The organism is Microbacterium sp. gxy059 (assembly GCF_050958665.1).
In the GTDB taxonomy this organism is placed as follows: domain Bacteria; phylum Actinomycetota; class Actinomycetes; order Actinomycetales; family Microbacteriaceae; genus Microbacterium.
Genome location: NZ_JAMXWT010000002.1, coordinates 53,668 through 110,680 on the forward strand (window position 1 = coordinate 53,668; position 57,013 = coordinate 110,680).

Here is a 57,013-nt window from a genome sequence, read left to right on the forward strand (position 1 = left end):
AGACCGCAGACGACTACTTCTCGCCGCTCAAGGCCTTCGAGTACCTCGCGGCGGGGCTCGCCCTCGTCGGCTCCGCGACGGGCCAGCTTCCGACGCTCGTCGAGCACGGGCGCACGGGGCTCCTCGTGCCTCCCGGGGACGTCGGCGCGCTGCGCTCCGCGCTCGTCCGGCTCCGCGACGACCGCCCGCTCGCACGGCGCCTCGGGGCCGCCGCGCGCGAACAGGCCCTCCGCGAGCACGACTGGGATCGGGTGCTCGACCGCATCCTCGCCGAGCGGGAAGGAGCGGCCCGATGAGTCCCGCGGCTCCGAAGGACGGCATGATCCGCGGCGTGCGCCGCACCCTTCGGCTCGCCCGACCTCACCTGCGCGGACAGGGATGGCTCATGGCGGGCGGCCTCGTCGCCATGCTGGCGGAGGTGCTGCTGCGGGTCGCGGAGCCCTGGCCGCTGAAGATCGTCGTCGACGCCGTCACCGTGAGCCTCGGCGCGACCGAGGGAGCGGCGTCCGGTCAGCCGGGCGCGAGCATCGGCCTCCTCCTGTCGTGCGGGGTCCTGCTGCTCGGCGTGGTCGGGCTGCGCGCCGCCGCGCAGTACTGCTCCACGATCGCGTTCGCCCTCGTGGGCTCCCGCGTCGCGACGCGGCTGCGGTCACGGGTGTTCGCGCACCTCCAGTCGCTCGGTCAGCGGTACCACGCGCACGCACCGCACGGCGACAACGTGCAGCGGCTCGTGGGAGACGTCGGCCGGCTGCAGGAGGTCGCGGTGTCCGCGGGGCTTCCGCTGGTCGGCAACGTCATCACCCTCGTCGTGCTCGCCGGCGTCATGGTCGCGATGGATCCGCTCCTCGCGGTGGTCGTGGCCTGCGCCGGGTTCGTCTACGGGATCATGTCGCGCTCCAGCGGCCGACGGATCGTCGCCGTCTCCCGCCGGACGCGGCGCAGCGAGGGGCAGATCGCGAACGCGGCCGCGGAGACCTTCGGCGCGATCCGCGTCGTGCAGGCGTACGGCCTCGAGACGCTGCGCGGGCGCGTCTTCGAACGCAGCAACGAGCGCGCCCTCGGGCAGGGGGTCGCGTCCAGGCGCCTCGCGGCGGGGCTCGAACGGAGCACGGACGTGATCGTCGGCCTCGCCCTCGCCGTGGTGCTCGTCGTCGGCGGGTGGCGGGTCGTCGAGGGCGCCCTCACCCCCGGCGACCTCGTGATCTTCACGACCTACCTGAAGCTCGCGCTGCGTCCGCTGAAGGATCTGGCGAAGTTCACGGGCCGCATCGCGCGGGCGCTGGCGTCGGGCGAGCGCGTCGCGGAGGTGCTCGACGCGCGCCCGGAGATCGACGACCGCCCCGGGGCGCGCTCGCTCGTCGAGCTGACGGGCGGCGTGCGGGGCCGCGTCGTCCTCGACGCCGTCGACGTGGACGACGGTCGCGGGCATCCGCTGTTCCGCGGCCTGTCGCTCGCGATCGAGGAGGGGAGCACCGTGTGCGTCCTCGGTCCGTCCGGCGCGGGGAAGTCGACCCTCGCGGGCCTCGTCACGCGCATGGCGGATCCCGTGGCGGGCTCCGTCTCGATCGACGGCGTCGACGTGCGGGACGCGACCCTGGAGAGCCTCAGGGCGAGCGTCTCGGTCGTGCTCCAGGAGGCGGTGCTCTTCGCCGCGAGCGTGCGGGAGAACATCCGCTGCGGGCGGCTCGACGCGACCGACGCCGAGGTCGAGGAAGCCGCCCGTCGCGCTCTCGCGGACGACTTCGTCCGCGCTCTCCCGGAGGGCTACGACACCGAGCTCGGAGAGCGCGGCGCGACGCTCTCGGGCGGTCAGCGCCAGAGGATCGCGATCGCTCGCGCTCTCCTGCGGGACGCGCCGGTCGTCGTCCTCGACGAGGCGACGACCGGGCTGGACCCCGCGTCGAAGGAGCGGGTGTCGTCGTCCGTCGCGGCGCTCACCGCCGGTCGGACGACGATCGCCATCACCCACGATCCGGCCGCGATCCGCGCCGCCGACCGGGTTGTCTGGCTCGAGGGCGGCCGCATCGTCGAGGACGGAGCCCCCGGCGAGCTGCTCTCCCGCGACGACTCGCGCCTCGCGGGGTGGCTCCGCAGCGCCGCGCCCGAGCTCTCAGGGAGCGCCGCATGAGCGCCGTCTCAGGCCTCGCCGAGACCCAGGAGATCGTCCGTCGCGAACCGCTGCTGCCCGATCTCGCGCTCCTCCTCGACGCGGAGGCGCTGTCGGACGCGCTCGGCTCTCCCGTGCGCATCGAGCGGCTGCGCTACAAGCCGGGCTCCTCGACCGTCGTCTCCCTGCGCGACCGAGCGGGCCGCGCCTTCTGGGCGGCGGCGCACGCCGATCCGGCGAAGATCGCCAAGCACGCGCGCCGCGCCGCGCGGCTCGGCGCGTCCGCGACGCCGATCGGGCACGCCGCGCTGAGCGCTCCCGCCGTCGCCGACCGCGCGCTCGCGCGGGGCATCGAGGAGGCCGCTCTCGCATCGTCGTCCGGCGAGGTGCTGCGCTACAACCCGTTCCGGCGGCTCGTCGTGCGGAGCGGGGGACATGTGGTCAAAGCGTCAGCGCGGGAGCAGGACGTCCGCGTGCCGGAGCGTCTCGCCGCGCGAGGGATCCCGGTGCTCGTGCCGCGCCGCCTCGGCGCGCGCGCGACGACGACAACCTGGTGGGGCGAGGGCGACCTCGCGTCCGTCCCGTCGCCGACCGCGGCGCGCGCGGCGGGACGCGCGCTCGCGGCGCTCCACCGCGTCCCGGTCGACGACCCTCCCCTCGCCGCGCCCTCGCGGAGCGAGGTCGTCGCCGGGGCGATGGACGCGATCCGGGCGATCCTCCCGGACGCGGCGGAGAGCGCGGGAGACGTCGCGGCCGAGGCGGGGTGCGCGGCCTCCTCGCGCCACGCGGGACTCGTGCACGGCGACCTCTCGCCCGACCAGGTGCTCGTCCGCGCCGGAGTGATCCGGATCATCGACCTCGATCGCGCCTCGCGGGGAGAGCCCGAGCGAGATCTCGGGGCGTTCCTCGCCGCGGGCGGCGATGAGGCGCTCGTCGACGGCTATCGCGAGGCGGGCGGCGCGCCGGATGCCGACGCGATCCGCGCCTGGCGGGCGATCGCGCATCTGCAGCGCGCCGTCGAGCCGTTCCGCACGGCCCTGCCTGGCTGGCCGCAGGCCGTGCGCGCGGAGATCGCCGCGGCGAGGGAGGTGCTCGGATGATCCCCGAGGCGCCCGCGGTCGTCGTCATCGGCGGCGCCGCCTGGATGATCGCGCGGGTCTGGCCCGGAGACCCCGCTCCCTTCGAGGCGCGTCGGGGAGGGGAGATCCGAGGCGGCCTCCTGCGGGCCGACGGGACGGCCGAGATGCTCGCCCCCGGGGAGGACCCCGCCCTGCCCGCTCTCGGGGCGCTCGCGCGGCGCGGGACCATCGTGTCGCATCGGCCCGGACGCCGCGCGGTCGTGCGGCTCGCCGAGGGGAAGGGGTACGCGAAGGCCCTGCGCCGCGGTCGCGGCGAGGCGGCGGCGGACGCCCACGAACGCGGGGCGGATGCCTTCTCCGGCGGCTTCGCCGTGCCCCGTCTGCTCGCGCGCGGCGCCGACGCGATCGAGATCGAGGCGATCCCCGGGCGCACGCTGCACGAGCTCGGCGGGGACCGCGATCTCTCGGAGGAGCAGTGGCGTGCGGCATGGCGGGCCTGGAGAGAGGCGTGGGTCTCGAGCGTCGCCGACGCGGACGCCTCCGCGCTGCCGCCCCATGACGCGCAGGACGAGGCGCGGATCCTGAGCGAGTGGGCGGAGCGAGCGGCGGAGCGCGCGCGGGACGACCGCGAGGCCGATCTGCTGCGCACCGCGGCGGGGCGGCTGGCGGGACGCGTGGTCGCCGGCGCCGGACCCGCGCGAGCGGCCGCCCACCGGGATCTGCACGACAAGCAGCTGCTGTGGGATCCGGAGCACGGGATCGGCGTCATCGACCTCGACACGTGCGCGCGGGCCGACCCGGCGCTCGACCTCGGCAATCTCCTCGCGCACGTCGAGTTCGCGGTCGTGCAGGGGGCGTGGCCGCGTCGTCGTGCGCGGCTCGCGCGAGGAGAGATCGCGTCGGCCGCGAGAGCACTCGACGTCGGCCCGGAGCGGCTGGACGCGTGGCGACGGGCGGCGCGGTTCCGCATCGCGAGCGTGCATCTCCTCCGCCCGCCCGGGCGGGACGCGGCGCGACGGGATCTCCTGCGCCTCTGCCTCGAGGAGACCGGCGATGCATGACAGGCTGAGGAGCGCGACCCCGCGCGGACGAGAGGACCGGACATGACAAAAAACGGCCTGGTGCTGGGCATCGGCATCGCCGCGAGCGCCGCCGCGATCGTGCTCGGGGCGATCGGCATCGCCTCCGCGCTGGCCCCGGACGAGGAGCCGACGGTCGTCCGGGAGGCGCCGCTCATCGCGCCGTCCGAGACGCCCTCGCCGACGCCCTCGGAGAGCCCCTCGGCGACGCCGTCTCCCTCCCCGTCCCCGTCTCCGAGCACGGATCCCGAGCCCGCCCCTGGCTCTGCGGACTCCGGAGAGGCCGGCACGGGGACGGGCGACGCGCCGCAGCCCGTCGCGCCCCCTCCGCCCGTCGACCTCGATGACGACGACGATGACGACGACGATGACGATGATGATGACATCGACGACGATCTCGACGACGACGATGATGACGATCTCGACGACGAGGACGACGACTGATCCGACGCCGGACCGGGTGTGGATAACTTCAGCGAGGGATCCCAGAAGCCTCTAGCGTGCTGAGCATGGCACGTCGACTCCTCGCCTCCTCCGCTCTCCTCGCGAGCCTCGTCCTCGTCTCCTGCGCGGCGGAGGAGCCCGAGCCGACCTGGACGGAGGAGCGGGCGTACGCCGAGGCCGAGGAGGTGTATCGGGCGTTCCACGAGGCGTCGATGGAGCGGTATGCGGGCGGGGACGACGAGAGCTATCTGCAGTACCTGACGCCGGAGATGCAGGATGGCGAGAGGGACGGGCAAGAATGGCTCGACGAGAATGGCCTGGTGATGGGCGGTCGAACCGAGATCCTGGCATTCGAACCGATTAGCTATAGCGAGACGGGTGAGAGCATCGCCGTCTCAGCGGAAGTTTGCATTGACGGTAGCGGGCTATTCGTTGAAGATGCGCAAGGTGAGGTCGTCACGCCCCGCGAGGATAGCCCTCGCTATCAGGTGGTCGTCGATTTCACCTCGATCAACTCAGAACTCCTGATCTCGGAGCTTTCTGAGGAAGAAGGAAGGTCGTGTTGATATCTGTCCTGCTATTTGCTGGAGGCCTTCTCGGCGCTGGCGCGGAAGTAGCGGACGCGACGGAGGGTTTTTCGTCATCCTGTAACACCATCGCTATCGATCTGGGCATCTGCACCGAGAACCCCGGCGACGAGGTCATCATCGGCGGCGAGATCCCCGTCCCCGGCCCCTCCGCGCCGGCCCCGGATCCCGCTCCGCCGGCGCCTGGCGGTCCGCCGGTCGTCCCCGTCCCGGGCCCTGCGCTCCCGGGCGGCCCGGGAGAGCGGGCGCCGGACGAGAGATCTCCCGGCGACACGGGCGGGGGAGGGCGGCAGTGCCTCGACCCCGACGGCGTGCCCCTCGGCATCGTGTGCGGCGAGCTGCCCCCGGACGAGCCGGGCCCGGCGGAGGAGCCTCCGCCGGGGGAGGATCCGGTGCCCGAGATCCCGCCGATCCGGGTGAGCGACGTCGCCTCCTTCGCCCCTCAGCCGGTCGGCCCCGTCATCGAGCCCCACGGCATCGGCGTGCGCGGCGCGCCCATGAACGTCGCGATCTCCGCGCCCGTGCACACCGTCGGCGGCACCCTGTTCGATCTGCCCGTGAGCGTCACCTTCACGCCGGCGAGCTACGCGATCGACTACGGCGACGGATCCGCGCAGACCGTGTCCGGCGGCGTCGGCACCTGGGAGGAGCTCGGCCAGGAGCAGCTCACGGCCACGCCGACCAGCCACGCCTACGCGGAGCGGGGCGCCTACGTCGTCACCGTCTCGGTGTCCTACTCCGCCGTCGTCGACTTCGGGCGGTGGGGAGCGCACCCCGTCCAGGGCCTCGTCACGCCGGCCGCTCACACGACCGAGGTGGAGGTCTACGAGATCCGCACGGGGCTCGTCGACAGCACGTGCCTCGAGGACCCGACCGGGCCCGGCTGCGCCGCGGTCGGGTGAGGCCGGCAGGGTCGGCGAGAGCGGGCGGCGCGACCGATACGCTGAGGCCATGCCCCTCATCGCAGTCACCGGCGGGATCGCGTCGGGCAAGTCCACGATCTCCCGGCGGCTCGCGGAGCACGGGGCGGTCGTCGTCGACGCCGACCGCGTCGTCCGCGACCTGCAGCAGCCGGGCGAGCCGGTGCTCGCCGCGATCGTCGAGGCGTTCGGCGACGACGTGCTCGCCGAGGACGGGTCCCTCGACCGGGCCGCCCTCGGCGCCCTCGTGTTCTCCGACCCCGACCGCCTCGCGGCTCTCAACGCGATCGTGCACCCCGCCGTGCGCGCCGAGACCGCCCGCCGCTTCCGCGCCGCGCTCGACGCGGATCCCGACGCGGTCGTCGTGTACGACGTGCCGCTGCTCGCCGAGGCGCGAGGGACGGGGGAGTGGGATCACGTCGTCGTCGCCCACGCGCCCGCAGAGACCCGCGTCGCCCGCATGGTCTCCGAGCGGGGCATGAGCGCGGAGGACGCGCGCGCCCGGATCGCGAACCAGGCGTCGGACGACGAGCGCCGCGCCCTCGCCGACACCGTCGTCGACACGTCCGGGACGATCGACGAGACGCTCGCGCAGGCCGACGCGCTCTGGAGGAGGCTCCGCCCCGCCGGAAGCTGAGAGGATCCGTCCGTCCGGTTCCGATGTCGGAGGGCGGGAATAGCCTGGGAGCATGCAGACGACGCGCAGCGTGCGACCCTTCGAAGTGGTCAGCGAGTACCAGCCCTCCGGCGATCAGCCGAAGGCGATCCGAGAGCTCGCGGCCCGCATCAACGCCGGCGAGACCGACGTCGTCCTGCTGGGCGCGACCGGAACGGGGAAGTCCGCGACCACCGCCTGGCTCATCGAGCAGATCCAGCGGCCCACGCTCGTCCTCGCGCACAACAAGACCCTCGCGGCGCAGCTCGCGAACGAGTTCCGCGACCTCATGCCGCACAACGCCGTCGAGTACTTCGTCTCCTACTACGACTACTACCAGCCAGAGGCGTATGTGCCGCAGACCGATACGTTCATCGAGAAGGACAGCTCGATCAACGCCGAGGTCGAGCGGCTCCGGCACTCCACGACGAACTCCCTGCTGAGCCGCCGCGACGTGATCGTCGTCAGCACCGTCTCCTGCATCTACGGACTCGGCTCGCCCGAGGAGTACCTGCGGTCCCTCGTCGCGCTGCAGGTCGGCGAGCGCTACGACCGCGACGCGCTCATCCGGCAGTTCATCTCGATGCAGTACAACCGCAACGACGTCGACTTCTCGCGCGGCAACTTCCGCGTGCGGGGCGACACGATCGAGATCATCCCGGTGTACGAGGAGCACGCGATCCGCATCGAGCTCTTCGGCGACGAGATCGAGGCGATCCAGAAGCTCCACCCGCTCACGGGCGAAGTCATCGAGAAGATGGACGCCGTGGCCGTGTTCCCCGCGACGCACTACGCCGCGGGCACCGACACGGTCGCCCGCGCGATCACGACCATCGAGACCGAGCTCGCCGCGCGCCTCGCCGAGCTCGAGAAGCAGGGCAAGCTCCTCGAGGCCCAGCGCCTCAAGATGCGCACCACCTTCGACCTCGAGATGCTCCAGCAGATCGGCTTCTGCTCGGGCATCGAGAACTACTCGCGGCACCTCGACGGGCGCGAGGCGGGCGAGCCCCCGCACACGCTGCTCGACTTCTTCCCCGACGACTTCGTGATCGTCATCGACGAGTCCCACGTCACGGTCCCGCAGATCGGCGCCATGTATGAGGGAGACGCGTCGCGCAAGCGCACCCTCGTCGACCACGGCTTCCGCCTGCCGAGCGCGCTCGACAACCGCCCCCTCCGGTGGGACGAGTTCAAGGAGCGCATCGGCCAGGCCGTCTACCTGTCCGCGACGCCGGGCAAGTACGAGATGGGCATCGCCGACGGTGTCGTCGAGCAGATCATCCGCCCGACGGGCCTCGTCGACCCCGAGGTGATCGTGAAGCCCTCCGAGGGCCAGATCGACGACCTGCTCGAGGAGATCCGCCTCCGCGTCGACCGCGACGAGCGCGTGCTCGTCACGACCCTCACGAAGAAGATGGCCGAGGAGCTCACCGACTTCCTCGACGAGCACGGCGTGCGGGTGCGCTACCTGCACAGCGACGTCGACACGCTTCGCCGCGTGGAGCTGCTCACCGAGCTCCGCCAGGGCGTGTACGACGTGCTCGTCGGCATCAACCTGCTGCGCGAGGGCCTCGACCTGCCCGAGGTGTCGCTCGTCGCGATCCTCGACGCCGACAAGGAGGGCTTCCTCCGCAGCGAGACCTCGCTCATCCAGACCATCGGCCGCGCGGCGCGCAACGTCGCCGGCCAGGTGCACATGTACGCCGACCGCATCACCGACTCGATGCGGAGGGCGCTCGACGAGACCGATCGTCGTCGCGAGATCCAGATCGCCTACAACCGCGAGCACGGCATCGACCCGCAGCCCCTGCGCAAGAAGATCGCCGACATCACCGACAGCCTCGCGCGCGAGGAGGCCGACACGGCCGAGCTGCTCGGCAAGCGCAAGAAGGATCCCCGCGTCAAGGACGGCGGTCGCGGTCGCGCGGCGACTCCCGTCCGGAAGCGCGAGGGGATCGCCGCGGAGGGCGCCGAGCAGCTCGAGCAGTCGATCGCCGATCTCTCGCAGCAGATGCTGCAGGCGGCCGAGGAGCTCAAGTTCGAGCTCGCGGCCCGGCTGCGCGACGAGGTGCAGGACCTCAAGTACGAGCTGCGGCAGATGGAGAAGGCCGGCCACGCCTGATCCGCCCTGAGCACCCCGAGAAGGCCGGCGTCCGCCGGGAGGGGCGAGGAAGCTGAGAATCCATTCGAACATGCGTCCGAATGTCCGAGGTCGGACGTAGGATCGACGACGTGCCGATCATCCCCGTAGACACCACCCAGAAGATCACCGTGCGCGGTGCCCGCGTGCACAATCTCAAGAACGTCGACCTCGAGATCCCGCGCGAGAAGATGATCGTGTTCACGGGTCTGTCGGGATCGGGGAAGTCGAGCCTCGCGTTCGACACCATCTTCGCCGAGGGCCAGCGACGCTACGTCGAGTCGCTCAGCGCCTACGCGCGGCAGTTCCTGGGCCAGGTCGACCGCCCCGACGTCGACGCCATCGAGGGGCTCAGCCCCGCGGTCTCGATCGACCAGAAGTCGACCAACCGCAACCCGCGCTCGACCGTCGGCACGATCACCGAGATCTACGACTACATGCGCCTCCTCTGGGCGCGCATCGGCATCCCGCACTGCCCGGTCTGCGACGCCACGATCCAGCGCCAGACGGTGCAGCAGATCGCCGACCAGCTCGTCGCGCTGCCCGACGGCACCCGCTACCAGGTCGTCGCTCCCGTCGTCAGCCAGAAGAAGGGCGAGTTCGTCGACCTGTTCGCCGAGCTGGGGTCGAAGGGATTCTCCCGCGCGATCGTCGACGGCGAGCTCATCCAGCTGTCCGAGCCCCCGAAGCTCAGGAAGTCGTACAAGCACGACATCGCGGTCGTCGTCGACCGCCTCGTGGCCCGCGGCGAGAGCATGGTCTCGCGCGTCACCGACTCCGTCGAGACGGCCCTCGGCCTCACCGACGGCGTCGTCGACGTCAACTTCGTCGACGAGGACGGCGACGACGCCTGGCAGTCGTTCAGCGAGAAGCTCGCGTGCCCCAACGGGCACGCCCTGCAGCTCACCGAGATCGAGCCGCGCACGTTCTCGTTCAACGCGCCCTTCGGCGCGTGCCCGGTCTGCTCGGGGCTCGGCACGAAGATGTCGGTCGACGTCGACCTCATGCTCGGCGATGACGAGCTGTCCATCGCCGAGGGCGTCATCGTCCCCTGGACGACGCAGGGCAAGGGGCTGTTCCAGTACTACGAGCGCCTCCTCGAGGGGCTCGCCGACGACCTCTCCTTCTCCCTGCACACGCCCTGGCGCGCGCTTCCCGAGTCGGTCCGCGAGGCGGTGCTCTACGGGCAGGACTACAAGGTCAACGTCCAGTACAAGAACCGCTGGGGCCGCGAGGTGCGCTACGCCAGCGGCTTCGAGGGCGTCGTCCCGTACATCGAGCGCCAGTACGCGCAGGCCGAGAGCGACACGCAGCGGGCGCGCTGGGCCGAGTACCTGCGCGAGATCCCCTGCTCCGTCTGCCAGGGCGCGCGCCTCAAGCCCGAGGTGCTCGCGGTCAAGGTCGCGGGGCGATCCATCGCCGCGGCGGCCGACCTCAGCCTCGACGACACGATGGAGCTCGTGAACTCGATCGAGCTCACCGACCGCGAGGCGATGATCGCCGCGCAGGTGCTGCGCGAGATCCGGGTGCGCCTCGAGTTCCTCCTGCGCGTGGGCCTCAACTACCTCACGCTCAGCCGTTCGGCGGGGTCCCTCTCGGGCGGCGAGGCGCAGCGCATCCGGCTCGCCACGCAGATCGGCACGGGGCTGACGGGAGTGCTCTACGTGCTCGACGAGCCCTCGATCGGCCTGCACCAGCGCGACAACCGCCGGCTCATCGGCACCCTCGAAGCCCTCCGCGACCTCGGCAACACGCTCGTGGTCGTCGAGCACGACGAGGAGACGATCGAGTCGAGCGACTGGGTCGTCGACATCGGGCCCCGCGCGGGCGAGGGCGGGGGAGAGGTCATCCACTCCGGCCCGTACGAGCAGCTGGCGGGCGACGAGCGCTCGCTCACCGGCGACTACCTCGCCGGGCGCCGCCGCATCGAGGTCCCGGCGAAGCGCAGGAAGATCGACCGCAAGCGCATGATCGCGGTGCAGGGCGCGCGGGAGAACAACCTCCGCGGCGTCGACGCCTCGTTCCCCCTCGGCGTCTTCACGGCCGTGACGGGCGTGAGCGGATCCGGCAAGTCGACCCTCGTGAACGACATCCTCTACGAGGTCCTCGCGCAGAAGCTCAACGGCGCGCGCACGGTGCCGGGCAAGCACAAGCGGGTGACGGGCCTCGAGCACCTCGACAAGGTCATCCACGTCGACCAGGCGCCCATCGGCCGCACGCCGCGATCCAACCCGGCCACCTACACGGGCGTCTTCGACCGCATCCGCGCCCTGTTCGCGGAGACCCCGGAGGCGAAGGTGCGCGGCTACCAGGCCGGCCGTTTCAGCTTCAACGTCAAGGGCGGCCGCTGCGAGGCGTGCTCGGGAGACGGCACCCTCAAGATCGAGATGAACTTCCTGCCCGACGTGTACGTCGACTGCGAGGTCTGCGAGGGCAAGCGCTACAACCGCGACACCCTGCAGGTGCACTACAAGGGCAAGAACATCGCCGAGGTGCTCGAGATGTCGATCGCGGAGGCCGCGGAGTTCTTCGAGCCCATCCAGGCGATCCACCGCTACATGAAGACGCTCGTCGACGTCGGCCTCGGGTACGTGCGGCTCGGTCAGGCCGCGACCACGCTCTCCGGCGGAGAGGCCCAGCGCGTCAAGCTCGCGACCGAGCTGCAGAAGCGCAGCCGCGGACGCAGCGTGTACGTGCTCGACGAGCCGACGACGGGCCTCCACTTCGAAGACGTGCGCAAGCTCCTCGAGGTGCTGAACGGCCTCGTCGAGAAGGGCAACACCGTCATCGTCATCGAGCACAACCTCGACGTGATCAAGTCGGCCGACTGGATCGTCGACCTCGGGCCCGAGGGCGGGTCAGGCGGCGGCACCATCGTCGCCACCGGCACGCCCGAGCAGGTCGCGAAGGTCGAGGAGAGCCACACCGGGCAGTTCCTCGCCGAGACGCTCGGCCTCACCGCCCGCCGCAGCGCCGCGAAGGCGCAGACCTCCTCCCGCTAGCCGATGGCCGATCAGCTTCCCTACAAGCCGGCGCCGGGGGAGATCCCCACGAATCCGGGCGTGTACCGGTTCCGCGGGCCCGATGGCCGGGTGCTGTACGTGGGCAAGGCGAAGAACCTCCGCCAGAGGCTCTCGAACTACTTCGCCCCGCTGCGCACCCTGCACGAGCGCACTCGGCGCATGGTCACGACCGCCACGAGCGTCGAGTGGACGGTCGTGCCGACCGATGTCGACTCGCTGCAGCTCGAATACCAGTGGATCAAGGAGTTCGACCCGCCGTTCAACGTCAAGTACCGCGACGACAAGTCGTACCCGTTCCTCGCCATCACCCTCGCCGACGAGGCGCCCCGCGTCATGGTCACCCGCAACAGGAGGATCCGCGGAGCGAAGTACTTCGGGCCCTACCCGAAGGTGTGGGCGGTGCGCGACACGATCGACCTGATGCTCAAGATCTTCCCGATCCGCACGTGCAGCGACTCGTCGTACAAGAAGGCGATGGAGACGGGGAAGGCGTGCTTCCCCGGGCAGATCGGCCGCTGCGGCGGACCGTGCTCGCAGAAGGTGACGGTCGAGGAGCATCGCGCGATCGTCGACGACTTCGTCGCGTTCATGCAGGGCGGAGACGAGCGGGTGACCCGCGAGCTCACCGCGCGCATGAGGGAAGCCGCCGCCGCGATGGACTACGAGCAGGCGGCCGTCTACCGCGACCAGCTCGAGTCGGTCGACGCGGTGCTCAGCAAGAGCGCGCTGGTGCTGCCCGAGAAGGCCGACGCCGACCTGATCGGCATCGCCGAGGACGAGCTGGCCGCCGCCGTGCACCTGTTCGTCATCCGCGGCGGGCGGGTGCGGGGCGTGCACTCGACGACGCTCGACAAGGAGCTCGACATCTCGGGGGGAGAGCTCGTCGAGCAGATCCTGCAGCGCACCTACGGCGAGGCGGAGGGGAGCGACGTGCCGCGTCGCGTGCTCGTGCCGACGCTGCCGTCCGCGCACGCCGAGCTCGAGCAGCTCCTGGGGGGCAAGCGCGGATCGCGCGTCGAGATCCAGGTCGCGCAGAGAGGGCAGCGCGCCGAGCTCATGCGCAACGCGACCCTCAACGCGCAGCAGGCGCTCATGAGGCACAAGACCCGCCGGTCGAGCGACTACACGGCCCGCTCGCAGGCCCTCGCCGACCTGCAGGAGGCGCTGGGCATGAGCGAGGCGCCGCTGCGCATCGAGTGCTACGACATCTCGCACCTGCAGGGCACGAACGTCGTCGCCTCGATGGTCGTCTTCGAGGACGGGCTGCCGCGGAAGGATCAGTACCGCACGTTCTCGATCGCGCACACCACCGACGACACCGACAGCATGCACCAGGTGCTCACCCGGCGGCTCGCCCACCTCGACGATCCGGGGGAGGAGCCGGTCGACGAGGCCGAGCTCGCGACGCGCGACGAGGAGGGCGTCGTCACCGAGGCCTCGCGGCGTCGGCGCTTCGCCTATCCGCCGCAGCTGCTGCTCGTCGACGGCGGCCAGCCGCAGGTCGCGGCGGCGGCGCGCGCGCTGCGCGAGTCCGGCCACACGGAGATCGCGCTGGCCGGCATCGCGAAGCGCCTCGAGGAGCTCTGGCTCCCCGACGACGACTTCCCGGTGATCCTGCCGCGCACCTCCGAGGCGCTCTACCTCGTCCAGCGTCTGCGCGACGAGGCGCACCGGTTCGCGATCACCCACCAGCGGAAGAAGCGGAAGCGCGACATCCGCACGGTTCTCAGCGAGGTGCCGGGGCTGGGGGAGGCGCGCATCAAGGCGCTCCTGAAGCACTTCGGATCCGTCGCCGCGCTGCGGGAGTCGACGGTCGAGCAGATCGAGGAGCTGCCGGGATTCGGGCGGGTGCTCGCCGAGAGCGTCCACCGCCACCTGACCCGATAGTGTGATGACGTGGCTGAGGAGCGCGGAGAGGTCCTGATCATCACCGGCATGTCCGGGGCGGGCCGCACGACCGTCGGCAACGCGCTCGAGGACCACGGCTGGTATGTGGTCGACAACCTCCCACCCGCCATGCTGCGCCCGCTCCTCGAGCTCGCCGGGCGCATCGATGGACAGCTGCCGCGGGTCGCGGCGATCGTCGACGTGCGCGGCGGCGATCGGCTGTCGGAGCTGCCCGCGACGGCCCAGCAGCTGCGCGACGCGAACAACCTCCGCATCGTCTTCCTCGACGCGAGCGACGAGGTCCTCGTCCGACGGTACGAGCAGGTGCGCCGGCCCCACCCCCTGCAGGGCGACGGCACCCTCCTCGACGGGATCCGCGAGGAGCGCCGCCAGCTCGCCGCGATCCGCGAGGAAGCCGACGTCACGATCGACACCTCGACCCTCAACATCCACCAGCTCGCCAGCCGCACGGCAGACCTCTTCGAGGACGACGACGCCCCGCGGCACCGCATGACGATCCTGAGCTTCGGCTTCAAGTACGGGCTGCCCGCCGACGCCGACCTCGTCGGCGACATGCGCTTCCTCCCGAACCCCTTCTGGAACGACGACCTGCGCCACCTCACGGGCGAGGACGAGGCGGTCAGCAACTACGTGCTGGCCCAGCCGGGCGCGGCGGAGTTCCTCGACGCGTACGTCGAGGCGCTGCGGCCCGTGATCGAGGGATACCAGCGCGAGAACAAGACGCACTCGACCGTCGCGATCGGCTGCACGGGCGGGAAGCACCGCTCGGTCGCGATGTCGCTCGCGCTCGGCGCCCTCCTGCAGACGATCCCCGGCCTGCAGGTGCGGGTGCGCCACCGCGACCTCGGGCGCGAGTGACGCGTCCCTAACACGGCCTCCCCTCTCCGGCGAAACCCGGCCGCTGTGAGTTCCACCCCGGACGCGGGAGAGGGCACGCGATAAGCTGTTGCCCCGCTCCCGCAAGGGGGCGATACGTCTTTCGAGTGAGGAGATCCGTGGCTCTGACTGCCGATGTGAAGGCCGAGCTGATCGCCGTCCGGGACCCGCGCCCGACGGTGCGCGTGGCCGAGACGACCGCCCTTCTGCGCTTCGCGGGCGGCCTGCACTCGATCGCCGGACGCGTCGCCGTGGAGGCCGAGGTCGACGACCGCCGGCTCGCGCTGCGGACCGCCCGCGACATCGCCGAGATCTACGGGGTGCGCCCCGAGCTCGCCCACATCCAGGCGTCCGGCGCTCGCGAGGGCGAGCGCTTCGCCGTGCGCGTCGTCAACGGGGGCGAGACCCTCGCCAGGCAGACCGGCCTCCTCGACATGCGCCGCCGTCCCGTGCGCGGCCTGCCGAACCGCCTCACGACGGGCAACCGCGACGACCTCGCGGCCGTCTGGCGCGGCGCATTCCTCGCGACCGGATCGCTGTCGGAGCCGGGACGATCGGCGTCGCTCGAGGTGTCCTGCCCGTCGGGCGAGGCCGGCATGGCTCTCGTCGGCGCCGCGGGCCGCATCGGCATCTCCGCGAAGTCGCGCGAGGTGCGAGGCGTGCCCCGCGTCGTCATCCGCGACGCCGAGGACATCCGCGCGATGCTCGTCGCGATGGGCGCCGAGAAGGCCGCGGGCGAGTGGGACCAGATGCGTCAGCGCCGCGAGGTGCGCGCGGGCGTCAACCGCCTCGTCAACTTCGACGACGCCAACCTCCGACGCTCCGCCCAGGCGGCGGTCGCCGCGTGCGCTCGGGTCGAGCGCGCGCTCGAGATCCTCGGCGAGGACGTGCCCGACCACCTCAAGGAAGCCGGACAGCTGCGCCTCGCGCACCGCGACGCGAGCCTCGACGAGCTCGGACACCACGCGGACCCCCCGCTGACGAAGGACGCCGTCGCCGGGCGGATCCGCCGTCTGCTGGCCATGGCGGACAAGCGCGCCGTCGCCGAGGGCGTGCCCGGCACCGAATCGGCGGTGCCCGCCGCGAGCGAGAGCGTCTGACGCGCCCGGGAAGACCCCGCACGGATCCGTCCGCTGCGGGGTCTTCCCGCGTTCTGCGCGCTCGCGCGAGCGGACGCGAGATGCAACAATCGGGTTCCGCGGCGCGCACGCGTCACTAGGATGAGGAATGTCCCCTCGGCGCGCGTTCTGCGCGTCGAGAATCCCCTGAGGAAAGAGAAGGCGACCGATGGCTCAGTACACGCTTCCTGAACTCACCTACGACTACGCGGCTCTCGAGCCGCACATCAGCGCGCAGATCATGGAGCTTCACCACTCGAAGCACCACGCTACGTACGTCGCAGGCGCCAACACCGCGCTCGAGAAGATGGCGGAGGCCCGCGAGAAGGGCGACTTCGCGAACATCAACAAGCTCGAGAAGGACCTCGCGTTCAACCTGGGCGGTCACACCAACCACTCGATCTTCTGGACGAACCTGACCCCCGAGGGCCAGGAGCGCCCGGAGGGCGAGATCGCCGCGGCCATCGACGACCACTTCGGGTCGTTCGAGGGCTTCCAGGGCCAGTTCACCGCCGCCGCGCTGGGCATCCAGGGCTCCGGCTGGGCCGGCGTGTTCTGGGACTCGATCGGCGAGAACCTGGTCATCCAGCAGTTCTTCGACCAGCAGTCGCAGTTCGCCGCCGGCACCGTCCCCGTGCTCCTCCTCGACATGTGGGAGCACGCGTTCTATCTCGACTACAAGAACGTCAAGGGCGACTACGTCAAGGCGTTCTGGAACATCGTGAACTGGGACAACGTGAAGGAGCGCTTCGACACGGCCCGGGAGAAGACCTCCGGGCTCCTCGTCGCGAAGTGACCTCCGGACGAGGCGCGGGAGTGCGGATCCCGCGCCTCGTCCCCTTTCCCCACGCTTTCATCTGAAAACCGCCCCTCCCGGGGCACCTACACGAGGAGACACACAGTGTCCGCACGGATCGGTATCAACGGCTTCGGCCGCATCGGACGCAACTTCATTCGCTCGGCCATCCAGCAGGGAGCCGACTTCGAGGTCGTGGCGGTGAACGACCTCACCGACAACAAGACGCTCGCGCACCTGCTGAAGTACGACTCGATCCTCGGCCGCCTCGAGCAGGAGGTCACGTACGACGACGAGGCGATCTACGTCGACGGCAAGAAGATCATCGCGCTCGAGGAGCGCGACCCCGCGAAGCTCCCCTGGGGCGAGCTGGGCGTCGACATCGTCATCGAGTCGACCGGGCGCTTCACGCACTCCGACAAGGCGAAGGCCCACCTCGAGGCCGGCGCGAAGAAGGTCATCATCTCGGCGCCCGCGAAGGGCGACGTCGCGACCTTCGTCCTCGGCGTGAACGACGACCAGTACGACGCCGAGACGCAGCACATCATCTCGAACGCGTCGTGCACCACGAACTGCCTCGCGCCGCTCGCCAAGGTCTTCAACGACGAGTTCGGCATCGAGCGCGGCCTCATGACGACGGTCCACGCCTACACGGCCGACCAGAACCTGCAGGACGGCCCCCACAGCGACCTCCGTCGCGCCCGCGGCGCCGCGCAGTCGATCATCCCGACCTCGACGGGCGCCGCCGCGGCCATCGGCCTCGTGCTCCCCGAGCTCAAGGGCAAGCTCGACGGCTTCGCGCTCCGCGTGCCCGTCCCCACCGGCTCGATCACCGACCTCACCCTCGAGGCCGGCAGCGACGTGACGGTCGACGAGATCAAGGCCGCCTACAAGAAGGCCGCCTCGGAGGGCCCGCTCAAGGGCATCCTCAAGTACACCGAGGACGAGATCGTCTCGGCCGACATCGTGACCGACCCGCACTCGTCGATCTTCGACGCGGGCCTCATCCGCGTGATCGGCCGCACCGTGAAGATCTCCTCCTGGTACGACAACGAGTGGGGCTACTCGTCGCGTCTCGTGAACCTCGCGCAGCTCGTCGCCGGCAAGCTCTGATCCGACGGACACCCTGATCCCGGGCGCCCGTCCGCATGCTGCCGCGTGCGGGCGGGCGTCCGCTGTATCGTGAGGAATGATGACTCTCCGCACTCTCGAATCCCTGGGCGACCTCGCTGGCAAGCGCGTGTTCGTCCGCTGCGACTTCAACGTGCCGCTCTCGGACGGCGCGATCACGGATGACGGCCGCGTGCGCGCCGCCCTCCCGACCCTCACCGCTCTCCTCGACGCCGGCGCGAAGGTGATCACCTCGTCGCACCTCGGCCGTCCGAAGGGCGAGCCCGACCCGCAGTTCTCGCTCGCGCCCGTCGCGACCCGCCTGTCCGAGCTGCTCGACCGTCCCGTCGCGTTCGCGACGGACACCGTCGGCTCCTCGGCGGCCGAGACCGTCGACGCGCTCGAGGACGGGCAGATCGCCGTCCTCGAGAACCTCCGCTTCAACGCGGGCGAGACCTCGAAGGACGCCGCGGAGCGCCGCGCGTTCGCCGAGCGGATCGCGGCGTTCGCCGACGCCATGGTCTCCGACGGCTTCGGCGTCGTGCACCGGAAGCAGGCGAGCGTCTACGAGCTCGCCGAGCTGCTTCCGAGTGCCGCCGGCTCCCTCGTCGCGCACGAGGTGGGCGTGCTGAACGGCCTGCTCGAGGCGCCCGAGAGCCCCTACACGGTGGTGCTCGGCGGCTCCAAGGTCAGCGACAAGCTCGGCGTCATCGACAGCCTGCTGCCGCGCGTCGACAAGCTCCTCATCGGCGGGGGGATGGTGTTCACCTTCCTCGCCGCCCAGGGGCACGCGATCGGCAAGAGCCTCGTCGAGGCCGACCAGCTCGACACCGCCCGCGCGTACATCGCGCGCGCCGCCGAGCGGGGCGTCGAGCTGATCCTCCCGACCGACATCGTCGTGGCGTCCGGCTTCTCCGCCGACGCCGAGCACGAGGTCGCCCCGGCCGACGCCTTCGAGGGGACCCGCTTCGGCGCCGACGGCATGGGCCTCGACATCGGCCCCGACTCGGCGCGCGCGTTCGCCGACGCGATCCGCGGATCCCGCACCGTGTTCTGGAACGGACCCATGGGCGTGTTCGAGTTCCCCGCCTTCGCCGACGGCACCCGAGCCGTCGCGCAGGCGCTCACCGAGGTCGACGGACTCAGCGTCGTCGGCGGCGGCGACTCCGCCGCGGCGGCCCGCACCCTCGGATTCGCCGACGACCGGTTCGGCCACGTGTCGACCGGCGGCGGCGCCAGCCTCGAGTTCCTCGAGGGCAAGAAGCTCCCCGGACTGGAGGTCCTCGGATGGCAGTGAGCCGCACCCCGCTCATCGCGGGAAACTGGAAGATGAACCTCGACCACCTGCAGGCGGTCGCCCTCGTGCAGAAGCTGCACTGGAGTCTCAAGGACGCCGACCACGACTTCGCGTCGGTCGACGTGACGGTGTTCCCGCCGTTCACCGACATCCGCAGCGTGCAGACGCTGATCGAGGCCGACAAGATCCCCTTCGGGTTCGGCGCTCAGGATCTCTCGGTGCACGACTCCGGCGCCTACACGGGCGAGGTCTCCGGCGCGTTCCTCGGCAAGCTGGGGTGCTCGCAGGTGATCATCGGGCACTCGGAGCGCCGCGAGTACCACGCCGAGGACGACGCGGTCGTCGCCGCGAAGACCCAGGCGGCCCTGAAGCACGGCCTCGTCCCCGTCATCTGCGTGGGGGAGACGAGCGAGGACCTCGAGAGGCACGGTGCGAGCGCCGTGCCCGTCGCCCAGCTCGAGAAGGCGCTCGAGGGCGTCGCCTCCGACGCGGAGATCGTCGTCGCGTACGAGCCGGTCTGGGCGATCGGATCGGGGCAGGCGGCCACGCCCGAGCAGGCCCAGGAGGTCTGCGCCAAGCTGCGCGACGTGATCCGCGCCTCGCTCGGAGACGACGCGGCGGCGTCGACGCGGGTCCTCTACGGCGGATCGGTGAAGTCGTCGAACATCGCCTCGTTCATGCGCGAGCCCGACATCGACGGCGCGCTCGTGGGCGGCGGGAGCCTGAAGGTCGACGAGTTCTCGTCGATCATCCGCTTCCAGAAGCACGTCGGGGTCTGACCCCTCCGGTCCGGCCCCCGTATACTGAATGATCGTGCGGCAATCGTCGCGCCGCACGAAGGAAAGGGCACACCCGTGCAGATTCTCGAGTTCATCCTGCAGGTCCTGCTCGGCCTCACGAGCCTGCTGCTGACGCTGTTCATCCTCATGCACAAGGGCCGCGGTGGCGGTCTCTCCGACATGTTCGGCGGCGGCATGGCGCAGGCGGTCAGCTCGTCCGGATCCGCAGAGCGCGTGCTCAACTACCTGACGATTTCGATCGCTCTCGTGTGGTTCCTGTCCATCGTCGGCCTGGGACTGATCACGAAGTTCCAGGTGCTCTGATGGCCGCGGGCGGCAGCGCCATCCGCGGAACGCGCATCGGGTCCGGCCCCATGGGGGAGCAGGACCACGGACACCACGCGGATCGCATCTCGATCAGCTACTGGGACGCGCAGGGCAACGAGGTGGTGCGTCAGTACTCCGCCGACCTGCCCGAGGAGGAGATCCCCGAGGTCGTCGACCACCCCCAGTCGGGTCTCCCCGCGGGGCGCGACCGGGAGAACCCTCCGGCCCCGCAGAAGACCGAGCCGTACAAGACCCACCTCGCGTACGTGAAGGAGCGTCGCTCGGACGACGAAGCCGAGGAGCTCCTCGACGACGCCCTCCGCAAGCTCCGCGAGAAGCGCGGCGAGGCATAGGACCGCCTCCCGACGCAGACGACGAAGGCCCCGTCCCACCCGAGAGGGGGACGGGGCCTTCGTCGTGCGCGGGTCAGGCCGAGGCCGCCTCGTCGACGAACAGGATCGTCTCGACGTCGCCGCGTGCTCCCGCGGCCGGGGCGTCGGAGAGCGGGGCTCCCGCCCGCACCTTCGCGACGGCATCTGCCTTGTCGGAGCCCGCGACCACGAGCCAGACGCGCGCGGAGCCGTTGATCACCGGCAGGGTGAACGTGATCCGCTCGGGAGGGGGTTTCGGCGACTCGCGCACCGGGAGGACGGTCGCGTCGTCGACGTGCACCTCGTCGCGTCCCGGGAACAGCGACGCGATGTGGGCGTCGGGTCCGACCCCCAGAAGGCACACGTCGAAGCGCGGAGCGACCGCGCCCTCGGGGGCGTGCTCGCGCAGCTCCTCGGCGTAGGCGCGGGCGGCGTCGTCGAGGGATCCCGCGCCCGCGGCCCTCGGCTCGTGGACGTTCGCGGCCGGGATGTCGATGGCGTCCCCCAGGGCGCGCCTGGCCTGCAGCGCGTTGCGCTCGTCGTCGTCCCGCGCCACGAAGCGCTCGTCGCTCCACCAGAGGTGCACGCGCGACCAGTCGACCGCGTCGCGGTCCGGGTGCGCGGCGACGGCCGCGAGCGAGCCGATGCCCATCGAGCCGCCCGTGAGCGACACGTGCGCGGTGCGATCGCCCTCGGAGGTCAGCGAGGAGAGCACCCAGAGCAGACGGCCGGCGACCTCGCGGGCGAGAGACGCCTTGTCGGGGCGGACGATCTCGTCGGGGCCCGTCACCGGGGCTCCTCCGCGCTCTCGTCCCGGTCGCCCCGCATGAGGGCGTTCCAGCCGTCCGTGATGACGCGCCCGTAGAGCACATCGGGATCGAGGCGGCGCAGCTCCTCCGCGAGGCACTCGCGCAGCGAGCGGCGGGGGAGGAGCAGATCGTGGTCGGGCTGACCCGGCTGGGTGAGCACGGCGTGCGTCGAGGTGCGCCGCTCGAGCAGGATGTCCCCGCTCTCGCGCGTGAGGCGCACGGACCGGATGCCGTGATCCCAGTCGGACGAGCGCTCGTAGCGCCACGTGACGCCGACGTCGAGCGTCATGCCCAGCCAGGCCGCCAGCAGCGCCGTGGACGGAGACGAGCTCGCCCCGCACACCTCCACCGAGGTGATCGGCTCGTAGGGGGGCTGATCCAGGACCGCGGCGAGCTGCTCGCGCCAGCGGGTCAGGCGCGTCCACGCGAGATCGGTGTCGCCGGGGCGGTACGTCTCGTCCAGGCGCTGCAGCCGGTCGGCGGCCTCGACGGTCGTCGACGAGTCGGTGATGCGGCGCTGCGCGATGCGGCCGAGCGGATCGAGGGCGGGGGCCCCGGGCGGCTCCTCCGGCCACCACACCACGACGGGAGCGTCGGGCAGCAGCAGGCCGGTCACGAGCGACTCGGGGTTGCTGCCGGCGGCGCCGTGCGCGCGCAGGATGATGACCTCGCTCGCGCCCGCGTCGCCCCCGACGCGGATCTGCGCGTCGAGACGGGGCGCGTCCTCCGGATGCGTGACGAGCACGATGACGCGCATCGGGTGCTCGCGCGACGCCGCGTTCGCGGCGTCGATCGCCTGCTCCGACGGACGGTTCTCGCTCTTGATGATCAGCGTCAGCACACGGCCGAGGGCGACGGCGCCGCCCTCCTCCCGCACGCTGACGAGCTCGCGCGCGACCCGGCTGACGGTGGTCTCGTTCAGGTCGATGATCACGGGCGCCTCCAGACGCGGCCGTCCTGGGCCAGGAGCGCGTCCGCGGAGCGCGGCCCCCAGGATCCGGGTTCGTACTGCTCGAGCGGCTCCTCGAGATCCGCCCAGTAGCGCTCGATGGGGTCGAGGATCCGCCAGGACAGCTCGACCTCCTCGTGACGCGGGAAGAGCGGAGGGTCGCCCAGGAGGACGTCCAGGATGAGGCGCTCGTAGGCCTCGGGGCTCGCCTCGGTGAACGCGTGGCCGTATCCGAAGTCCATCGTCACGTCGCGCACGTGGGTGCCGTTGCCCGGCACCTTCGAGCCGAAGCGGGTCGTCACGCCCTCGTCGGGCTGCACCCGGATCACGAGGGCGTTCTGCCCGAGCTCGCTGCTGCGCGAGAAGAGGTGCTCGGGGGCGCGCTTGAACACGACCGCGATCTCCGTCACGCGGCGACCGAGCCGCTTGCCTGTGCGCAGGTAGAATGGCACGCCCGCCCAGCGGCGGGTGTCGATGGCGAGCTTGACCGCCGCGTAGGTCTCGGTCTTCGACGCAGGGTCCATGCCGTCCTCGTCGAGGAACGCCGTGACCTGCTCGCCGCCCTGCCAGCCGCCCGCGTACTGTCCGCGCGCGGTCGCCGTCGAGAGATCGTCCGGCAGCCGCACGGCGGACAGCACCTTCTCCTTCTCGGCGCGCAGATCGGCCGCCGAGAGGCTGATCGGCTCCTCCATGGCGGTGAGTGCGAGCAGCTGCAGGAGGTGGTTCTGCATCACGTCGCGGGCCGCGCCCACGCCGTCGTAGTAGCCCGCGCGCCCGCCGACGCCGATGTCCTCGGCCATCGTGATCTGCACGTGGTCGACGTAGTTGCGGTTCCAGATCGGCTCGTAGAGCTCGTTGGCGAAGCGCAGCGCGAGGATGTTCTGCACCGTCTCCTTGCCCAGGTAGTGATCGATCCGGAAGATCGAGTCGCTGGGGAAGGCCGCCTCGAGCGAGTCGTTGAGGTGACGGGCGGACTCGAGGTCGTGCCCGAACGGCTTCTCGATGACGACGCGGCGCCACCGATCCTCGTTCTGCTCCTCGTCGACGAGCCCGGAGTCGAGCAGCTGCTTCGCGACCTGCGGGAACGCCTTCGGGGGGATCGAGAGGTAGAAGGCGTGGTTGCCCATCGTCCCCCGCTCCTCGTCGAGGGCGTCGACGGTCGCGCGCAGGCGCGCGAACGCGTCGGGGTCGTCGAAGGCGCCCTGCACGAAGCGGATGCCCTGTGCGAGCTGCTGCCACGTCTCCTCGCGGAACTCCGTGCGCGCGTGCTGCTTGACGGCGTCGTGCACGACCTGCGCGAAGTCCTCGTCGTCCCACTCGCGACGGGCGAAGCCCACGAGAGCGAATCCGGGCGGGAGGAGCCCGCGGTTGGCCAGGTCGTACACGGCCGGCATCAGCTTCTTGCGCGAGAGATCGCCGGTGACGCCGAAGATGACGAGCGCGCTGGGGCCGGCGATGCGACTGAGCCGGCGGTCGTCGGGATCGCGCAGCGGGTTCACGCCGCGCCCGATGGGAACTGTCATGCCTGCCTTACTGGGCTGCCTCGAAGAGCGAGAGGACCTCGGTCTGCGGGTCGGTCAGGGTGAGGGTCACGACCGGTCGGCCGTGCTCGGCGAGCACGGCGGCGTCTCCCGCCGCCTGGGCCTCGATCAGCTGGCCGAACGTGAACGGGCGACCGGGGATCTCCACATCGACGTCCGTGCGCTCGGTGATCTGCAGGAAGGCGCCCTGAGCGGGGCCGCCCTTGTGGTACTGACCGGTCGAGTGCAGGAACCGGGGCCCCCAGCCGAACGTCGTCGGGCGCCCGGAGTCGGCGGCGACCATCTCGCGCAACCCCGCGAGCTGCGGGAGCTGGAGACGGTCCACGTACGCCTGGATCGAGACGTATCCGTCCTCGGCGAGGCGCGCCCAGAGGGCGTCGAGCACGCCGGCGATTGTGCCGGACGCGGCGAGCTCCGCGTCGCTCACGCGCACCTCGACGCCGTTCTCGACGAACGCCGGGGCCTCGGGCTCGGGACGCGCGTCGAGAAGGCCGCGCGCGGCGGCCTTCGCCGACTCGACGTCGGGCTGATCGAACGGGTTGATGCCGAGCATGCGGCCCGCGATCGCGACGGCGTACTCCCACACGACGAGCTGGGCGCCGAGCGAGCCGCTGATGAGCAGCTCGCCCTCGTAGCGCCGGGCACTCTCGTGGGCGTCGTCGACGATCCGGCAGATCGCGAGGTCGGCCGGCGGGTTCTCCACCTCGGGCGAGACGGGCAGCAGCACGACGGGGAGGATCCCGGTCCCGAGCTTGCCCGTCGACTCGGCGATGAGCTGCTCGATCCAGTCGGGCAGGCCCACGATGTGCGTGCCGTCGGTCACGAGGCCGAGCTTGTCCTTGCGAGGAGACGTGCCGGCGATGGCGGCGGCGAGGACGAGCGCGGGGTTCTCCGGCGCGTCGACGGAGCACTGCAGCAGCGTGGCCTCCGCCTCGCGGAGGAGCTCGGCGATGTCGGCGCCCGCGAGGCCCGACGGCACGAGGCCGAAGGCGGTGAGGGCCGAGTACCGGCCGCCGACCTCGGGGTCGGCCGTGAAGACGCGGTAGCCCGCCTCGCGGGCCGACGCCTCGAGGGGCGACCCCGGGTCGGTGACGACGATGATCCGCTCGGCGGGGTCGATGCCGAGGTCGCGGAACGCGCTCTCGAACGCGCGACGCTGCGAGTCGGTCTCGACCGTGGATCCCGACTTCGACGACACGACGAGCGCCGTGCGCTCCAGGCCGCCGTCGAGCGCCGCGAGCACCTGCCCGGGGGCCGTCGAGTCGAGGATCGTCAGGTCGACGCCCGCGGTCTGGGTGATGACCTCGGGGGCGAGCGACGAGCCGCCCATGCCGGCGAGCACGAAGCGGTCGACGCCCTTCTCCGCGAGGGAGGCGCGCAGCGAGACGATCTCGTCGACGAGCGGACGCGACACCTCGACGGCGTTGACCCAGCCCAGCCGCTTCGAGGCCTCGTCCTCGGCGTCGGGGCCCCACAGGGTCGGGTCGCCGCCCGTGATGCCCGAGGCCACCAGGTCGGCCGACAGCTTCGGGAGCCACTGGTCGACGGCGCCCTTGAGCGCGCCGGAGGCGTGGATGGAGAAGGTCACTTCGCCGTCTCCAGCGCCTGGCGCACCGTCTCCTGCAGCTCGTGCCACGAGGCGATGAACTTCTCGACGCCCTCGTCCTCGAGCACCTGGGTCACGTCGGCGAAGTCGACGCCGACCGCGCCGAGGCCGTCGATGACGGCGTGCGCGTCGGCGTAGGCGCCCGTCACGGTGTCGCCCGTGACCTCGGCCTCGGCGAACGTCGCCTCGAGGGTCTTCTCGGGCATCGTGTTCACGACGCCGCGCGCGACGAGCTCGGTGACGTAGAGCGTCGCGGGCAGCGACGGGTCCTTGACGCCGGTCGACGCCCAGAGCGGACGCTGCGGGTTGGCGCCGGCGGCCGCGAGGGCGGTCGCGCGCTCCTGGGAGAAGGCGCTCTCGTAGAGCTCGAACGCGAGGCGGGCGTTCGCGACGCCGGCCTTCGACTTCAGCGCGAGCGCCTCGTCGGTGCCGAGCGCGGCCAGGCGCTTGTCGACCTCGCTGTCCACGCGGGACACGAAGAAGGAGGCGACCGAGTGGATCCCTGCGAGGTCGATGCCGGCCTCGCGCGCCTTCTCGAGGCCCGCGAGGTAGGCGTCGATGACCTCGGCGTACCGCTCGAGGCTGAAGATGAGGGTCACGTTCACGCTGATGCCGGCGCCGATGACCTCGGTGATGGCCGGCAGGCCGGCTTTCGTCGCGGGGATCTTGATGAGCGCGTTCTCGCGGTCGACGCGCGCCCAGAGGTCCTTCGCCTGCGCGACCGTCCCCTCGGTGTCGTGGGCGAGATCCGGGGAGACCTCGATCGACACGCGGCCATCGACGCCGTCCGTGGCGTCGTAGACGGGGCGGAAGATGTCGCAGGCGTCGCGGACGTCCTCGCTGGTGATCGCGAAGATCGCCTCGTCGGTCGACGCGCCCGCCGCGGCGAGCTCCGCCACGCGGGGCGCGTACGACTCGCCCTTCGAGAGGGCGCCGGCGAAGATCGTCGGGTTCGTCGTCACGCCCGTGACGCTGCGCGACGAGATGAGGTCGGCGAGGTTGCCGGACGCGATGCGCTCGCGGGAGAGGTCGTCGAGCCAGATGCTCACGCCCGCGGCCTGCAGCTGTGCGGTGGGGGAGGTCATGCGTTCTCCTTGAGGGTCTCGCGGGCGGCCTCGACGACCGCTTCCGTCGTGATTCCGAACTTCTCGAACAGGGTCTTGTAGTCGGCCGACGCGCCGAAGTGCTCGATCGACACCGAGCGTCCGGCGTCTCCGACGATGCCGCGCCAGGGCTGGGCCACGCCGGCCTCGACCGACACGCGCGCCTTCACCGACGAGGGCAGGACGCTCTCGCGGTACTCCTCGGACTGCTCCGCGAACCACTCCAGCGAGGGAGCGGACACGACGCGAGCGTTCACGCCCTCCGCCTTCAGCGCCTCGCGCGCCTCCACGGCGAGCTGCACCTCGGATCCGGTGCCGATGAGGATCACGTCGGGGGAGCCGTTCGGGGCCTCCGCGAGCACGTATGCGCCCTTGGCGACGAGCGACGCCGAGGCGAACTCCTCGCCCTCGCCGCGCGGGAACGTCGGCACGCCCTGGCGGGTCAGCGCGATCCCCGCGGGACCGCCGCGGCGCTTCAGGATCTCGAGCCACGCGGCCGCGGTCTCGTTGGCGTCGGCGGGGCGCACGACGGCGAGACCGGGGATGACGCGCAGCGCCGCGAGGTGCTCGACGGGCTGGTGGGTGGGGCCGTCCTCGCCGAGCGCGATCGAGTCGTGCGTCCACACGAAGATGCTGGGGATGCCCATCAGCGCGGCCAGGCGCACCGCGGGCCGCATGTAGTCGGCGAACTGCAGGAACGTGCCGCCGTAGGCGCGGGTCTTCCCGTGCAGGACGATGCCGTTGAGGATCGAGCCCATCGCGTGCTCGCGGATGCCGAAGTGCAGCACCCGGCCGTAGGGGTCGCCGGGGAACTTGGCGGTCGAGTGCTCGGCGCGGTTGAACGACGACGCGCCGTCGATCGTGGTGTTGTTGCTGCCCGCGAGGTCGGCCGAGCCGCCCCACAGCTCCGGCAGCTCCGCCGCGAGGGCGTTCAGGACCTTCCCGGACGCGGCGCGGGTGGCGACGCCGGTGCCCGCCTCGAAGACGGGGAGCGCGTCCTCGATGCCCTCGGGCAGCTCGCCGGCCTCGAGGCGGTCCCACAGCGCCTTGCGCTCCGGGTTCGCCTCGGCCCACGCGTCGAACCGCTCCTGCCAGGCGGCGTGCGCGGCCGCGCCGCGATCACGCAGCTCGCGGGTGTGCGCGATCACGTCGTCCGCGACGGCGAAGGACGCCTCGGGGTCGAACCCGAGCACCTTCTTCGTCGCGGCGAGCTCGTCGGCCCCGAGCGCGGAGCCGTGGATCCCGCCGGTGTTCTGCTTGCCGGGGGCCGGCCAGCCGATGACCGTCCTCAGCACGATGAGCGAGGGGCGGTCGGCGTCGGCCTTCGCGTCCTCGATCGCCCGGTGGAGCTCGGCGACGTCCTCGACGTACTCGCCCGTCTTCTTCCAGTCGACCTCGAGCACCTGCCAGCCGTAGGCCTCGTAGCGCTTCGCGACGTCCTCGGTGAAGGCGACGTCGGTGTCGTCCTCGATGGAGATCTGGTTCGCGTCGTAGAGGACGACGAGGTTGCCGAGCTTCTGGTGCCCCGCGAGCGAGGAGGCCTCGCTCGTGACGCCCTCCTGCAGGTCGCCGTCGCTGGCGATGACGTACACGAAGTGATCGAACGGGCTCTCGCCCGCGGGCGCGGACGGGTCGAACAGGCCGCGCTCGTAGCGCGCCGCGTACGCGAAGCCCACCGACGAGGCGAGCCCCTGGCCGAGGGGGCCGGTCGTGATCTCCACGCCGTCGGTCTCGCCGTACTCGGGGTGGCCCGGCGTCTTCGAGCCCCAGGTGCGCAGCGCCTCGAGGTCATCGAGCTCGAGGCCGAAGCCGCCGAGGTAGAGCTGCACGTACTGCGTCAGCGACGAGTGCCCGGCGGACAGGATGAATCGGTCGCGACCCGCCCAGTGCGTGTCGGCCGGGTCATGGTTCATGACGCGCTGGTAGAGCAGGTAGGCCGCGGGAGCCAGGCTCATGGCGGTGCCGGGATGGCCGTTGCCCACCTTCTCCACCGCGTCCGCCGCCAGCACGCGCGCCGTGTCCACAGCGCGCCGATCGATTTCGTCCCAACGCAGATCCGACACCGGGCCACCTTTCCTGGGGGATGGTCCCAGCCGCGTCCGAGGGATGCGCGCCTCGCGAGAGACGGTATTCCGGTGGTCGCGGCGGGCTTTACGCGCCCCAGCATAGTGCTCTCGCGGCTCGCCCCGGCGCGTCGATGACGGCCCGCGTCGCCGCCGGACGCCCCGCCTCCGGTCAGGCGGAGGGCACTAGACTGAACGAAAGCCTGATCAGAATCCAGCACTGGGAGGGAACGCCCGTGTCGACGAGCCGACCTGAAGCCGCTCACCTGCGCGCCGCCGACGAGACGGCCCCCGCGAAGCTCCCCCTCGGGCGGAAGATCCGCGCCTACGTGACGCTGACGAAGCCGCGCGTCATGGAGCTGCTGCTCGTCTCGACGGTCCCGGTGATGTTCCTCGCCGCCGACGGTCTGCCGAACCTCTGGCTCGTCGTCGTCGCCGTCGTCGGAGGCGCGATGAGCGCGGGGTCGGCGGCCGCGTTCAACATGTACCTCGACCGCGACATCGATGCGCACATGCGGCGGACGAAGAACCGCCCCATCGTCACGGGCGAGGTGACGCCGCGCGAGGCGCTGGTGTTCGCCTGGACGCTGGCGGTGCTCCAGGCGGTCTGGTTCCTCGCGTTCGCCAACGTGCTCACCGCGGTGCTCTCGTGCGTCGCGATCTTCTTCTACGCGTTCGTCTACACGGTGCTCCTCAAGCGCCACACCGAGCAGAACATCGTCTGGGGCGGCATCGCCGGGTGCTTCCCCGTGCTCATCGGCTGGGCGACGGTGCAGAACTCGCTCGACTGGCCCGCGTTCGTGCTGTTCGCGCTCGTCTTCCTCTGGACGCCCCCGCACTACTGGCCGCTGTCGATGAAGTACGCCGAGGACTACGACGAGACCGACGTGCCGATGCTCGGCGCCACGCGCTCGAGCGCCCAGGTGGGCCTCCAGATCGTGCTCTACGCGTGGGCGACGGCCGCCTGCTCTCTGCTGCTCATCCCCGTCGCGGACATGGGGCTCGTCTACACGGCGTCCGCGCTCGTGTTCGGCGGATGGTTCATCTACGAGTCGCACCGCATGTACAACATGTCGGTGCGCGCCGCCGCGGGCGTCGAGCGGGGATCCGAGGCGCGTCCGATGCGCGTGTTCCACGCGTCGATCACCTACCTGACGCTCGTCTTCCTCGCGGTCGCGGTCGACCCGCTGCTCCCGTTCTGACTCGGGCGCGCCGCGGGAGCCCGCCGGCGGACGGCTAGCCTGGTCGACGATGAGCAACGAGACCCCGCCGACGGACACGCGCAGCATCTCCCTCGACCACGCGGGCCGCTGGCGGGCCTTCTGGGTCTGCGCCTCGGTCGCGGCGCTGACGATCCTCGACATCTCGAAGGTGAACGTCGGCCTGGCCTCCATCGAGCAGGCGCTCGGCGGGGGATCCACGGAGCTGCAGCTCATCGTGTCCGGGTACATCCTCGCCTTCGGGCTCGTCCTCGTGCCGTTCGGCCGCATCGGGGACCAGCGCTCGCGGCGCGGCCTCATGATCGCGGGGCTCGTCGGCTTCACGCTGTCGAGCGCCCTCTGCGCGCTCGCGCCGAACGCCTGGGTGCTCGTCGGTGCGCGCTTCCTGCAGGGCATCTCCGCGGGCGTGCAGATGCCGCAGGTGATGGGCACGCTGCAGCAGGTCTTCACGGGGCGCGAGCGCGGCATGGCCTTCGGGCTGTTCGGCGCGACGATCGGCCTCGCCACGGCCTTCGGCCCGACCGTCGGGGGCCTCCTCATCGCCCTCGGCGGACCGGAGGACGGCTGGCGCTGGATCTTCTGGATGAACGTCCCCCTGTGCATCGCCGTCATCGTGTTCGCGCTCGTGACGCTGCCCGAGGTGCGGCGTCCGAGCGTCGAGCGGCTCTCTCTCGATCCCGTCGGGCTCGCGCTGTTCGGGATCGTCGTCGTGACGCTCCTCGTGCCCTTCCTGTTCACGACCGGCTCCCCGGACGACGAGCCGGCCCGCTGGTGGCTCCTCGTCCCGTGCGGGCTGTTCGCCATCGGGTTCGTCGCCTGGGAGCGGAGATACGCCGCGAGGGGGCGCGCGCCGCTCGTGCCGCTGAGGCTGTTCCGCGTCGCCTCGTGGCGCAACGGGACGATCATCCAGACCCTCTACTTCGCCGCGATGCCGAGCATCTTCCTGCTCACCGCCCTGTACCTGCAGAGCGGCCTCGGTCTGTCGGCCATGCACACCGGGATGGTGACGATCGGCTTCGCCCTGCTGAGCGCGCTGTCGTCCTGGTACAGCGGCCGGCTCGTCGCGCGATACGGGCGCGCGCTCGTGATCGTCGGCCTCCTCCTCGTCCTCGGGTGCATCGGCGCGCTCGTGATCGTCGGCCGGTTCGCGAGCGACGAGGCGACCCCCTGGATCATGGTGGCGGTGCTGACGGTCGGGGGCCTCGGCGGCGGCTGCGTGATCTCGCCGAACCAGACCCTCACCCTCGCGGAGATCCCGCCCTCGGAGGGCGGCCTCGCCGGCTCGGTGGGACAGCTCGGGCAGCGCGTCGGCAACGCGATCGGCGCGGCTATCGCGCTGTCGCTGTTCTACTCCACGGTGATCGGGCACGACGTCGAGACCGAGGGCAGCGCCGTCTATCACGACGCCTACGGCACCGGGCTGCTGTCCGCCGCGCTGTTCGTGACGGGGGCGGTCGCGATCGCGCTCGTCGACCAGCAGGGGCGGCGGCGCGCGCAGGCGGTCTCGTGACGCCGCCGCCCGTCGCGTCCTCGCGCCGCGGCCGCCGGCGCGCGGCCTGGCTGATCGGCGCTGTCGTCCTCGTCGTCGTCGCGGTCGCCGCCGCGGCGGTAGCCCTCGAGATCCAGCGGAGGGGCGCGCTCGAGCGCATCGCCGAGGCGTCCTCGACCCTCGAACGGGTCGCTGACCTCCGCGAGGACGCTCTCGACCGCTACGCGGCGGCGGATGCGGCGGCCGAGGAGAGCACGGAGACGGCCACCGCCGTGCTCGCGCACCTCCGCTCGCTCGTGCCCGACGAGGACCTCCCCGCGCTCGAGAGCGCCGAGCGGCTGCCGGAGGCCCGCGTCGCCGAGCGGATCCTCGACACGCTGCGCGCGGCGGAGCGCGCGGAGCCGCCCGCCTCGGAGACGGATTTCTCCGCGCTCCGCGAGGCCGCGGACGCGATCGAGGCCGAGGCGGCGGACGCGGAGGCGAGCCTCGCCGCCGTCGACGCCTCCTCCGGCGAGCTCGAGGAGTCGGCCGAGGCGATCGACGCCGCCGTCTCCTCGGTCTCGGACCGGCTCCCCGAGGAGGCGGACCGCGTCGAGGCCGAGAACATCTCTGCCGAGGCGCCCGCGCGCATCGCGCTGCAGAAGGCCGCCAGGGCGGCTGAGGCGGATCCGGGAGCCGCCGAGATCCGCGCCTACGTCCGGAGCGCGAGCGCGGTCAGGGAGTCGCAGGAGGCGGAGATGGCGGAGAAGGACCGCGGCGGACTGCTCGACGCGCGCCTCGAGGTCGAGGAGTTCGCGCGCTCGATCGTCGGAGATGTGCGCATCGACTTCGACTGGGCGCCGATCGTGAACGGCCTGGGCGAGGGGGAGTCCGCCGGCGGGTACACGACGTGGTGGTACGCGGACGGCGGCTACGCGACCATCGAGCTCTCCGACAGCGTCGCGGCCTTCTGGCCGGACGAGCGGTTCCGGGGTCTCGTCGCGCACGAGACGGGACACGCGGCGACGGCGCGGTGCCGCGAGGTGCTCGAGGCGGAGCCCTTCTCGGGCGACGTCGAGCTGCTCGCGACCGCGTGGGCGATCGGGAAGGGCTTCGACGACCCGTGGGGCAACGGCGTCGACTACTACTACGGAGGGGTGCCTCCGGAGCAGGCGGTCGTGGAGGCTGCCCTGGCCTGCGGCTGACGCGCGCGGTCAGCGAGCGGGGCGCTTGAGCGCGAGGACCAGCGCCGTGAAGGCGGCGGCCGACAGCGCCGCGAGCACCATGTGGATGCCCACGAGCAGCGGCGGGAGCGCCGCGTTGGCCTGCCAGACACCGACGCCGATCTGCACGACGAGCACCGCGAGCAGCGCCGTGGCCCATCCCCGGGTCGGCAGATCGAGGCGCCAGGCGGCGACGACGAGCACCGCGACGAGCGCGAAGAGCAGGTAGCCGGGCCACGAGTGGATGTGCGACAGGAGCGTCGCGTCGAACCCGGTGCGCACCACGTCGGCGTCTCCCGAGTGCGGGCCGTTGCCGGTCGTCAGCACGCCGAAGGCGATCGTGACGGCGAGCACGAGCGAGGTGACGTGCGTCGTGATCGCGTACCACCGCGGAACCGCGCGCTCGCGGGCGCCGGGCGCCGCGCCCATCCGCACGAGGAAGGCGGCCGTGACGCAGACGAGGACGAGCGACGACGCGTAGTGGAAGCCCACGATGAACGGGTTGAGGCCGGTGAGCACGGTGATGCCGCCCACGAAGCCCTGCGCGACGACGCCGACGAGCACGATCCAGGCCAGCACCGCGAGATCGGCGCGCTGCGAGACGGAGCGGATCGAGAGAACCGCGGCGACGATCGTCGCGAGGAGCAGGCCAGCGGAGGCGACGGGGAAGGCCGGCACGTCGAACGGCATCGCGACGACGAAGCCCGCGATGCCGACGAGGATCGCGGCCAGCGCGGACCAGAGCGAGCGGGAGACCGCGCGGCGGCCGCCGGCCAGGTGGAGCGTCAGGAGGAGCACGGCGAGGGCGAGGACGCCGACGACGCCCGTCATCGTCCGGTTGCCGAACTCGATGATGCCGTGGATGCCGAGCTCGGGCGTCGGCACGAGCGAGCCCGGCGTGCACAGGGGCCATTCCGAGCAGCCGAGACCCGATCCCGTGAGCCGCACCGCGCCGCCGGTTCCGATGATGATCGTCTCGGCGAGGAACGAGAGCCAGGCGAGGATCCGCAGCGTGCGCGAGGGGGCGGAGACGGGGGACGGCATGGTCATGGGAGCTCCTGGCGGCCCCGGGACGCGGTGTCCCGCAAACGGAGACACGCAGGGCGGAACCTGTAGAATCGGGGGTGTTGAGGATGCGAGCCGAGGGCTCGGAGCATCCGCGTACAGTCTAGGCGCGAAACCTGCGCCCGAAAGCAGGGTCCGAGAACACCGCCTCCGCTCCGAGGCGGCGGGGCAGATGACACTGCTCGTGACCCCCGAGGAGAGTGTGAGCCGTCATGTCTGAGGTACTGATCGATCGCCCCGAGCTCGAAGGTCTGGGGGTGTACGAGTTCGGCTGGCACGATTCCGACGTCGCCGGCGCCAGCGCGCAGCGCGGTCTCAGCGAGGCCGTCGTCCGCGACATCTCGCGCCTCAAGGCGGAGCCGGAATGGATGCTCAAGACCCGTCTGAAGGGGCTCGGCCTCTTCGAGAAGAAGCCCATGCCGACCTGGGGCGCCGACCTCAGCGACATCGACTTCGACAACATCAAGTACTTCGTCCGGTCGACGGAGAAGCAGGCCCAGTCGTGGGAGGACCTGCCTGAGGACATCAAGAACACGTACGAGCGCCTCGGCATCCCTCAGGCCGAGCGCGAGCGCCTCGTCGCGGGCGTCGCCGCCCAGTACGAGTCGGAGGTCGTGTACCACCAGATCCGCGAGGACCTGGAGAAGCAGGGCGTCATCTTCATGGACACCGACACGGCCCTGCGCGAGCACCCCGAGTTCTTCGAGGAGTACTTCGGCACGGTCATCCCGGCCGGCGACAACAAGTTCGCCGCGCTGAACACAGCGGTCTGGTCGGGCGGCTCCTTCGTCTACGTGCCGAAGGGCGTCCACGTCGAGATCCCGCTGCAGGCCTACTTCCGCATCAACACGGAGAACATGGGCCAGTTCGAGCGCACCCTCATCATCGCCGACGAGGGCAGCTACGTGCACTACATCGAGGGCTGCACCGCCCCGATCTACCAGAGCGACTCGCTGCACTCGGCCGTGGTCGAGATCATCGTCAAGAAGAACGCCCGCGTGCGCTACACGACGATCCAGAACTGGTCGACCAACGTCTACAACCTCGTCACGAAGCGCGCCATCGCGGAGGAGGGCGCGACCATGGAGTGGGTCGACGGCAACATCGGCTCCAAGGTGACGATGAAGTACCCGTCGATCTACCTGATGGGCGAGCACGCCAAGGGCGAGACCCTCTCGGTCGCGTTCGCGGGCCCCGGCCAGCACCAGGACGCCGGCGCGAAGATGATCCACATGGCGCCCTACACGCAGTCGTCGATCGTCTCGAAGTCGATCGCCCGCGGCGGAGGCCGCGCCGGATACCGCGGAGAGGTGCGCGTCGACGAGAAGGCTCACCACTCGGCCAACTCCGTCGTCTGCGACGCCCTGCTCGTCGACACCCAATCGCGCTCGGACACGTACCCCGCCATCGACATCCGCGTCGACGACGTCGTGCTCGGCCACGAGGCGACCGTGTCGAAGGTCAGCGAGGAGCAGCTCTTCTACCTCATGAGCCGCGGCCTCGAGGAGACCGAGGCGATGGCGATGATCGTGCGCGGCTTCATCGAGCCGATCGCGCGCGAGCTGCCCATGGAGTACGCGCTGGAACTGAACAAGCTCATCGAGATGGGCATGGAAGGGTCGGTCGGCTAGGAATGACGACGACGAACGCGCCTGTCGAGGCGCAGGAGAAGCCCGCACACGTCGACCCCGCCCGCGCGCTCTCGGACGGCGCCGTGGTGCCGATCCAGACCCGCTCGGAGCGTCCCCGCTCGTTCGAGCCCGCCGACTTCGGCGCGCCCACGGGGCGCGAGGTCAACTGGAAGCACACGCCGATCGACCGCCTGGCGCCGCTGTTCGAGCGCGCGGAGGCGAACGACGGGGTGGCGTACTCGTTCGCCTCGGGCGAGCGGTTCGCCGCCGCGCCTCTGGCCGCCGGCCAGGCGCCGCGCGGCGAGTTCTTCGTCCCCGAGGACGTCACGGCCGCCGTCGCCTGGCAGGGCGCGACCGAGGCGCTGCACATCCAGCTGCCGAAGGAGGCCGAGCTCGACGAGCCCGTCGTCCTGCGGATCGAGGGCCAGGGCGCGGACCGACGCGCCGACGCGCACATCGTGATCGAGGCGCTGCCGATGTCCAAGGGCACGGTCGTGCTGCAGCACACCGGCAGCGCGCAGTACGCGCAGAACGTCGAGATCATCGCCCGCGACGGATCCGACCTCACGGTGATCTCCGTGCAGCAGTGGGACGACGAGGCGATCCACGCCTCTGCGCACCAGGCGCGCGTCGACCGCGACGCGTCGCTGACCCACTTCGTCGTGACCTTCGGCGGCGGCGTCGTGCGCGTGAACCCGAACCTCGAGCTGTCCGGCCAGGGGTCGAACGGCGAGATGTTCGGCCTGTCGTACAGCGACTCGGGCCAGCACTTCGAGAGCCAGGTGTACCTCTTCCACAAGGGAGCGGAGACCACGGGCGACGTGCTGTACAAGGGCGCGCTGCAGGGCGAGAGCGCCCGCAGCGTCTGGATCGGCGATGTCCTCATCGGACCGGACGCCGTCGGCACCGATTCGTACGAGGCGAACCGCAACCTCGTGCTCACCAACGGCGCGCGCGCAGACTCGATCCCGAACCTCGAGATCCAGACGGGCGACATCAAGGGAGCCGGCCACGCGTCGGCGACCGGTCGCTTCGACGACGAGCAGCTGTTCTACCTGCAGGCCCGCGGCATCTCCGAGACCGAGGCGCGTCGTCTCGTCGTGCTCGGCTTCCTCGCCGAGATCCCGCAGAAGATCCAGGTGCCCGAGCTACAGGAGCGGCTCATCGCCGCCATCGAGCGCGAGATTGCCGAGGGAGTGTCGGCGTGACCGCGACGCGCGCCTGCGCGCTCAGCGACCTCGAGCAGGACAGCCCCCTGCGCGTGGTCATCGACGGCGTGCCGATCGCCGTCGTGCGTGATTCGAACGACGAGGTGCACGCCATCGGCGACACCTGCACGCACGGCGACATCTCGCTGTCCGAGGGCTTCGTCGAGGGCGACACGCTCGAGTGCTGGGCCCACGGCTCGGCGTTCTCGCTGCGCACCGGCAAGCCCCTGAACCTCCCCGCTTACGAGCCCGTCCCGGTCTATGCCGTCCAGATCGACGGCGACGACGTGCTCATCGATCCCCACCTGAAGAAGGAAGACTGACATGGCTGTCCTCGAGATCCGCGACCTGCACGTCACGGTCGAGACGGATGAGGGAACCACCCCCATCCTCAACGGCGTGGACCTCACGGTCCGCAGCGGCGAGACCCACGCGATCATGGGTCCCAACGGCTCCGGCAAGTCGACGCTCGCGTCGACGATCGCTGGCCACCCCAAGTACACCGTCACGAGCGGCTCCATCACGCTCGACGGCGAGGACGTCCTCGAGATGTCCGTCGACGAGCGGGCCCGCGCCGGCCTGTTCCTCGCGATGCAGTACCCCGTCGAGATCCCCGGCGTCACCGTCACCAACTTCCTCCGCACGGCGAAGACGGCGATCGACGGCGAGGCCCCCTCGGTCCGCACCTGGACCAAGGATGTCAAGGACGGCATGGCCGCCCTGCGCATGGACCCGAAGTTCGCCCAGCGCAACGTGAACGAGGGCTTCTCGGGCGGCGAGAAGAAGCGCCACGAGATCCTCCAGCTCGAGCTCCTCAAGCCGCAGCTCGCGATCCTCGACGAGACCGACTCCGGCCTCGACGTCGACGCGCTGCGCATCGTGTCCGAGGGCGTGAACCGCGCCAAGGAGAACACGGGCCTCGGCGTGCTGCTCATCACGCACTACACCCGCATCCTGCGCTACATCACGCCCGACTTCGTGCACGTGATGGTCGCGGGCAAGGTCGTCGAGGAGGGCGGGCCGGAGCTCGCCGAGCGCCTCGAGAACGAGGGCTACGCGGCCTACCTGCCCGAGGGCGCGCCCCTCGAGGGCTGAGGTCGATCATGGCCGGATCGCTCAGCTCCGAGAAGTACGACGAGGTCATCGAGGCCCTCAAGGACGTCATGGACCCCGAGCTCGGGGTCAACGTGGTCGACCTGGGGCTCATCTACGACCTCGCCTGGGATGACGAGAACGACGCGCTCGTGATCCACATGACCCTCACGAGCGCCGGCTGCCCCCTCACCGACGTGCTGGAGGAGCAGACCGCGCAGTCGCTCGACGGCGTCGTGGAGCGGTTCCGCATCAACTGGGTGTGGATGCCGCCGTGGGGCCCCGAGCGCATCACGGACGACGGGCGCGACCAGATGCGGGCCCTCGGCTTCGCCATCTGATCGCTCCCGACGCGCCCCGTCGATCTCCGGATCGGCGGGGCGCGTCGTCGTGCGTGCGACGGCGCGTGACGGAGGCGGCGCCGCGCGGTTCGCCGAGGATTAGGCTCGGATCGTGACCAACGCCGCCGCCCCGCTCGCCGCTCTTCCGATCGAGACGCTCCGCCAGCGCACCAGCACCAAGTGGGCCACCCACCCGCACGACGTGCTGCCGCTGTTCGTCGCGGAGACCGACTTCCCCCTGGCCGAGCCGATCGAGCGCACGCTCCTGACCGCTCTCCGCGTCGGGGACACGGGATACGTCCCCCCGCGGACCCGCTACCCCGAGGCGTTCGCCGGCTTCGCCGAGCGCCGCTGGGGATGGGCCGTGGACCCCGGCCAGGTCCGCACCACCTGCGACGTCATGATGGGCGTCGCGGAGCTCGTGCGCGCCGCCGCGTCGCCGGGGGAGAAGGTCGTCGTCACCTCGCCCGTGTACCCGCCGTTCTTCATGGTCCACGACGAGGCGGGCACGGTGCCCGTCGACGTGCCGCTCGTCGAGAACGACGGATCCTGGGAGCTCGACCTCGAGGGGATCGAGCAGGCGTTCGCCGACGGGGCGGTCGCGATGCTGCTGTGCAACCCGCACAACCCGACAGGCACCGCGCACTCCCGCGCGTCGCTCGCGGAGCTGGCGCGGATCGCGGAGCGCCACGGCGCGACGATCATCAGCGACGAGATCCACGCGCCGCTCGGCCTCCCCGGGCGCACGGTCACCCCGTTCCTCGACGTGAGCGACGAGGCCCGCCGCGTGGGCGTGTCGGTTCTCAGCGCCAGCAAGGCGTTCAACCTCGCGGGCCTGAAGTGCGCCCACCTGGTCACCGCGGACCCGCAGAAGGCGGCTCTCGTCCGGGCGATCCCGATGGAGGTCGAGTGGCGCACGGGTCTGTTCGGCCTGCACGCCGGCATCGCGGCGTTCGAGGAGGGCGAGCCCTGGCTCGACGCGCTCCTCGCCCGTCTCGACGAGAACCAGCGGCTGCTCGCCGATCTCCTCGCCGAGCACGTCCCCGGCGCGGTCTACGCCCCCGGAGACGCGGGCTTCCTCGCCTGGGTGGACGCGCGGGCGCTCGGGTGGGGCGACGACCCCGCGAGGCGGATCCTCGAGGACGCCCGCGTCGCGCTGAACCCCGGCCCCTCGTTCGGGCCGTCGGGGGCGGGGCACGTGCGGATCAACTACGGGACGGGTCCGGAGATCCTCACGGAGGCCGTCCGCCGCATCGGCGACGCCGTCCGCGGCGCGTCGCGGCGATGAGCCACGGCGATCCCGCGAGCTTCTCCGGACCGCTTCCCATCGTCCCGCCGGTCGACGGCGGCAGCATCTGGAGCGCCCGGTACGCGGGGACGACGATCGGCGCGGTGTCGCTCATCTTCCTCGCCGCGCTGCAGTCGCTCGCGGTCACGACCGTGATGCCGTCCGTCGCCGACGACCTGGACGGGCACGCGCTCTACGCGGTCGCGTTCTCCGGGACGTTCGCGACGTCCGTGATCGGCATGGTCGCGGCGGGCGCCTGGGCGGACAGGAGGGGGCCGGCGGCGCCCATCTGGATCGCCGTGCTCGCCTTCATCTCCGGCCTCGTGATCGCCTCTCTCGCCCCCACGATGGGGCTGCTCCTCGCGGGGCGCCTCGTGATGGGGCTCGGGTCGGGCGGACTCGTCGTCTCGCTGTACGTGATCGTGGCGCGGGTCTATCCGGCGAACCTCCACGGGCGCGTGATGGCGGTGTTCTCGGCCGCGTGGGTCGTCCCCTCGCTCGTCGGGCCGGCGGGCGCGGGAGCCGTCGCGGAGTTCCTCCACTGGCGCTGGGTCTTCGGCGGCGTGGCGCTCTTCGCTGTCGCGGCGTTCGCGCTCCTCGCGGTGCAGCTGCGGAAGCTCGACCTCGCGACCGAGGAGCCCTCCTCCGATCCCGTCGCCCGGCGCCTCCTGCTCGCCGTCGTCGTGGCGGCGGGCGCCCTCGCGCTGGGGCTGTCGGGCGAGGGCGGACCCCTGGCGGGGGACAGCCTCCTGCGCGGCGCTGCGATCGCCGTGGTCGCCTTCGCCGTGGTGCTCGTCGCGATGCGGCCGCTCCTGCCCGCGGGCGCCTTCCGCGCCGGGCGCGGTCTTCCCAGCGTGATCCTCATGCGCGGTCTGATCGCGGGCGCCTGCTTCGGCGCGGAGATCTACGTTCCCTACCTGCTGCAGGACCACTACGGGTTCTCGCCGACCTGGGCGGGCATCGGCCTCACGGTCGGCGCTCTCACCTGGGCGGGAGCCGCCGAGATCACCGGCCGCTGGGGCGATCGGATCGGCAACAGGCGGATCGCGGGGACCGGCGCGGGGCTCCTCGCCGCGGCGACCGCGGGTCTCGCGGTCTCGTCGGTCGTCGATCCGCCTGCGGCGGTCCCCATCGTGCTCTGGGGCGTCGCGTCCGGCGGCATCGGACTGCTGTACCCGCGCCTCACGGTGCTGTCGCTCGCCTACTCGACGCGGCAGAACCAGGGCTTCAACTCGTCGGCCCTGCAGATCAGCGACGCGGTCGGCACGTCGTCGACCATGGCGATCATGGGATTCGCCTTCGTCGCGGTCCCCGTCGCCTTCTCGTTCCCCGTCGTGTTCGGCATCGCGGTCCTCATCGCCCTCGCGGCGCTCGCCCCCGGCATGCGGCTCGGTCACGCCGCAGAGCTCCGCGGCTGAGGTCGCCGGCGACGGCGCGGTCCGCCAGACTGGGGGCATGCGCACCGCGATCCGCTCCGAACGCCCCCGCTCCCTGCGCCTCGCCGTCGCGGCGACCGCGCTGGCGGTCCTCGCGCTCCTCGTGTCCGCGCCACCCGCCGCGCGCGCCGACACGGAGGGCTTCTCGTTCTCGAGCTGGCACACCGAGATCCGCACGAGCATCGAGCGGGGCCTCGTGGGAGGCGAGATGGTGCGCTCCGAGTTCGTGGAGACGATCGTCGCCGACTTCCCCGAGCAGGATCAGAACCGCGGCATCGTGCGCGCGATCCCCGTGCAGATGGGGCATCAGACCATGCGCATCGAGGACATCTCCGTCGTGGACGAGAACGGCGAGGCGGTGTTCTTCGAGCGCTCGCAGGAGCAGGGATCCCCGTACGTGCAGCTGGCGCTGGGCGACGACGACTACGTGCACGGGGAGACGACCTACGTCGTGTCGTACGCCCTCGTCAACACGCTGCGCGAGGAGGAGTACAGCACCTGGTACTCCCCGAACCTCGTTCCGGAGAACCGCGGGCAGCGGATCGATCGCTTCTCCGCCGAGGTGACGATCCCCGCGGTCCTCGCGGAGGGCGTGCGCGAGATCCCCGAGTGGGCGGATCACGAGGGCCTCGACGGGCTCGACATCGCCTGCTATCTCGGCGCCTCGGGATCGAGCGACACCTCGGGATGCGACGTGGCGCGCACCGACACGGGGGAGGAGACGACGTTCTCTGTCGGTCCGATGGACATCGGGACCGACGCGCTGACGCTCGAGCTGCGCTTCGACGAGAGCCCGATCCGCTCCGGCACGGCGCTGAACGCCCTGTCGCCCCTGCAGGCGGCGTCGTTCCTCCTCCTGCTCGTCGGCCTCGGGGCGTCGACGTGGGCGACGGTGTACCGCGTGCGGTTCCGCCGCACGCACGCGCCGGCGGGCCCGGTGCCGATCCGCACCTCGACGACCATCCCGCCCGTGCGGGCGGGGATCCTGCGCAGCGGGGGGAAGCGACCGGACGCCCGCTCCTTCGCGGCCAGCGTCCTGTCCGCCGCCGTGCACGGGGCGCTGCGGATCGAGCCGCGGGGCGACAGAGACATCGATCTGCGCGGCACGGGTGATCTGACGGGTCTCGACGAGGAGCAGCGCGCCTTCGTCCTCGACGTGCTGCGCGTGGGCAGGGGAGACGCGGTCGTTCGTCTCCACCCGGGCGCGCGCGAGCTCGCGCGGCGCTGGGGCGAGTTCGCTGGCGACGCCCATCAGTCGGCGAAGGAGAGCGGCGACCTGGCGCGCCGGAAGCGCGCCCAGGTCGTGCCCGCGGTCGCCCTGTCGGTCATGCTCGCGGGGAGCGTCCTGACCGTGCTGACGTGGCGCCACGTCTCCGACGACCTGCTCGGGTGGTTCGCGCTCGCGATCCTGCTCGGCTTCGCGGCGCTCATCGGCGGGGCGCTGTTCCTGACGATGCCCGTGCTCCAGCCGATCGGGCGGGCGGCGGACGACGCGGAGGAGCTGCGGGGGCTCGAGAGGTTCATGCTGCGCGGATCCCGCGAGCGGCAGGAGACGCTGCGCGAGGAGGCGGGAGGCGACGAGGAGGCCGCGCTCGCGGCGAACGACGCGCTGCTGCCCTACGCCGCGCTGTCCGGGATCGACGAGGCCTGGGCCCGGGCCCTCACCGACTGGCATCGGCAGGCGGGGCACGAGACGTCGTGGACGCCGGACACGGCGGTCTTCGCGGCGAACCTCGGCACCCTGCACAGCAGCTCCCTCTCCGTCTCGTCCTCGGGGTCGAGCGACAGCGGAGGCGGAGGAGGGGTCGGCGGAGGCGGCGGATCCGCGGGCGGGGGCTTCGGCGGCGGATCGGTCGGAGGGCGCTGAGGTCAGCGCGGGCGCTCCCAGGGGGCGATCCCTCCCGCGACGCACGTGAACAGCGGGTGGGGATCGGGGAGGTCCACGTCGCCCCAGCGCGCGCGGAGCTCGGGGCTGCGCGCCGCGAGCTTCGCGAGGAGGTGGCCCCACTCGTACCGGAGCTGGCCGTCGGCCACGGGGAGGCGCGCGTCGAGGGATCCCGGGCGGGAGATCCGCGCGCGGTCGAACCGGTACCCGCGGGCGTCCGCCTCGTCCGCGACGCCGCAGAGGTAGGAACCGACGCCGCCGATCGGGTCGTCGAGGGTGCGGAAGCGCGTCAGCTGCGGGTGCGACGCGTAGCCGCGGGTCCGGCCCGAGAGGACGGCCTGGGCGAGCAGCGCCTCGCGCCAGCAGGCCGTCAGGCCGCTTCCGTCGAGATAGCGGGGATGAACGGACCACAGGCGCATGCGTCCATTCTCTCGCGACGCCGCGGCGCCGCGGGCGCGGATCAGGCGGGGTGCGGCGCGAGGCCCGCGAGCAGGGCGTCGAGCCCGTCGGAGAAGTCGGCTCGGGTCTCGGCCGCGACGGTCGCGGGGTCGGCGTCGTAGGCGCCGATCTGCGCGGCCTGCATCCGCTGCTGCACGATCGACGCGTGCCCCAGCACGAACGGCACGAGGATCCGGGCGCCTCGGTCGGGATCCCCGGCGCCCTCCGCGGCGAAGGCGTCGGCGAGCCGCCGATGCGCCGCGCCGGATCCGAGCGAGAGCGCGGCGGTGCTGACGACGACCTCTGCGCCGTCGCGGTGGGCGAGGAGGGCGTCGCGGAGCGCGTGGGCCGTGGCGCGGACGCCCTCGGAGGGCGCGGCCTGCCCGACGATGCGGTCGGCGACGGCGGCGAGGAGGGACTGCTTGTTCTCGACGTGCCAGTACAGCGCGCTGGCGCGCACCCCCAGCTCGCTCGCGAGGCGGCGCATCGAGAGGTCGGGCAGCCCGTAGGCGTCGAGCAGGGCGATCGCGGCGTCGACGATGCCGTCGAGGTCGTGCGTCGGGCGACCGGTCATCCTCTGACTATACTGAACGACGTTCAATGAACACCGTTCAGGAGGAGAAGCCATGGCCACGAAGACCGATCGCTGGGAAGCGCGCGACCTCGCCCGGGTGGCGGTGTTCGCCGCGCTCATCGCCGTGCTGGGCCTCATGGGGCCCATCCCCGTGCCCGGTCTCGTGCCGATCACCGCGCAGACCCTCGGCGTCATGCTCGCCGGCACCATCCTCGGCTGGAAGCGCGGCGCGGCGGCGGTCGGCGTGCTCCTCGTGCTCGCCGCGATCGGCCTCCCCGTGCTCTCGGGCGGCGGGGGAGGGCTCGGCTCGTTCTTCGGCGTGACGGGCGGCTACCTCATCGGGTGGCTCTTCGGCGCCGCCGTCGCGGGCGCCATCGCCCACTCGGGGCCCCTCACCTGGTGGCGCGTGGGGCTCGGCGCCGCGATCGGCGGCATCCCCGTGATCTACGCGTTCGGCCTGCCCGTGCAGTCGATCGTCGCGGGTCAGCCCCTCGGCCTCTCCGCGCTGCAGTCTCTGGCCTTCCTCCCCGGCGACCTCATCAAGGTCGTGCTCGCGACGGTCCTGACCCTCGTGCTGTTCCGCGCCTACCCGCCCGCGTTCCCCGCCTCGGCGCGTCGAGGACGCACGGCGCCGGCGCCGCAGGCCGCGTGATCCGGGCGGAGGGCCTCGGCGTCGCGATCGACGGCGCGCGCATCCTGAGCGACGTGACGATCGCGCTGGAGCAGCCGCGCATCGCGGTGATCGGGGCGAACGGATCGGGCAAGTCGACCTTCGCCCGCACGCTCAACGGGCTCGTCGCCGCGACCGAGGGGCGCGTGGAGGTGCGGGGCATCGATCCGTCGGCCGAGCCGAAGAAGGCGCGCGAGACCGTCGGCTTCCTGTTCTCGAACCCCGACGCGCAGATCCTCATGCCGACGCCGGAGGAGGACCTCGCCCTGTCGCTGCGGGCCGCGGGGGTGCAGAAGGGCGAGATCGCGGAGCGGGCGCGTCAGGCGCTCGCCCGCTTCGGCCTCGCAGAGCGGGGCGACCAGCCGGCATACAGCCTCTCGGGCGGCCAGAAGCAGCTCCTCGCCCTCGCGGCCGTCCTCGTGCGCGAGCCGCGCGTGCTCGTCGCGGACGAGCCGACGACCCTCCTCGATCTCGGCAACGCGCGCCGCATGGGCCGCCTGCTCCTCGGCGAGGAGGGGGAGGCCGTCGCCGAGCAGGTCGTGATCGTCACGCACGATCTCGAGCTCGCGGCCCGCTGCGACGTCGCGCTGCGCTTCGCCGACGGCCGGCTCGTCGAGGCGGGGGAGCCGGAGGGCGTCATCGAGCGGTACGCGATGGAGTTCGCGTGATCGCGCTCTACCGCCCGGGCGACAGCCTCGTCCACCGGCTCCCGGCGGGCGTCAAGCTCGCCGGCCTCGTGGCGTTCGCGCTGGCCGCATCGCTGCTGCCGCGCACGCTCTGGATCGCGGGGAGCGCGTTCGTCCTCGTCTTCGCGCTGTTCGTCGCGGGCGGGCTCGGCGCGGGCCTCTGGCTGCGCCAGCTGTGGGCGACGAAGTGGATCGTCCTCGTCCTCGGGGCGACGCAGACGATCTTCCTCGGGTGGGAGCCCGCCGTCGCGAACACGGCGCGCGTCGTCTCGATCGTGTTGTTCGCGGCCCTGGTGACCTTCACGACGCCGGCATCCGAGACGGTCGAGGTGCTGCAGCGCGTCCTGGGGCCGCTCCGCCGCCTCGGCGTCGACCCCTGGCGTATCGCGTTCACGGTGCAGCTCGCGATCGCCGTGCTGCCCGTCATCCAGGGGTTCGCCGCGCGGATCCGCGAAGCCCAGCGCGCCCGGGGGGTGCGCCTCGGCGCGCGCTCTATCGTGACGCTGCTCGTGATGTCGCTGCGGCACGCGGACGACATGGCCGACGCGCTGACCGCGCGGGGGATCGCGTGAGCGCGGGGGCTCCGCGCCGAGTCGGCGAGCGTCTCGTCGGCGGGGCCATCCTCGACGACGAGACGCGGTGCGCCCACTGGCACGGCCCCGACGACGTGCTGGCGATCCTCTTCCCCTGCTGCCGCGCCTGGTTCCCCTGTCATGCCTGCCACGAGGAGGCCGCGGACCATCCCGCGGAGGTCTGGCCGGCGGACGCCGTCTCCGAGGAGGCGCTGCTGTGCGGACGCTGCGGCGGCACCACGGCGATCGGACGCTATCGGGAGACGTCGGCCTGCGCGCGCTGCGGGGGAGCGTTCAACGACGGCTGCCGGCTGCACGCGCACCTCTACTTCGCCTGACGGGATCCCGTCCGTCGCCCGCGCGCCGCGGGGCGCGGCGCGGCGCTTCCGCGGGCACGGCACGCGGGCGATCGGACCTCGTGCGCGAGCGCCCGCCTCCGCGCCCGGAGGCGCGATTGCGCAGAAGTCATCGGTGATGTCATCACTGATGACATGCCGCGCAGAACTCTGTCACCCGACGCGATCGTCGATGCCGCGATCGCGCTCACCGCGCGCCCCGGCGCATCGGGCATCTCCGGTCGCGCCCTCGGCGACGAGCTCGGCGTCGACCGCTCCGCCATCTGGCGTCACTTCGCCGATCAGGACGAGCTCCTGCGCGCGGTGGGCGACCGCCTGCTGAGGATGTCGCTCGACGCGGTGCCTGGCGGGCTGCTCCCGCGGGAGCGCATGAACGCCCTCGCCCGGGCTCTTGTGCGGACCTTCTCGGCGCACCCGAGCATCGGCGCCCTCGTCGCCGGGCGGACCACGCGGGGGGCCGGCGAGCTCGCCGTCGTCGAGTTCACGCTGCGCGCCCTGGCCGAGGTCGGCGTCCCCGCCGACCGGATCGCCGTCCAGCAGCGCATGATCGCCGACGCCATGCTCGGATATGCGGGCCTGCGAGCGAGCCAGGATCTGCTGCCTCCCGAGCTGCGCCGCGGCGACGCGCAGGCGTGGAGCGGGGTGTACTCGGCGGTGTCGCCGACGACGCATCCCGCGGTCGCGACGCACGTCGGCGGGCTGGCCTCCGTCTCCGACGACGACGTGCTCGAGGCGCTGCTCGCCGCGCTCTGGACAGCGGTGAGCAGCGTCGTCACCGAGACGCAGCGAGAGGACCGGAACGATGGCCACGCGTAGCGGCGGACGCCGGTGGGCGGCCTGGACCGGAGGGACGCTCGCCGCGCTTGTCGCGCTGACCGGCGCGGCCTACGCGGCGACCGCCCTCATCGACGTCCCGCCGCCGCACGCGCTCGTCCGCCTGCTGGCCACGGCTCCCTCCGCGCAGGGCGAGGTCTTCCCGACCCGCACCGTCGCCGCGGGCCCGGACGCCGCGGAGCTCGAGCGCGCCCCGGGCGATGTGCTGGCCACGACGGTGCCGTGGAAGGGCGAGCGGATCTCCACCCGGGAGATGCTGGACGAGACGAAATCGCGCGCCCTCGTCGTCCTGCACGAGGGCAGGATCGTCGACGAGTGGTACGTCGACGGCGTCGACGACGAGACGCGGCTGTCGTCGTGGTCGGTCGCGAAGTCGGTCGTGTCCCTCCTCGTCGGGCAGGCGAGCGAGCGCGGCGACCTCGCCGAGGACGACAGGATGGTCGACATCCTCCCCGAGCTCCGCACGGGCGGCGCGTACGACGACATCACGGTCGCGCACCTGCTCGACATGGCCTCCGGCATCGACGTGTCGGAGAACTGCAACCCCTGGTGGCCGTTCACGGGAACCGCGCGCCTGCTGCTCAGCACCGACCTGCCCGGCTGCGTCGCGCACCACCGCGAGGTGTCGTTCGCGCCGGGCAGCCGGTCGGACTACCGCAGCGTCGACACGCAGATGCTCGGCATCATCCTCGAGCGGGTGGACGGCCGTCCGCTCGCCCAGATCGCGGGAGAGGACCTGTGGGCCCCGATGGGTGCCGAATCGGACGCACTCTGTAACCTCGACAGCCCGGACGGCCCCGAGAAGGGCTTCTGCGGCCTGAACGCGACGGCGCGCGACTTCGCGCGCATCGGTCAGCTCGTCGCGGACGGCGGCCGCGCGGGCGACGCGCAGATCGTGCCGGAGGCGTGGATCGAGCGCATCTCGACGCCGACCGGCCTCGAGATGGAGGGCGGCTGGGGATACTCCGCGCAGTGGTGGCGCGCTCCGGGGGCCGGGGAGGACTTCCTCGCGCTGGGCGTGTACGGCCAGTACATCTGGGTGGATCCTGCGACCGACACCGTGATCGTCAAGCTCAGCGACCACGGCACGGAGCAGGACGAGATCTACGCCGTGGAGGCGATGCGCGCCGAACCCCGTAAGTTCACGATTCGTGAATCCTGAAACGGCGGGAACTCACGGGCCCAAGTGTGGTTCCAGCGTACCTGGACCCGTGAGTTCCCGCTGGTCAGGCTGGGGGGGCAGCGAGGCGGTGTTGCGCGTCCCATGTCTGGGTTGCGATCTGTACGGCGTCCCACGGGGAGCCGAGCGGTGGGGTGTAGGACAGGTCGAGTTCGGTGATCTGCTCGACGCTCATGCCGGCCCAGAGGGCGGTGGCGTAGGTGTCGACGCGTTTGGCGACCTCGGTGCCGCGGCGTCCGACGAGCTGCGCGCCGAGGAGCCGCCCAGTCGTCGTGTCGCCGGTGATGCGGAACTGGATGGGGTGGGCGCCTGGGTAGTACCGCTTGTGGTCGTCCGCGGCCGCCGCGACCGTCGACGGGACGTAGCCAGCAGACTCGGCTTCATGGTGACGCAGTCCGGTGCGGGCGGCAACGAGGTCGAAGACCTTTACGACCTGCGTGCCGACCGACCCCTGGAAGGCGCGGTCGCCGCCGAGGGCGTTCTCCCCGGCGATGCGGCCCTGCTTGTGCGAGGTTGTGCCGAGCGGCAGGTAGGTGAGGCCGAGGAGCCGGTGGTGGGTGATGATGCCGTCGCCGGCGGCCCAGACGTGCGGCAGGCCGGTGCGCATCCGCTGGTCCACGACGACCGCGCGGCCCGCGCCGAGCGACGCACCGGCACGCTCGAGAAGCTCGGTGTTGGGCCGGACGCCAACGACGACGAGTACCAGGTCGGCCGCCTGTTGGAACGGCTCGCCTGCGTGGGTGCCGGTGACGGTGAGCCCGGCCGGGGTCTTCTCGATCCCGGTGATAATCGTGCTCGTGATGACCTCGACGCCGTGGGCGTCGAGGTCCGCGTGGACGAGGGCGCCGAGTTCGGGGTCGAGGGTGGAGAGGACTTCGGAGCCGCGCTGGATCTGGGTGACCTGCATGCCGCGAGCGGTGAAGGCTTCGGCCATCTCCAGGCCGACGTACCCCGCGCCGACGATGATCGCCGAGGCAGGCTGCCGCTCGGTCAGATCACGGTCCAGGGCGAACGTGTCGCCCATCGAGTGGATGACGTGCACGCCATCCGCGGGGCCGAACTGATCGAGGCCGGTGATGCCGGCGTGGGACGGGAGGGCTCCGGTGCCGACGATGAGCTCGTCATAGGCGATGTGCTCGCTCGATCCGTCGGAGCTGCGGACTTCGAGGCGCTGCCCGGCGACGTCGATCCCGGTCGCGTAGGTGTTCAGGCGCAGGGTCATGCCGGTGGCTTCGAGGTCCGCGCTCGTGAGGTGCGCGAGCGACTGCCACGGGGCGACCTCGCCGGTGAAGTAGTAGGGGATGCCGCAGATGGAGAAGTTCGGGTACTCGTCCGCGACGACGACGGTCACGTCGGTCGTGGGGTCGAGTTCGCGGGCGCGCAGCGCGGCGGAGATTCCGGCGTCGGAGCCGCCGATGATGGCGAGGTGAGTCAAGGGTGTGCCTTTCGGGGAAGCGGGAACAGGAGCAGGACGAGCCCGACGCCGAGCGCGGCGCCGACGAACTGCGCGGCCAGGAACGGCCACGCGGATGCCGGGGCGATGCCGGCGAAGGTGTCGGTGAAGATCCGGCCGATGGTGACGGCGGGGTTGGCGAAGGAGGTCGAGGACGTGAACCAGTACGCGGCCCCGATGTACGCCCCGACCGCCGGCCCGACCAGGGTGGCACGGCCGGTGCGCGCGAGGGCGAAGATCAGCGGGATCAGCCCAGCGGTTGCCACGATCTCACCGAGTAGCTGCCCCGCAGAGGTGCGCTCGGTCGTGGAGATGGTGGTCGGGGTCTCGAACATGGCGTTCGCGAGGATCGCGCCGCCGATCCCACCGACCACCTGCGCGATCACGTAGACAGCTACCGTCGCGGCGGGCAGGCGGGCAGGCGGGTGCCGAGGGTGCGGTCGGCGAGGGTGACGACCGGATTGAGGTGGGCTCCGGACACGGGCTGGAAGATCAGGATGAGCACCGCGAGCCCGAGCGAGGTCGCGATCGAGTTCTCCAGCAACTCCAGGCCGACATCGCCCGGGGAGAGGCGCTGGGCGGCGATGCCGGAGCCGACCACGACAGTCACGAGGAGCCCGGTGCCGAGGAACTCGGCGGCGGCACGTCGCCAGAGGGGTGCGGGGGTCATAGGGTGATCCATCCGATGAGGGCGGCGGCGATGACGACGGCCCAAGCCGGGGTCTTCCACATCGTCAGCGCGACGAACGCGGCTGCAGCTAGGGCGAGGGTTCCGCCTCCCGTGATGCCCTGGGTGAACACGGGCGTGTAAAGGGCGGCGGCGAGGATACCGACGACCCCGGCATTCACACCGGCCAGGGCGCGCTGCGCGTGACGGACGTGGCGCAGTCGCTCCCAGAACGGCAGCGCTCCGACGATCAGCAGCGCGGAAGGGAGGAAGATCGCGACCAGCGCGATCGCTGCGCCGGCGATCCCGGTCGGACCGATCGTGGTGACGGCGCCGAGGTAGGCCGCGAAAGTGAACAGCGGCCCCGGGACGGCCTGCGCGGCCCCGTACCCGGCGAGGAACGCGTCATGACCGACCAGTCCGGTCTGCACCGTCTCCGCTTCCAGCAGCGGCAGGACGACGTGCCCGCCGCCGAACACGAGAGACCCGGCCCGGTAGAACACGTCCACCAGACCCACCGCCCCGTTCCCGGTCACCGCAGCCAGAGTGGGAAGCGCCGCCAGCAGCACCGCGAACAGGACGAGGCTTACGATCGATATGACCCGCGGCACCCTGGCCGGGAACGCGTCCGCGTCCTCTGCCGGCGCGCTGGAGGGACGTAGCCATGCCCATCCGGCGATTCCGGCGGCGATGATCGCGGCGATCTGTGCGAGCACCCCCGGAACGAGCAGCACCACGATTAGCGCACCGACCGCGATCGTCGCTCGCCGCGCGTCCGGAGTGAGGGTCTTCGCCATCCCGAGGACCGCGTGGGCGACCACCGCGACCGCAGCTGCCTTCAACCCGACCAGCCACCCTGATCCGATCGCGTCGCCGAGAGACGCTGCACCGTAGGCGAAACCGACCAGCAGGACCGCCGACGGCAGAGTGAACCCCGTCCACGCCGCGAGCAGTCCGAGCATCCCCGCCCGCTGCAGACCAATCGCCATGCCCACCTGGCTCGACGCCGGGCCGGGCAGAAACTGACACAGCGCGACCAGATCCGCATACGCCCGATCCGTCAACCACCGGCGCCGCTCCACGAACGCCTCCCGGAAGTACCCCAGATGCGCCACCGGCCCACCGAACGACGTCACCCCCAATCGCAAGAACACCCAGAAGACCTCGGCCACCCCACCCGGACGACGGGCGGCGGCAGAGACGAGAGTTGGGTGCGTGTTCATCACGACCAGTCTTGACGGCAACCATTGCCTCAGTCAACCTTGAGGCAATGAACACTGAGCAAATTTCCCTTGAGGATCGGGCGGCGAGGCACGCCGCCCTCGCCGACCCGGCACGGCTGCGGATCGTCGATCTCCTCACCGTTGCCGACCGATCGCCGAGCGAGCTGCAGATCGAGTTGGGCATGACCTCGAACCTGCTCGCCCATCACCTGGGGGTCCTGGAGCGGGCGGGATTGATCGCCCGCACCCGCTCCGAAGGTGACCGGCGCCGCAGCTACCTCCACTTTCGTCCTTCGGGGCTCGACGGGTTCCCGCTCACTCCCATCCTCTCCGCCCAGCGGATCGTGTTCGTCTGCACGGGAAACTCCGCCCGCTCCCCACTGGCCGCCGCGCTCTGGGAACAAGGCAGCTCCATACCGGCAACATCAGCGGGTACGCACCCTGCTGCGGCGACGTCACCAAAAGCGGTTGCGGTCGCCGCACGCCGCGGACTCCGGTTCGACCCGCCCGTCCCTCGCGACATCGACGGAGCAATCGGCAAGGACGACCTTGTCATCACAGTGTGCGACCGCGCCCACGAAGAACTCCACCGCCCCGAAGCTCTGCATTGGTCGATTTCCAACCCCGGCCGGGTCGGCACCGACGCTGCCTACGACGCTGCCTTTGACGAGATTGCCCGGCGCATCGACGTTCTCCGACCTCAGCTATCCGCTTCGTGAATGGCCAGCGGGGCGGCAGACAATCTGATCGAAGACCTCAGATGGCTGAAGTCACCCGTCCTCGTTGGCGCCCGTCCCCGGGTCGAGGACGCGGAGGTAGCGGGCGGCTGCGTCGACGCCGATGCCGAAGAGGTCGGCGATGCGGCGGGTGTCGCCGCCGGTGGCTTGGATCTCTTGGATGATGCGGTCGTTGCGGAGGGCTTGGGCGGAGATCCCGGCTGTGTGCCAGGGGAACTGGTGTCCGGGCAAGCTGAGGCGGCCTGCGGTGAGCAGGCTGACGAACAGGTGTCGCGCGCTGTTTGAGCTCCTCGCTGTACTTCCGTGGTGCTGCCATGACTCTCATCCTTCACTGGTTTGAGAGCCTCCATCACACCCGGGGCGCTTCAACCTCAACAATGCGCCGGTTCTTTCACGAATCGTGAACTTTCTTCGTGAATCCACGCGGGCGGTGGGAGCCCAGCGCACCTCACGAATATGAAGAACTCAGAGCGTGAAGTGCATGTCCGAACTCACGGCAGTTGAGGCAATCGCCGCCGACATCGCGAGCTGATCCGCGCGAGGCCGGAACCCCGCCCAGTCCCGTCGCAGATGCGAGGGGATAAGGTAGGAGGCTGGCCATTCGGCCGCTTCCCTCCGCTCCCGACAGAGACAGGTGTCACCCGTGCTTGCCGTCAGTGATCTCGAGATCCGCGTGGGCGCCCGCCTGCTCATGAGCGGCGTGGGCTTCCGCGTCGCCGGCGGCGACAAGGTGGGTCTCGTGGGGCGCAACGGCGCCGGCAAGACGACCCTCACCAAGGTGCTCGCGGGCGACCTGCAGCCGTCGGACGGCACCGTGACGCTCTCGGGAGAGCTCGGCTACCTCCCGCAGGACCCCCGCTCCGGCGACCCGGAGGAGCTCGCGCGCACGCGCATCCTCAACGCCAGGGGCCTGGGCGACCTCACCGCCGACATCGCGCGGGCGACCGAGGAGATGGGATCCGACGACGCGGGCGTCGCCGAGAAGGCGATGCGCCGCTTCGCCCGCCTCACGGAGCGCTTCGAGACCCTCGGCGGGTACGCGGCCGAGGCGGAGGCCGCGTCGATCGCCCACAACCTCTCCCTGCCGGACCGGATCCTCGACCAGCCCCTGAAGACCCTCTCCGGCGGCCAGCGCCGGCGCATCGAGCTCGCGCGCATCCTCTTCAGCGACGCCGACACGATGATCCTCGACGAGCCCACCAACCACCTCGACGCCGACAGCGTCGTCTGGCTGCGCGAGTTCCTCAAGACCTATCGCGGCGGGCTCATCGTCATCAGCCACGACGTCGACCTCGTGGGCGAGACGGTGAACCGCGTGTTCTATCTCGACGCCAACCGCCAGGTCATCGACATCTACAACATGGGCTGGAAGCACTACCAGCGCCAGCGCGTCGCCGACGAGGAGCGCCGGAAGAAGGAGCGCGCCAACGCGGAGAAGAAGGCGAGCGCGCTGCAGCAGCAGGCGGCGAAGTTCGGCGCGAAGGCGACGAAGGCCGCGGCCGCGCACCAGATGCAGGCGCGGGCGGCGAAGCTGCTCGCGGGCCTCGACGACGTGCGCCAGGAGGATCGCGTCGCCGCGATCCGCTTCCCGAAGCCCTCCCCGTGCGGGCGCACGCCCCTCATGGCGTCGGGGCTGTCGAAGTCGTACGGGGCGCTCGAGATCTTCGCCGGGGTCGACCTCGCGATCGACCGCGGGTCGAAGGTCGTCGTGCTGGGGCTCAACGGTGCCGGGAAGACGACGCTGCTGCGGATCCTCGCGGGCGTCGACGCGTCCGACACTGGGGAGGTGCAGCCGGGGCACGGCCTCAAGATCGGCTACTACGCCCAGGAGCACGAGAACCTCGACGTCGACCGCAGCGTGCTGCAGAACATGGTCTCGGCCGCGCCCGACCTCACCGAGACGGAGGCGCGGAAGGTGCTCGGCTCCTTCCTGTTCACGGGCGACGACGTGCACAAGCCGGCTCGCGTGCTCTCGGGCGGCGAGAAGACGCGCCTGTCGCTGGCGACCCTCGTCGTCTCGAGTGCGAACGTCCTCCTGCTCGACGAGCCGACGAACAACCTCGACCCGGCGTCGCGCGACGAGATCCTCGGCGCGCTCGCGCACTACGAGGGCGCCGTCGTGCTCGTCTCGCACGACGAGGGCGCGGTGGAGGCGCTCAGTCCCGAGCGCGTCCTGCTGCTGCCCGACGGCGTCGAGGACATCTGGAACAAGGACTACATCGACCTGATCACGCTCGCCTGAGGCGGGCGCTCACGCGTCGAGGAGGGCGTCCTCCTCCTCGGCGTCGCGGTCGCGGCGCGGCCGGCGGGAGCGTCGCGGCGGGCGCGGGCTCTCCGGCTCGAGCCCCTCGAGCTCGGCGTCGTCCTCGTCCTCCGCGTCGCGCGTCTCTCCGCGCCGCGCGACGATCTCGGTGCGGATCATGTATCCGATGAACACGAAGCCCATGACGGCGAACAGGATCCACTGGATCGCGTACGACAGGTGGGGGCCGGGGTCCACGTCGGGAGCAGGGATGGCGCTGGGGCGCGCGGCGGGAGCCGGGTCCTCGGACATCATGAGCGCGTAGGCGCTCGTCAGGGTCTCCTCGCCGGTCTCCTCGGCGATGGACGGCACGTGCAGCGTGGGGAGCTGGCCGGCGGGCGCGCTGCGCCCGGACGTCGGGAGCGGCTCCGACGGGCGCAGGCGGGCGACGACCGTCACCTCGCCCTCGGGCGCGGCGGGAACGGCCTCGGCCCCGCCGTCGTAGGCGGGCGGGACCCATCCGCGGTCGACGGCGACGATGCGCCCGTCGTCGAGGCGCAGCGGCACGACGACCTCGTAGGCGCTGGTGTTGCCGTGCGCGCGGTTGCGGACGAGCATCTGCGCCTCGGGGAGGTACTCGCCCGTGAGCACGACGGGATGCCACTCGTCGGCCGGATCGAACTCGGATCCGGGGGCGATGAGGTCGTCGACGGGCACCGGCTCCGCCTCGTAGTTGCGCTCGATGAGGAGGTTGCGCGCGGCCCGCTCGTCGTTGCGCGAGAACTGCCACTGGGACAGGAACGCGCAGACGATCGCGAAGACGACCGCCACGGCCACGTACGCGCCCCAGCGGGCGAGGCGCGACCAGCCGGTCACAGGACGCCTCCCGCCAGCTCGACGTTCGAGCCGTCGACGGCGCCCTCGACGACGGCGAGGGGGAAGCCCCGCGAGGCGATGAAGTCGCGCAGGTAGTCGACGTGCTCGTCGCAGGCGAGCCACACCTTGCGGCGGTCTGCCGCATGGATCTTCGGATTGCGCCAGACGACGCTCCAGGCGGCGTCGGCGCGGCACTCGGCGCGCGAGCACTGCGCGCGGTCGGGCGAGGAGAGCGCGAAGATCATGCGTCGTCTCGATTCTCGGAGGGCGCGGTCTCCGCGATGCGGATGACGGCGCCTTCCGCATCGTCGCGGGGCTCCGGCGCGGGGAGCGCGCGGGGCGAGGTCGCCGGCGGGACGGCGGTCGTGACGCGCCCGGCCTGCGCCTGGTTGGCGACGATCACCGCGAAGTAGGGCAGGACGGCGCCGAGGAGGGCGAACAGCAGCGTGTGCCACCCCCAGGGCTGCACGACGAACATGAGGACGACGCAGAGCGTGCGCACGCCCATCGTGAGCGCGTACTGCTTCATCCGGGACGTCTCGTCGTCGTGCGGAGACGTCTCGATGGAGGTGGCGCTCTGGGCGGGCTGCTTGTGCTTCTTCACGGCCCCTCCAGACTACGTCTCCCGGGCCGCGTGCGGCCCGGGAGCGCGCGTCAGACGCCGGCGCCGATGAACGCGAAGATCGAGCCCGCGATGAGGCCGATCACCAGGATGCCGAGGAGCGCCAGGCCGACGCTGATCCAGCCGACGATCACGCCCGTCAGGGCGAAGCCCCGTCCTCCCTCGTCGCGCCGCGCGATCTGGCGCAGCGACACGTGTCCGAGAATCACGCCGAGGATCGCGCCCACGGGGGCGAACACGAGGATGATGACGCCGAGGATCGGCACCCAGAAGAGGAAGGTGCTGAGGAGCCAGAACGCGGGGGCGGCGAGCGCGCAGATCATCGAGGTGACGGCGAGCGGATTGCTCGGCTTCGCGGGCGCGGTCGGGGCGGGGTACGCGTAGGCGGGATAGGCCTGCGGGGCGACGTACGCGGGCGGCGGCGCCTGCGGGGGCGCCGAGGGCGCGGGATAGTACGGTGCGGGGGCCGCCGCGGGCGGGGACGGCGGCTGGTCGGGCGCGCCGTACGGGTTCTCAGCGGTCATGGTGGGCTCCTCCCCGGGGGTGTGTCGCCGTCAGTCTACGAAAAAGCGCGTCCCGGCGATCCGCGTAGGCTGGTGCGACGTACGCCCACGACCTCCAGGAGTCTCCATGAGCGCAGCCGCCGACGCCCCCCGCACCGCCCTCGTCACGGGAGGGAACCGCGGAATCGGGCGGGCCATCGCCGAGCGCCTTCTGCGCGACGGCTACCGCGTCGCCGTCACCGTCCGCAGCGGATCCGGCCCGGAGGGAGCCCTCACGGTGCAGGCCGATGTGAACGACGGGGCGTCGCTCGACGCCGCGGTCGCCGAGGTCGAGAAGGAGCTCGGCCCCGTCACGACCGTCGTCGCGAACGCGGGCATCACGAAGGACGGGCTCCTCATGCGGATGAGCGACGACGACTTCGCCTCGGTCGTCGACACGAACCTCGGCGGCGCCTTCCGCACGGTCAAGCGCGCCATCACGAGCATGATCCGCGCCCGCCGCGGACGCATCATCCTCATCTCGAGCGTCTCGGGTCTGTACGGGGTCGCCGGTCAGGCGAACTACTCGGCGTCGAAGGCCGGCCTCCTCGGCTTCGCGCGCGCGGTCACGCGCGAGCTCGGCGCGCGGGGGATCACCGCCAACGTCGTCGCCCCGGGCTTCATCGAGAGTGACATGACGGCGGAGCTCGACGCGGACACCCAGGCCGTCTACAAGAAGCAGATCCCCGCGGGGCGCTACGGCTCGGCCGACGAGGTCGCCGGTGTCGTGTCGTGGCTCGCGAGCGACGACGCCGCGTACATCTCGGGCGCCCTGATCCCGGTCGACGGGGGCCTCG

The 57,013-nt window shown here is 71.5% G+C and carries 55 protein-coding genes and 1 pseudogene (2 of these 56 running past the window's edge); 39 read left to right on the forward strand and 17 right to left on the reverse strand.

All coding sequences use genetic code 11. The annotated features are described in order from the left end of the window. The 19 genes from NHL53_RS01765 to NHL53_RS01855 form a co-directional block, all read left to right on the forward strand. Positions 1-296, forward strand: partial view of a glycosyltransferase family 4 protein gene (locus NHL53_RS01765; RefSeq protein ID WP_433774544.1) — the 3' portion only. It extends 805 nt beyond the left edge of the window; only the last 296 of its 1,101 coding nucleotides appear in the window; its start codon lies off the left edge, out of view; the stop codon is at positions 294-296. Next, positions 293-2,128 carry an ABC transporter ATP-binding protein gene (locus tag NHL53_RS01770; RefSeq protein WP_433774546.1) on the forward strand — a complete coding sequence of 612 codons (1,836 nt, stop codon included), beginning with the start codon at positions 293-295 and terminating at the stop codon, positions 2,126-2,128. Before NHL53_RS01765 ends, NHL53_RS01770 begins: the two co-directional genes overlap by 4 nt. Then, positions 2,125-3,207 (forward strand): phosphotransferase, encoded by a 1,083-nt coding sequence (locus NHL53_RS01775; RefSeq protein WP_433774548.1) that lies wholly within the window; start codon positions 2,125-2,127, stop codon positions 3,205-3,207. Before NHL53_RS01770 ends, NHL53_RS01775 begins: the two co-directional genes overlap by 4 nt. Continuing rightward, a complete protein-coding gene (locus NHL53_RS01780) occupies positions 3,204-4,247 on the forward strand; it encodes a hypothetical protein (RefSeq protein WP_433774550.1) in 1,044 nt (347 codons plus the stop codon). Before NHL53_RS01775 ends, NHL53_RS01780 begins: the two co-directional genes overlap by 4 nt. Positions 4,248-4,289: 42 nt before the next feature. After that, entirely contained in the window at positions 4,290-4,709 is a 420-nt protein-coding gene (locus tag NHL53_RS01785) for a hypothetical protein (RefSeq protein ID WP_433774552.1), read from the forward strand. A 65-nt stretch (positions 4,710-4,774) separates the two neighbouring features. Then, complete coding sequence (locus tag NHL53_RS01790; RefSeq protein WP_433774553.1) at positions 4,775-5,275, forward strand: hypothetical protein; 501 nt, start codon at positions 4,775-4,777, stop codon at positions 5,273-5,275. A gap of 332 nt (positions 5,276-5,607) precedes the next feature. Then, positions 5,608-6,198: a hypothetical protein gene (locus tag NHL53_RS01795; protein WP_433774555.1), complete on the forward strand. Its 591-nt coding sequence runs from the start codon at positions 5,608-5,610 to the stop codon at positions 6,196-6,198. A gap of 49 nt (positions 6,199-6,247) precedes the next feature. Beyond that, a complete protein-coding gene (gene coaE / locus NHL53_RS01800) occupies positions 6,248-6,853 on the forward strand; it encodes a dephospho-CoA kinase (protein WP_433774557.1) in 606 nt (201 codons plus the stop codon). A 52-nt stretch (positions 6,854-6,905) separates the two neighbouring features. Continuing rightward, positions 6,906-8,993 carry an excinuclease ABC subunit UvrB gene (uvrB, locus tag NHL53_RS01805; RefSeq protein WP_433774559.1) on the forward strand — a complete coding sequence of 696 codons (2,088 nt, stop codon included), beginning with the start codon at positions 6,906-6,908 and terminating at the stop codon, positions 8,991-8,993. Between the two features lie 110 nt (positions 8,994-9,103). Continuing rightward, a complete protein-coding gene (gene uvrA / locus NHL53_RS01810; protein WP_433774561.1) occupies positions 9,104-12,013 on the forward strand; it encodes an excinuclease ABC subunit UvrA in 2,910 nt (969 codons plus the stop codon). A 3-nt stretch (positions 12,014-12,016) separates the two neighbouring features. Then, on the forward strand, positions 12,017-13,921 hold the full coding sequence (uvrC, locus tag NHL53_RS01815; RefSeq protein WP_433774563.1) for an excinuclease ABC subunit UvrC: 1,905 nt from the start codon (positions 12,017-12,019) through the stop codon (positions 13,919-13,921). A gap of 9 nt (positions 13,922-13,930) precedes the next feature. Continuing rightward, on the forward strand, positions 13,931-14,800 hold the full coding sequence (gene rapZ, locus NHL53_RS01820; RefSeq protein ID WP_433774565.1) for an RNase adapter RapZ: 870 nt from the start codon (positions 13,931-13,933) through the stop codon (positions 14,798-14,800). 137 nt (positions 14,801-14,937) lie between these two features. Then, positions 14,938-15,918, forward strand: coding sequence for a DNA-binding protein WhiA (whiA, locus tag NHL53_RS01825; protein WP_433774567.1), 981 nt, complete (start codon positions 14,938-14,940; stop codon positions 15,916-15,918). Between the two features lie 187 nt (positions 15,919-16,105). After that, positions 16,106-16,732 (forward strand): superoxide dismutase, encoded by a 627-nt coding sequence (locus tag NHL53_RS01830; protein WP_433774569.1) that lies wholly within the window; start codon positions 16,106-16,108, stop codon positions 16,730-16,732. Between the two features lie 105 nt (positions 16,733-16,837). Continuing rightward, on the forward strand, positions 16,838-17,845 hold the full coding sequence (gene gap, locus NHL53_RS01835) for a type I glyceraldehyde-3-phosphate dehydrogenase (RefSeq protein ID WP_433774571.1): 1,008 nt from the start codon (positions 16,838-16,840) through the stop codon (positions 17,843-17,845). Between the two features lie 79 nt (positions 17,846-17,924). Further along, complete coding sequence (locus NHL53_RS01840; RefSeq protein ID WP_433774573.1) at positions 17,925-19,139, forward strand: phosphoglycerate kinase; 1,215 nt, start codon at positions 17,925-17,927, stop codon at positions 19,137-19,139. After that, positions 19,130-19,918 carry a triose-phosphate isomerase gene (tpiA, locus tag NHL53_RS01845; protein WP_433774575.1) on the forward strand — a complete coding sequence of 263 codons (789 nt, stop codon included), beginning with the start codon at positions 19,130-19,132 and terminating at the stop codon, positions 19,916-19,918. The genes NHL53_RS01840 and tpiA overlap by 10 nt, the downstream gene beginning before the upstream one ends. 75 nt (positions 19,919-19,993) lie before the next feature. Beyond that, on the forward strand, positions 19,994-20,242 hold the full coding sequence (secG, locus tag NHL53_RS01850) for a preprotein translocase subunit SecG (RefSeq protein WP_433774577.1): 249 nt from the start codon (positions 19,994-19,996) through the stop codon (positions 20,240-20,242). After that, positions 20,242-20,598: an RNA polymerase-binding protein RbpA gene (locus NHL53_RS01855; protein ID WP_433774579.1), complete on the forward strand. Its 357-nt coding sequence runs from the start codon at positions 20,242-20,244 to the stop codon at positions 20,596-20,598. The genes secG and NHL53_RS01855 overlap by 1 nt, the downstream gene beginning before the upstream one ends. 73 nt (positions 20,599-20,671) lie before the next feature. On the opposite strand, the gene pgl is transcribed toward NHL53_RS01855, so the two are convergent. The 6 genes from pgl to tkt are packed head-to-tail and all read right to left on the reverse strand — an operon-like array spanning position 20,672 to position 28,687. Further along, complete coding sequence (gene pgl / locus NHL53_RS01860) at positions 20,672-21,406, reverse strand: 6-phosphogluconolactonase (protein WP_433774581.1); 735 nt, start codon at positions 21,404-21,406, stop codon at positions 20,672-20,674. Continuing rightward, positions 21,403-22,359, reverse strand: a complete 957-nt coding sequence (locus tag NHL53_RS01865) for a glucose-6-phosphate dehydrogenase assembly protein OpcA (protein WP_433774583.1) — start codon at positions 22,357-22,359, stop codon at positions 21,403-21,405. The genes pgl and NHL53_RS01865 overlap by 4 nt, the downstream gene beginning before the upstream one ends. After that, positions 22,356-23,897 carry a glucose-6-phosphate dehydrogenase gene (gene zwf / locus NHL53_RS01870; RefSeq protein ID WP_433774585.1) on the reverse strand — a complete coding sequence of 514 codons (1,542 nt, stop codon included), beginning with the start codon at positions 23,895-23,897 and terminating at the stop codon, positions 22,356-22,358. Before zwf ends, NHL53_RS01865 begins: the two co-directional genes overlap by 4 nt. A gap of 7 nt (positions 23,898-23,904) precedes the next feature. Then, positions 23,905-25,503, reverse strand: coding sequence for a glucose-6-phosphate isomerase (locus NHL53_RS01875; protein ID WP_433774587.1), 1,599 nt, complete (start codon positions 25,501-25,503; stop codon positions 23,905-23,907). Then, positions 25,500-26,606, reverse strand: a complete 1,107-nt coding sequence (tal, locus tag NHL53_RS01880) for a transaldolase (RefSeq protein WP_433774589.1) — start codon at positions 26,604-26,606, stop codon at positions 25,500-25,502. The genes NHL53_RS01875 and tal overlap by 4 nt, the downstream gene beginning before the upstream one ends. Beyond that, positions 26,603-28,687 (reverse strand): transketolase, encoded by a 2,085-nt coding sequence (gene tkt / locus NHL53_RS01885; protein ID WP_433774591.1) that lies wholly within the window; start codon positions 28,685-28,687, stop codon positions 26,603-26,605. Before tkt ends, tal begins: the two co-directional genes overlap by 4 nt. 266 nt (positions 28,688-28,953) lie before the next feature. Here tkt and NHL53_RS01890 point away from each other — a divergent pair, with 266 nt between their 5' ends. The 3 genes from NHL53_RS01890 to NHL53_RS01900 are packed head-to-tail and all read left to right on the forward strand — an operon-like array spanning position 28,954 to position 32,580. Then, complete coding sequence (locus NHL53_RS01890) at positions 28,954-29,889, forward strand: heme o synthase (RefSeq protein WP_433774973.1); 936 nt, start codon at positions 28,954-28,956, stop codon at positions 29,887-29,889. A gap of 49 nt (positions 29,890-29,938) precedes the next feature. Continuing rightward, positions 29,939-31,417 carry an MFS transporter gene (locus tag NHL53_RS01895; protein ID WP_433774593.1) on the forward strand — a complete coding sequence of 493 codons (1,479 nt, stop codon included), beginning with the start codon at positions 29,939-29,941 and terminating at the stop codon, positions 31,415-31,417. Then, positions 31,414-32,580 (forward strand): hypothetical protein, encoded by a 1,167-nt coding sequence (locus NHL53_RS01900; protein ID WP_433774594.1) that lies wholly within the window; start codon positions 31,414-31,416, stop codon positions 32,578-32,580. The genes NHL53_RS01895 and NHL53_RS01900 overlap by 4 nt, the downstream gene beginning before the upstream one ends. 9 nt (positions 32,581-32,589) lie before the next feature. On the opposite strand, the gene NHL53_RS01905 is transcribed toward NHL53_RS01900, so the two are convergent. Further along, positions 32,590-33,648, reverse strand: a complete 1,059-nt coding sequence (locus NHL53_RS01905; protein WP_433774596.1) for a COX15/CtaA family protein — start codon at positions 33,646-33,648, stop codon at positions 32,590-32,592. 227 nt (positions 33,649-33,875) lie between these two features. Here NHL53_RS01905 and sufB point away from each other — a divergent pair, with 227 nt between their 5' ends. From sufB to NHL53_RS01945, 8 genes are all read left to right on the forward strand, one after another. Then, positions 33,876-35,294: a Fe-S cluster assembly protein SufB gene (gene sufB / locus NHL53_RS01910; protein WP_433774598.1), complete on the forward strand. Its 1,419-nt coding sequence runs from the start codon at positions 33,876-33,878 to the stop codon at positions 35,292-35,294. A gap of 2 nt (positions 35,295-35,296) precedes the next feature. Then, a complete protein-coding gene (gene sufD, locus NHL53_RS01915; protein WP_433774600.1) occupies positions 35,297-36,502 on the forward strand; it encodes a Fe-S cluster assembly protein SufD in 1,206 nt (401 codons plus the stop codon). Then, positions 36,499-36,825, forward strand: a complete 327-nt coding sequence (locus NHL53_RS01920; RefSeq protein ID WP_433774602.1) for a non-heme iron oxygenase ferredoxin subunit — start codon at positions 36,499-36,501, stop codon at positions 36,823-36,825. Before sufD ends, NHL53_RS01920 begins: the two co-directional genes overlap by 4 nt. 1 nt (position 36,826) lies before the next feature. Next, the gene (gene sufC / locus NHL53_RS01925; RefSeq protein WP_433774604.1) at positions 36,827-37,597 is read left to right on the forward strand and encodes a Fe-S cluster assembly ATPase SufC; all 771 of its coding nucleotides are present in this window, start codon (positions 36,827-36,829) and stop codon (positions 37,595-37,597) included. 8 nt (positions 37,598-37,605) lie between these two features. Continuing rightward, on the forward strand, positions 37,606-37,935 hold the full coding sequence (locus NHL53_RS01930) for a metal-sulfur cluster assembly factor (RefSeq protein WP_433774607.1): 330 nt from the start codon (positions 37,606-37,608) through the stop codon (positions 37,933-37,935). Positions 37,936-38,047: 112 nt separating this feature from the next. Continuing rightward, positions 38,048-39,223 (forward strand): MalY/PatB family protein, encoded by a 1,176-nt coding sequence (locus NHL53_RS01935; RefSeq protein WP_433774609.1) that lies wholly within the window; start codon positions 38,048-38,050, stop codon positions 39,221-39,223. Next, positions 39,220-40,641, forward strand: a complete 1,422-nt coding sequence (locus NHL53_RS01940; protein WP_433774611.1) for an MFS transporter — start codon at positions 39,220-39,222, stop codon at positions 40,639-40,641. The genes NHL53_RS01935 and NHL53_RS01940 overlap by 4 nt, the downstream gene beginning before the upstream one ends. Before the next feature lie 37 nt (positions 40,642-40,678). Further along, positions 40,679-42,526 (forward strand): DUF2207 family protein, encoded by a 1,848-nt coding sequence (locus tag NHL53_RS01945; RefSeq protein WP_433774613.1) that lies wholly within the window; start codon positions 40,679-40,681, stop codon positions 42,524-42,526. A 2-nt stretch (positions 42,527-42,528) separates the two neighbouring features. Here NHL53_RS01945 and NHL53_RS01950 read toward each other — a convergent pair whose 3' ends face one another. After that, entirely contained in the window at positions 42,529-42,963 is a 435-nt protein-coding gene (locus NHL53_RS01950; protein WP_433774615.1) for a pyrimidine dimer DNA glycosylase/endonuclease V, read from the reverse strand. Between the two features lie 41 nt (positions 42,964-43,004). Further along, the gene (locus NHL53_RS01955; protein WP_433774617.1) at positions 43,005-43,556 is read right to left on the reverse strand and encodes a TetR family transcriptional regulator; all 552 of its coding nucleotides are present in this window, start codon (positions 43,554-43,556) and stop codon (positions 43,005-43,007) included. 52 nt (positions 43,557-43,608) lie between these two features. Between NHL53_RS01955 and NHL53_RS01960 the strand changes: the two genes are divergently transcribed. From NHL53_RS01960 to NHL53_RS01985, 6 genes are all read left to right on the forward strand, one after another. Further along, entirely contained in the window at positions 43,609-44,208 is a 600-nt protein-coding gene (locus tag NHL53_RS01960; protein WP_433774619.1) for a biotin transporter BioY, read from the forward strand. Continuing rightward, positions 44,205-44,894: an energy-coupling factor ABC transporter ATP-binding protein gene (locus NHL53_RS01965; RefSeq protein WP_433774622.1), complete on the forward strand. Its 690-nt coding sequence runs from the start codon at positions 44,205-44,207 to the stop codon at positions 44,892-44,894. Before NHL53_RS01960 ends, NHL53_RS01965 begins: the two co-directional genes overlap by 4 nt. Continuing rightward, on the forward strand, positions 44,891-45,484 hold the full coding sequence (locus tag NHL53_RS01970; RefSeq protein WP_433774624.1) for an energy-coupling factor transporter transmembrane component T family protein: 594 nt from the start codon (positions 44,891-44,893) through the stop codon (positions 45,482-45,484). Before NHL53_RS01965 ends, NHL53_RS01970 begins: the two co-directional genes overlap by 4 nt. After that, on the forward strand, positions 45,481-45,822 hold the full coding sequence (locus NHL53_RS01975) for a CHY zinc finger protein (protein ID WP_433774626.1): 342 nt from the start codon (positions 45,481-45,483) through the stop codon (positions 45,820-45,822). The genes NHL53_RS01970 and NHL53_RS01975 overlap by 4 nt, the downstream gene beginning before the upstream one ends. A gap of 153 nt (positions 45,823-45,975) precedes the next feature. Next, entirely contained in the window at positions 45,976-46,656 is a 681-nt protein-coding gene (locus tag NHL53_RS01980; RefSeq protein WP_433774628.1) for a TetR/AcrR family transcriptional regulator, read from the forward strand. Next, positions 46,643-47,836 carry a serine hydrolase domain-containing protein gene (locus tag NHL53_RS01985; RefSeq protein ID WP_433774630.1) on the forward strand — a complete coding sequence of 398 codons (1,194 nt, stop codon included), beginning with the start codon at positions 46,643-46,645 and terminating at the stop codon, positions 47,834-47,836. The genes NHL53_RS01980 and NHL53_RS01985 overlap by 14 nt, the downstream gene beginning before the upstream one ends. A gap of 64 nt (positions 47,837-47,900) precedes the next feature. On the opposite strand, the gene NHL53_RS01990 is transcribed toward NHL53_RS01985, so the two are convergent. The 3 genes and pseudogenes from NHL53_RS01990 to chrA form a co-directional block, all read right to left on the reverse strand. After that, positions 47,901-49,289, reverse strand: coding sequence for an FAD-dependent oxidoreductase (locus NHL53_RS01990; protein ID WP_433774632.1), 1,389 nt, complete (start codon positions 49,287-49,289; stop codon positions 47,901-47,903). Next, positions 49,286-49,989 (reverse strand): annotated as a pseudogene (locus NHL53_RS01995) (aquaporin). The gene NHL53_RS01990 and the pseudogene NHL53_RS01995 overlap by 4 nt, the downstream one beginning before the upstream one ends. Beyond that, positions 49,974-51,197, reverse strand: a complete 1,224-nt coding sequence (chrA, locus tag NHL53_RS02000; protein WP_433774634.1) for a chromate efflux transporter — start codon at positions 51,195-51,197, stop codon at positions 49,974-49,976. The pseudogene NHL53_RS01995 and the gene chrA overlap by 16 nt, the downstream one beginning before the upstream one ends. A 47-nt stretch (positions 51,198-51,244) precedes the next feature. On the opposite strand from chrA, the gene NHL53_RS02005 reads away from it, so the two are divergent. Beyond that, positions 51,245-51,916 carry a helix-turn-helix domain-containing protein gene (locus tag NHL53_RS02005; protein WP_433774636.1) on the forward strand — a complete coding sequence of 224 codons (672 nt, stop codon included), beginning with the start codon at positions 51,245-51,247 and terminating at the stop codon, positions 51,914-51,916. Positions 51,917-51,967: 51 nt separating this feature from the next. On the opposite strand, the gene NHL53_RS02010 is transcribed toward NHL53_RS02005, so the two are convergent. After that, positions 51,968-52,165, reverse strand: a complete 198-nt coding sequence (locus NHL53_RS02010; protein WP_433774638.1) for a hypothetical protein — start codon at positions 52,163-52,165, stop codon at positions 51,968-51,970. 412 nt (positions 52,166-52,577) lie between these two features. On the opposite strand from NHL53_RS02010, the gene NHL53_RS02015 reads away from it, so the two are divergent. Continuing rightward, positions 52,578-54,176 (forward strand): ABC-F family ATP-binding cassette domain-containing protein, encoded by a 1,599-nt coding sequence (locus tag NHL53_RS02015; protein WP_433774640.1) that lies wholly within the window; start codon positions 52,578-52,580, stop codon positions 54,174-54,176. Positions 54,177-54,185: 9 nt separating this feature from the next. Here the strand turns inward: NHL53_RS02015 and NHL53_RS02020 are convergent, their stop codons facing one another. From NHL53_RS02020 to NHL53_RS02035, 4 genes are read right to left on the reverse strand one after another with little or no spacing between them, the layout of a single operon-like run. Continuing rightward, positions 54,186-55,052, reverse strand: a complete 867-nt coding sequence (locus NHL53_RS02020) for an SURF1 family cytochrome oxidase biogenesis protein (protein WP_433774642.1) — start codon at positions 55,050-55,052, stop codon at positions 54,186-54,188. Continuing rightward, complete coding sequence (locus NHL53_RS02025) at positions 55,049-55,297, reverse strand: hypothetical protein (RefSeq protein ID WP_433774644.1); 249 nt, start codon at positions 55,295-55,297, stop codon at positions 55,049-55,051. Before NHL53_RS02025 ends, NHL53_RS02020 begins: the two co-directional genes overlap by 4 nt. Next, complete coding sequence (locus NHL53_RS02030) at positions 55,294-55,656, reverse strand: DUF3099 domain-containing protein (RefSeq protein WP_433774646.1); 363 nt, start codon at positions 55,654-55,656, stop codon at positions 55,294-55,296. The genes NHL53_RS02025 and NHL53_RS02030 overlap by 4 nt, the downstream gene beginning before the upstream one ends. A gap of 50 nt (positions 55,657-55,706) precedes the next feature. Next, a complete protein-coding gene (locus NHL53_RS02035) occupies positions 55,707-56,198 on the reverse strand; it encodes a DUF4190 domain-containing protein (protein WP_433774648.1) in 492 nt (163 codons plus the stop codon). 106 nt (positions 56,199-56,304) lie between these two features. Here NHL53_RS02035 and fabG point away from each other — a divergent pair, with 106 nt between their 5' ends. Continuing rightward, positions 56,305-57,013, forward strand: the 5' portion of a protein-coding gene (gene fabG, locus NHL53_RS02040) for a 3-oxoacyl-ACP reductase FabG (RefSeq protein WP_433774650.1). 14 nt of this gene lie beyond the right edge of the window; the window shows 709 of its 723 coding nt (coding positions 1-709); it begins with the start codon at positions 56,305-56,307; its stop codon lies beyond the right edge, outside the window.

Bases quoted from the DNA above. Each gene is read 5' to 3' on its own strand.
- NHL53_RS01930 (WP_433774607.1), top strand. From the start codon at position 37,606: ATGGCCGGATCGCTCAGCTCCGAGAAGTACGACGAGGTCATCGAGGCC.
- NHL53_RS02005 (WP_433774636.1), top strand. From the start codon at position 51,245: ATGAACACTGAGCAAATTTCCCTTGAGGATCGGGCGGCGAGGCACGCC.
- NHL53_RS01945 (WP_433774613.1), top strand. From the start codon at position 40,679: ATGCGCACCGCGATCCGCTCCGAACGCCCCCGCTCCCTGCGCCTCGCC.
- NHL53_RS01960 (WP_433774619.1), top strand. From the start codon at position 43,609: ATGGCCACGAAGACCGATCGCTGGGAAGCGCGCGACCTCGCCCGGGTG.
- sufC (WP_433774604.1), top strand. From the start codon at position 36,827: ATGGCTGTCCTCGAGATCCGCGACCTGCACGTCACGGTCGAGACGGAT.
- NHL53_RS01955 (WP_433774617.1), bottom strand. From the start codon at position 43,556: ATGACCGGTCGCCCGACGCACGACCTCGACGGCATCGTCGACGCCGCG.
- NHL53_RS01980 (WP_433774628.1), top strand. From the start codon at position 45,976: ATGCCGCGCAGAACTCTGTCACCCGACGCGATCGTCGATGCCGCGATC.
- NHL53_RS01830 (WP_433774569.1), top strand. From the start codon at position 16,106: ATGGCTCAGTACACGCTTCCTGAACTCACCTACGACTACGCGGCTCTC.
- NHL53_RS02035 (WP_433774648.1), bottom strand. From the start codon at position 56,198: ATGACCGCTGAGAACCCGTACGGCGCGCCCGACCAGCCGCCGTCCCCG.
- NHL53_RS01950 (WP_433774615.1), bottom strand. From the start codon at position 42,963: ATGCGCCTGTGGTCCGTTCATCCCCGCTATCTCGACGGAAGCGGCCTG.
- NHL53_RS01770 (WP_433774546.1), top strand. From the start codon at position 293: ATGAGTCCCGCGGCTCCGAAGGACGGCATGATCCGCGGCGTGCGCCGC.
- uvrC (WP_433774563.1), top strand. From the start codon at position 12,017: ATGGCCGATCAGCTTCCCTACAAGCCGGCGCCGGGGGAGATCCCCACG.
- NHL53_RS01985 (WP_433774630.1), top strand. From the start codon at position 46,643: ATGGCCACGCGTAGCGGCGGACGCCGGTGGGCGGCCTGGACCGGAGGG.
- NHL53_RS01895 (WP_433774593.1), top strand. From the start codon at position 29,939: ATGAGCAACGAGACCCCGCCGACGGACACGCGCAGCATCTCCCTCGAC.
- tpiA (WP_433774575.1), top strand. From the start codon at position 19,130: ATGGCAGTGAGCCGCACCCCGCTCATCGCGGGAAACTGGAAGATGAAC.
- zwf (WP_433774585.1), bottom strand. From the start codon at position 23,897: ATGACAGTTCCCATCGGGCGCGGCGTGAACCCGCTGCGCGATCCCGAC.
- sufB (WP_433774598.1), top strand. From the start codon at position 33,876: ATGTCTGAGGTACTGATCGATCGCCCCGAGCTCGAAGGTCTGGGGGTG.
- NHL53_RS01940 (WP_433774611.1), top strand. From the start codon at position 39,220: ATGAGCCACGGCGATCCCGCGAGCTTCTCCGGACCGCTTCCCATCGTC.
- tal (WP_433774589.1), bottom strand. From the start codon at position 26,606: ATGACCTCCCCCACCGCACAGCTGCAGGCCGCGGGCGTGAGCATCTGG.
- coaE (WP_433774557.1), top strand. From the start codon at position 6,248: ATGCCCCTCATCGCAGTCACCGGCGGGATCGCGTCGGGCAAGTCCACG.
- NHL53_RS01840 (WP_433774573.1), top strand. From the start codon at position 17,925: ATGACTCTCCGCACTCTCGAATCCCTGGGCGACCTCGCTGGCAAGCGC.
- NHL53_RS02025 (WP_433774644.1), bottom strand. From the start codon at position 55,297: ATGATCTTCGCGCTCTCCTCGCCCGACCGCGCGCAGTGCTCGCGCGCC.
- NHL53_RS01905 (WP_433774596.1), bottom strand. From the start codon at position 33,648: ATGACCATGCCGTCCCCCGTCTCCGCCCCCTCGCGCACGCTGCGGATC.
- sufD (WP_433774600.1), top strand. From the start codon at position 35,297: ATGACGACGACGAACGCGCCTGTCGAGGCGCAGGAGAAGCCCGCACAC.
- NHL53_RS01855 (WP_433774579.1), top strand. From the start codon at position 20,242: ATGGCCGCGGGCGGCAGCGCCATCCGCGGAACGCGCATCGGGTCCGGC.
- uvrB (WP_433774559.1), top strand. From the start codon at position 6,906: ATGCAGACGACGCGCAGCGTGCGACCCTTCGAAGTGGTCAGCGAGTAC.
- NHL53_RS01785 (WP_433774552.1), top strand. From the start codon at position 4,290: ATGACAAAAAACGGCCTGGTGCTGGGCATCGGCATCGCCGCGAGCGCC.
- NHL53_RS01780 (WP_433774550.1), top strand. From the start codon at position 3,204: ATGATCCCCGAGGCGCCCGCGGTCGTCGTCATCGGCGGCGCCGCCTGG.
- NHL53_RS01790 (WP_433774553.1), top strand. From the start codon at position 4,775: ATGGCACGTCGACTCCTCGCCTCCTCCGCTCTCCTCGCGAGCCTCGTC.
- chrA (WP_433774634.1), bottom strand. From the start codon at position 51,197: ATGAACACGCACCCAACTCTCGTCTCTGCCGCCGCCCGTCGTCCGGGT.
- NHL53_RS01775 (WP_433774548.1), top strand. From the start codon at position 2,125: ATGAGCGCCGTCTCAGGCCTCGCCGAGACCCAGGAGATCGTCCGTCGC.